52 protein-coding genes and 1 pseudogene (2 of these 53 running past the window's edge) are annotated in these 57,671 nt (G+C 58.9%); 32 read left to right on the top strand and 21 right to left on the bottom strand.

Features of this window, described 5'->3' with window-relative positions:
- Positions 1-375: the 5' portion of a TetR/AcrR family transcriptional regulator gene (locus tag C4J87_RS12240; protein ID WP_124366991.1), read on the bottom strand. It extends 207 nt beyond the left edge of the window; only the first 375 of its 582 coding nucleotides appear in the window; it begins with the start codon at positions 373-375; its stop codon lies beyond the left edge, outside the window.
- A gap of 274 nt (positions 376-649) precedes the next feature.
- Here C4J87_RS12240 and C4J87_RS12235 point away from each other — a divergent pair, with 274 nt between their 5' ends.
- The gene (locus C4J87_RS12235) at positions 650-1,288 is read left to right on the top strand and encodes a TetR/AcrR family transcriptional regulator (protein WP_124366990.1); all 639 of its coding nucleotides are present in this window, start codon (positions 650-652) and stop codon (positions 1,286-1,288) included.
- Positions 1,289-1,343: 55 nt separating this feature from the next.
- Here the strand turns inward: C4J87_RS12235 and C4J87_RS12230 are convergent, their stop codons facing one another.
- Positions 1,344-1,925 carry a TetR/AcrR family transcriptional regulator gene (locus C4J87_RS12230; RefSeq protein ID WP_164487656.1) on the bottom strand — a complete coding sequence of 194 codons (582 nt, stop codon included), beginning with the start codon at positions 1,923-1,925 and terminating at the stop codon, positions 1,344-1,346.
- 139 nt (positions 1,926-2,064) lie between these two features.
- Between C4J87_RS12230 and C4J87_RS12225 the strand changes: the two genes are divergently transcribed.
- The gene (locus C4J87_RS12225; RefSeq protein ID WP_124366989.1) at positions 2,065-2,940 is read left to right on the top strand and encodes a LysR family transcriptional regulator; all 876 of its coding nucleotides are present in this window, start codon (positions 2,065-2,067) and stop codon (positions 2,938-2,940) included.
- Between the two features lie 95 nt (positions 2,941-3,035).
- On the opposite strand, the gene C4J87_RS12220 is transcribed toward C4J87_RS12225, so the two are convergent.
- From C4J87_RS12220 to C4J87_RS12165, 12 genes are all read right to left on the bottom strand, one after another.
- Positions 3,036-4,295 (bottom strand): cation:dicarboxylate symporter family transporter, encoded by a 1,260-nt coding sequence (locus C4J87_RS12220; RefSeq protein ID WP_124366988.1) that lies wholly within the window; start codon positions 4,293-4,295, stop codon positions 3,036-3,038.
- Positions 4,296-4,409: 114 nt separating this feature from the next.
- Positions 4,410-4,835: a VOC family protein gene (locus C4J87_RS12215; RefSeq protein ID WP_122674984.1), complete on the bottom strand. Its 426-nt coding sequence runs from the start codon at positions 4,833-4,835 to the stop codon at positions 4,410-4,412.
- A gap of 283 nt (positions 4,836-5,118) precedes the next feature.
- A complete protein-coding gene (locus tag C4J87_RS12210) occupies positions 5,119-5,631 on the bottom strand; it encodes an Lrp/AsnC family transcriptional regulator (protein WP_256680073.1) in 513 nt (170 codons plus the stop codon).
- 388 nt (positions 5,632-6,019) lie between these two features.
- A complete protein-coding gene (locus tag C4J87_RS12205; RefSeq protein ID WP_124366987.1) occupies positions 6,020-7,342 on the bottom strand; it encodes a dihydrolipoyllysine-residue acetyltransferase in 1,323 nt (440 codons plus the stop codon).
- A gap of 86 nt (positions 7,343-7,428) precedes the next feature.
- Positions 7,429-10,137, bottom strand: a complete 2,709-nt coding sequence (gene mdeB, locus C4J87_RS12200; protein WP_124366986.1) for an alpha-ketoglutarate dehydrogenase — start codon at positions 10,135-10,137, stop codon at positions 7,429-7,431.
- Between the two features lie 80 nt (positions 10,138-10,217).
- Positions 10,218-10,919 carry an ABC transporter ATP-binding protein gene (locus C4J87_RS12195; RefSeq protein ID WP_124366985.1) on the bottom strand — a complete coding sequence of 234 codons (702 nt, stop codon included), beginning with the start codon at positions 10,917-10,919 and terminating at the stop codon, positions 10,218-10,220.
- Positions 10,919-11,686 carry a high-affinity branched-chain amino acid ABC transporter ATP-binding protein LivG gene (livG, locus tag C4J87_RS12190; RefSeq protein ID WP_124366984.1) on the bottom strand — a complete coding sequence of 256 codons (768 nt, stop codon included), beginning with the start codon at positions 11,684-11,686 and terminating at the stop codon, positions 10,919-10,921. The genes C4J87_RS12195 and livG overlap by 1 nt, the downstream gene beginning before the upstream one ends.
- Entirely contained in the window at positions 11,683-13,002 is a 1,320-nt protein-coding gene (locus tag C4J87_RS12185) for a high-affinity branched-chain amino acid ABC transporter permease LivM (protein ID WP_124366983.1), read from the bottom strand. The genes livG and C4J87_RS12185 overlap by 4 nt, the downstream gene beginning before the upstream one ends.
- A gap of 7 nt (positions 13,003-13,009) precedes the next feature.
- Positions 13,010-13,939: a high-affinity branched-chain amino acid ABC transporter permease LivH gene (gene livH / locus C4J87_RS12180; RefSeq protein ID WP_124366982.1), complete on the bottom strand. Its 930-nt coding sequence runs from the start codon at positions 13,937-13,939 to the stop codon at positions 13,010-13,012.
- 65 nt (positions 13,940-14,004) lie between these two features.
- Positions 14,005-15,120, bottom strand: coding sequence for a branched-chain amino acid ABC transporter substrate-binding protein (locus C4J87_RS12175; protein ID WP_124366981.1), 1,116 nt, complete (start codon positions 15,118-15,120; stop codon positions 14,005-14,007).
- Between the two features lie 167 nt (positions 15,121-15,287).
- Complete coding sequence (locus C4J87_RS12170) at positions 15,288-16,208, bottom strand: branched-chain amino acid transaminase (RefSeq protein ID WP_124366980.1); 921 nt, start codon at positions 16,206-16,208, stop codon at positions 15,288-15,290.
- A 68-nt stretch (positions 16,209-16,276) separates the two neighbouring features.
- Positions 16,277-17,068 (bottom strand): HpcH/HpaI aldolase/citrate lyase family protein, encoded by a 792-nt coding sequence (locus C4J87_RS12165; RefSeq protein WP_218566966.1) that lies wholly within the window; start codon positions 17,066-17,068, stop codon positions 16,277-16,279.
- A 413-nt stretch (positions 17,069-17,481) separates the two neighbouring features.
- On the opposite strand from C4J87_RS12165, the gene C4J87_RS12160 reads away from it, so the two are divergent.
- The 16 genes and pseudogenes from C4J87_RS12160 to C4J87_RS12085 all read left to right on the top strand — a co-directional run bounded on the left by C4J87_RS12160 (position 17,482) and on the right by C4J87_RS12085 (position 34,344).
- Complete coding sequence (locus tag C4J87_RS12160; protein WP_124366979.1) at positions 17,482-18,537, top strand: AMP-binding protein; 1,056 nt, start codon at positions 17,482-17,484, stop codon at positions 18,535-18,537.
- 10 nt (positions 18,538-18,547) lie between these two features.
- A complete protein-coding gene (locus C4J87_RS12155; RefSeq protein ID WP_124366978.1) occupies positions 18,548-19,324 on the top strand; it encodes an ABC transporter ATP-binding protein in 777 nt (258 codons plus the stop codon).
- Between the two features lie 2 nt (positions 19,325-19,326).
- A complete protein-coding gene (locus C4J87_RS12150) occupies positions 19,327-20,208 on the top strand; it encodes a branched-chain amino acid ABC transporter permease (RefSeq protein WP_124366977.1) in 882 nt (293 codons plus the stop codon).
- 22 nt (positions 20,209-20,230) lie between these two features.
- Complete coding sequence (locus C4J87_RS12145; protein ID WP_124366976.1) at positions 20,231-21,298, top strand: branched-chain amino acid ABC transporter permease; 1,068 nt, start codon at positions 20,231-20,233, stop codon at positions 21,296-21,298.
- A gap of 27 nt (positions 21,299-21,325) precedes the next feature.
- Positions 21,326-22,657 (top strand): ABC transporter substrate-binding protein, encoded by a 1,332-nt coding sequence (locus tag C4J87_RS12140; RefSeq protein ID WP_124366975.1) that lies wholly within the window; start codon positions 21,326-21,328, stop codon positions 22,655-22,657.
- A 241-nt stretch (positions 22,658-22,898) separates the two neighbouring features.
- On the top strand, positions 22,899-23,627 hold the full coding sequence (locus tag C4J87_RS12135; RefSeq protein WP_124366974.1) for an AraC family transcriptional regulator: 729 nt from the start codon (positions 22,899-22,901) through the stop codon (positions 23,625-23,627).
- A gap of 182 nt (positions 23,628-23,809) precedes the next feature.
- The gene (locus C4J87_RS12130; RefSeq protein WP_124366973.1) at positions 23,810-24,874 is read left to right on the top strand and encodes an SDR family oxidoreductase; all 1,065 of its coding nucleotides are present in this window, start codon (positions 23,810-23,812) and stop codon (positions 24,872-24,874) included.
- A complete protein-coding gene (locus tag C4J87_RS12125) occupies positions 24,871-26,121 on the top strand; it encodes an aspartate aminotransferase family protein (protein WP_124366972.1) in 1,251 nt (416 codons plus the stop codon). The genes C4J87_RS12130 and C4J87_RS12125 overlap by 4 nt, the downstream gene beginning before the upstream one ends.
- Before the next feature lie 15 nt (positions 26,122-26,136).
- Positions 26,137-26,580: a type II toxin-antitoxin system RatA family toxin gene (locus tag C4J87_RS12120; protein ID WP_124366971.1), complete on the top strand. Its 444-nt coding sequence runs from the start codon at positions 26,137-26,139 to the stop codon at positions 26,578-26,580.
- 3 nt (positions 26,581-26,583) lie between these two features.
- A complete protein-coding gene (locus tag C4J87_RS12115; RefSeq protein ID WP_124366970.1) occupies positions 26,584-27,711 on the top strand; it encodes an acyl-CoA dehydrogenase in 1,128 nt (375 codons plus the stop codon).
- Entirely contained in the window at positions 27,708-28,535 is an 828-nt protein-coding gene (locus C4J87_RS12110; protein ID WP_124366969.1) for an SDR family oxidoreductase, read from the top strand. Before C4J87_RS12115 ends, C4J87_RS12110 begins: the two co-directional genes overlap by 4 nt.
- 85 nt (positions 28,536-28,620) lie before the next feature.
- Positions 28,621-29,505: a fatty acid desaturase gene (locus C4J87_RS12105; RefSeq protein ID WP_256680070.1), complete on the top strand. Its 885-nt coding sequence runs from the start codon at positions 28,621-28,623 to the stop codon at positions 29,503-29,505.
- A gap of 47 nt (positions 29,506-29,552) precedes the next feature.
- Positions 29,553-30,367, top strand: a pseudogene (locus tag C4J87_RS26660) (DUF3050 domain-containing protein).
- A 29-nt stretch (positions 30,368-30,396) separates the two neighbouring features.
- Positions 30,397-31,464: an HlyD family secretion protein gene (locus C4J87_RS12095; RefSeq protein WP_124366967.1), complete on the top strand. Its 1,068-nt coding sequence runs from the start codon at positions 30,397-30,399 to the stop codon at positions 31,462-31,464.
- Positions 31,461-32,978 carry a DHA2 family efflux MFS transporter permease subunit gene (locus tag C4J87_RS12090; protein ID WP_124366966.1) on the top strand — a complete coding sequence of 506 codons (1,518 nt, stop codon included), beginning with the start codon at positions 31,461-31,463 and terminating at the stop codon, positions 32,976-32,978. Before C4J87_RS12095 ends, C4J87_RS12090 begins: the two co-directional genes overlap by 4 nt.
- Positions 32,979-33,000: 22 nt before the next feature.
- Positions 33,001-34,344: a TolC family outer membrane protein gene (locus tag C4J87_RS12085; protein WP_124366965.1), complete on the top strand. Its 1,344-nt coding sequence runs from the start codon at positions 33,001-33,003 to the stop codon at positions 34,342-34,344.
- A gap of 33 nt (positions 34,345-34,377) precedes the next feature.
- Here C4J87_RS12085 and C4J87_RS12080 read toward each other — a convergent pair whose 3' ends face one another.
- On the bottom strand, positions 34,378-34,908 hold the full coding sequence (locus C4J87_RS12080) for a DUF2867 domain-containing protein (RefSeq protein ID WP_124366964.1): 531 nt from the start codon (positions 34,906-34,908) through the stop codon (positions 34,378-34,380).
- A 40-nt stretch (positions 34,909-34,948) separates the two neighbouring features.
- A complete protein-coding gene (locus C4J87_RS12075; protein ID WP_124366963.1) occupies positions 34,949-35,569 on the bottom strand; it encodes a DJ-1/PfpI family protein in 621 nt (206 codons plus the stop codon).
- A 123-nt stretch (positions 35,570-35,692) separates the two neighbouring features.
- Between C4J87_RS12075 and C4J87_RS12070 the strand changes: the two genes are divergently transcribed.
- Complete coding sequence (locus tag C4J87_RS12070) at positions 35,693-36,253, top strand: TetR/AcrR family transcriptional regulator (protein ID WP_124366962.1); 561 nt, start codon at positions 35,693-35,695, stop codon at positions 36,251-36,253.
- On the opposite strand, the gene C4J87_RS12065 is transcribed toward C4J87_RS12070, so the two are convergent.
- The 3 genes from C4J87_RS12065 to C4J87_RS12055 form a co-directional block, all read right to left on the bottom strand.
- Positions 36,209-37,534: a type II toxin-antitoxin system HipA family toxin gene (locus C4J87_RS12065; RefSeq protein ID WP_124366961.1), complete on the bottom strand. Its 1,326-nt coding sequence runs from the start codon at positions 37,532-37,534 to the stop codon at positions 36,209-36,211. The genes C4J87_RS12070 and C4J87_RS12065 overlap by 45 nt on opposite strands.
- Positions 37,527-37,844: a helix-turn-helix domain-containing protein gene (locus C4J87_RS12060; protein ID WP_124366960.1), complete on the bottom strand. Its 318-nt coding sequence runs from the start codon at positions 37,842-37,844 to the stop codon at positions 37,527-37,529. Before C4J87_RS12060 ends, C4J87_RS12065 begins: the two co-directional genes overlap by 8 nt.
- 264 nt (positions 37,845-38,108) lie before the next feature.
- A complete protein-coding gene (locus tag C4J87_RS12055) occupies positions 38,109-38,627 on the bottom strand; it encodes an SgcJ/EcaC family oxidoreductase (protein WP_124366959.1) in 519 nt (172 codons plus the stop codon).
- A gap of 166 nt (positions 38,628-38,793) precedes the next feature.
- On the opposite strand from C4J87_RS12055, the gene C4J87_RS12050 reads away from it, so the two are divergent.
- Genes C4J87_RS12050 through C4J87_RS12035 form a run of 4 tightly spaced genes read left to right on the top strand, consistent with a single transcriptional unit; the run spans position 38,794 to position 43,415 of the window.
- Positions 38,794-39,972: a sensor histidine kinase gene (locus tag C4J87_RS12050; RefSeq protein ID WP_124366958.1), complete on the top strand. Its 1,179-nt coding sequence runs from the start codon at positions 38,794-38,796 to the stop codon at positions 39,970-39,972.
- On the top strand, positions 39,969-40,622 hold the full coding sequence (locus C4J87_RS12045; RefSeq protein ID WP_124366957.1) for a response regulator transcription factor: 654 nt from the start codon (positions 39,969-39,971) through the stop codon (positions 40,620-40,622). The genes C4J87_RS12050 and C4J87_RS12045 overlap by 4 nt, the downstream gene beginning before the upstream one ends.
- 10 nt (positions 40,623-40,632) lie before the next feature.
- Positions 40,633-42,948 carry an ATP-binding protein gene (locus tag C4J87_RS12040; protein WP_124366956.1) on the top strand — a complete coding sequence of 772 codons (2,316 nt, stop codon included), beginning with the start codon at positions 40,633-40,635 and terminating at the stop codon, positions 42,946-42,948.
- Positions 42,945-43,415: a response regulator gene (locus C4J87_RS12035; RefSeq protein WP_124362759.1), complete on the top strand. Its 471-nt coding sequence runs from the start codon at positions 42,945-42,947 to the stop codon at positions 43,413-43,415. Before C4J87_RS12040 ends, C4J87_RS12035 begins: the two co-directional genes overlap by 4 nt.
- On the opposite strand, the gene C4J87_RS12030 is transcribed toward C4J87_RS12035, so the two are convergent.
- Positions 43,412-44,296: an NmrA/HSCARG family protein gene (locus tag C4J87_RS12030; RefSeq protein WP_124366955.1), complete on the bottom strand. Its 885-nt coding sequence runs from the start codon at positions 44,294-44,296 to the stop codon at positions 43,412-43,414. The genes C4J87_RS12035 and C4J87_RS12030 overlap by 4 nt on opposite strands.
- Before the next feature lie 140 nt (positions 44,297-44,436).
- Here C4J87_RS12030 and C4J87_RS12025 point away from each other — a divergent pair, with 140 nt between their 5' ends.
- From C4J87_RS12025 to C4J87_RS12005, 5 genes are all read left to right on the top strand, one after another.
- On the top strand, positions 44,437-45,312 hold the full coding sequence (locus tag C4J87_RS12025; RefSeq protein ID WP_124366954.1) for a LysR family transcriptional regulator: 876 nt from the start codon (positions 44,437-44,439) through the stop codon (positions 45,310-45,312).
- Between the two features lie 209 nt (positions 45,313-45,521).
- Positions 45,522-46,763: a multidrug efflux RND transporter periplasmic adaptor subunit MexE gene (gene mexE, locus C4J87_RS12020; protein WP_124362756.1), complete on the top strand. Its 1,242-nt coding sequence runs from the start codon at positions 45,522-45,524 to the stop codon at positions 46,761-46,763.
- Between the two features lie 15 nt (positions 46,764-46,778).
- Positions 46,779-49,958, top strand: a complete 3,180-nt coding sequence (locus C4J87_RS12015) for an efflux RND transporter permease subunit (RefSeq protein ID WP_124366953.1) — start codon at positions 46,779-46,781, stop codon at positions 49,956-49,958.
- On the top strand, positions 49,955-51,370 hold the full coding sequence (locus C4J87_RS12010) for an efflux transporter outer membrane subunit (RefSeq protein ID WP_124366952.1): 1,416 nt from the start codon (positions 49,955-49,957) through the stop codon (positions 51,368-51,370). The genes C4J87_RS12015 and C4J87_RS12010 overlap by 4 nt, the downstream gene beginning before the upstream one ends.
- 217 nt (positions 51,371-51,587) lie before the next feature.
- Positions 51,588-52,034, top strand: a complete 447-nt coding sequence (locus C4J87_RS12005; protein WP_256680068.1) for a hypothetical protein — start codon at positions 51,588-51,590, stop codon at positions 52,032-52,034.
- A 908-nt stretch (positions 52,035-52,942) separates the two neighbouring features.
- Here C4J87_RS12005 and C4J87_RS12000 read toward each other — a convergent pair.
- Complete coding sequence (locus tag C4J87_RS12000; RefSeq protein WP_124366951.1) at positions 52,943-53,959, bottom strand: AraC family transcriptional regulator; 1,017 nt, start codon at positions 53,957-53,959, stop codon at positions 52,943-52,945.
- 168 nt (positions 53,960-54,127) lie between these two features.
- Between C4J87_RS12000 and efeU the strand changes: the two genes are divergently transcribed.
- The 4 genes in view from efeU to efeO (C4J87_RS11980) are tightly spaced (at most 26 nt apart) and all read left to right on the top strand, a layout consistent with a single transcriptional unit that may run on beyond the window.
- Positions 54,128-54,973: an iron uptake transporter permease EfeU gene (efeU, locus tag C4J87_RS11995; RefSeq protein WP_124366950.1), complete on the top strand. Its 846-nt coding sequence runs from the start codon at positions 54,128-54,130 to the stop codon at positions 54,971-54,973.
- A 10-nt stretch (positions 54,974-54,983) separates the two neighbouring features.
- Entirely contained in the window at positions 54,984-56,186 is a 1,203-nt protein-coding gene (gene efeO / locus C4J87_RS11990) for an iron uptake system protein EfeO (RefSeq protein ID WP_124366949.1), read from the top strand.
- A 13-nt stretch (positions 56,187-56,199) separates the two neighbouring features.
- A complete protein-coding gene (efeB, locus tag C4J87_RS11985; RefSeq protein WP_124366948.1) occupies positions 56,200-57,504 on the top strand; it encodes an iron uptake transporter deferrochelatase/peroxidase subunit in 1,305 nt (434 codons plus the stop codon).
- A 26-nt stretch (positions 57,505-57,530) separates the two neighbouring features.
- A protein-coding gene (efeO, locus tag C4J87_RS11980) for an iron uptake system protein EfeO (protein ID WP_124366947.1) crosses the window boundary here: on the top strand, positions 57,531-57,671 show its start. 678 nt of this gene lie beyond the right edge of the window; the window shows 141 of its 819 coding nt (coding positions 1-141); the start codon lies at positions 57,531-57,533; its stop codon lies beyond the right edge, outside the window.

Genomic DNA, 57,671 nt, shown 5'->3' with positions numbered 1-57,671 from the left:
ATCGAGCACCAGGCGCATGCCTTCGGAAAGGTCACAGACCTCGGCGCCCAGTTTCACGACGAGGCATTTGTCCGTCGGTGAATCGGAGCATTGGGTGTGCGCCCAATAGTGGAAATACCCGAGCAATCGTTCAGCCGCCGGCCGGGTACCTGCCAGCAGGGTGTCGACCGCAGCCAAGTAGTCGCAAAAGTATTGTTCCAGCAGCGCTTGGCCAAATTCATCCTTGGATTTGAAATAGTGGTAGAACGAGCCTTTCGGCACCTCGGCGGCGGCCACCACTTCAGCCAGTCCCACGCTGGTATAGCCTTTGTGGGTCATCAACACCCTGGCGACATCCAGGATGTGTTGGCGGGTTGTGGCGTGTTGGTTTTTCATAATGACGCCACTCTAACTATAACTAGACCGGTCGTCTAGTAAGTCATGGAATGAATTGCCCCTTACGTGACCGACGGTCTCATGCAACGCTGGCGCTCAAATAGCTGGACGGTGACCGCCGAACACTGAGGCCGACCGTTCAAGACCCGCAGGTCCAGACGCGCTGCTGCACTAGCGCGGAGCCACGAAGCCAGGCCATTTTGTGTATCATCCACGTTGAAAACAGCTTTCCCGACGCCAGCGTCTGGCGTTACGCCTCAAGGTAGCCAGCCCCATGTCCGATTCCATTTCACCCTCTGTTCCTCGCAGCAAGGGACGCCCGCGCGCATTCGACCGCGATCAGGCGCTGCTTCGCGCGTTGGCGGTGTTCTGGAAGCGCGGGTATGAGCCCGCGTCGGTGACCGAGTTGTGCTCAGCGATGGGCATCAATCCACCCAGCCTGTATGCGGCGTTTGGCAACAAGGCCAAGTTGTTTCTGGAAGCCGTTGCCCACTATGAAACGACCTTCTGGGACGCGACGTGGGAGCGGATGGGCAGCGAGCCGGACATCGTGTGCGCCATCCGCGAATTCTTTCATACCTCTGCGTCCATTTTGACCGAGCCTCTAGCGCCCTGCGGCTGCATGGTGGTACTGGCGGCCGTGAACGTGTCGGAAGATGCTGGCGAGGTCACCGCCGCCCTCAAAGCGTTGCGCCAGGAAGGCCGCGACTACCTGCAACAACGCCTGGATCGCGCGGTTGAGGCTGGGCAGCTCAAACCGCAGACCAACACCCGCATACTCGCTGCTGCATTGAATACCCTCCTTGAAGGCATGTCGTTGCAGGCTCATGATGCGGCCAGTCGCGAAGACCTGCAGGGCATCGCCGCAACTGCGGTGGCCATGCTCGCCCCTTCCCTCGCCGAATCGCGATAACGCCAACTGACCATGGGGCGCCATCAGAGCGCCTTGTATCGCTCAACCGGTAAGGTCACGACACCAAGCGCCGGCTCATTTCCAACGCCGCATCGAAGGGTGCGTGTGTTCGATTGACCTTGACCAACAAAGAGGCGCCCAACCACATCTGATAAAGCGCCTCTGCCAATACAGGCGCCTCAGTCAGCGCGGTGATAGACCCATCGGCCTTGCCTTGCTCAACGCAGCGCGTGATCCGCTCAACGATCAGCGCCGTGCCCTTTTCGAGAACCGCGCGCATATTTTCGGAAAGGTCACACACTTCTGCACCTAATTTGACCACCAGGCATTTCTGGTCAGTGTGATCAAAGGCCTGTGTCTCGGCCCAATACCGTAGGTAACTCAGCAAGCGCTCTGCCCCGTTGCCATCTCTGGCCATCTCCACATCGACCCGCGAGAGGTACTCTTGGAAGTACTCTTCGAGCAATGCCTGGCCAAACTCGTCCTTGGAGCGGAAGTAGTGATAAAAGGAGCCTTTGGGCACACCGGCCGCGGCAAGCAATTCGGTCAAGCCGACGGCGGTATAACCCTTTTGGGTCATGAGCGATCTGGCAACATCGATGATGTGCTGACGCATGTCTTGGAGAGGTTTCTTCATGCAGCGCATGCTATCAAAAAACGCTCGGCGATCACATGAGCAGGCGCAGGTTGCACAGCGCTTACCCCATGGGCATAACGGCCCGCTGATACAAAATAAATAGATGTATTTACCGTAAAAACATAATTAATATTTGCCGATGATTAAAGAACTGAAAACATTTATCGCCGTGGCGAGAGAAGGGACCTTTGCGGCTGCTGGCAGCAAGATAGGGCTCACCCAAGCCGCCGTCAGCGCGCAAATGCAACGCCTGGAGGCGGAGCTCGGCGTTGAGCTGTTTGACCGTAAAGGCCGCTCAGCCCACCTCAACCGAGTGGGCCAACAGGTGTTGTTGCAGGGCCAGGACCTGGTTCGCCAGTTCAAGAACCTGGGCACCGCCACCGTGGGGCTGCCCGCCAGCGTTCTGGTGACGATTGGCGCGATTGCCTCTGTGCAACGCTCATTCCTGCCGGAAGCACTTGCGCAGTTTCATCAACGATTTTCGGAGTGCAGGACGCGAGTCATTCCGGGCCTCTCCATGGAGCTGGTCAACCAAGTGGATGCCGGCGAGATCGACATGGCCGCGATCATCCGCCCGCCCTTCTCATTGCAAAGTGACTTGCGCTGGACAACCCTGGCGCGTGAACCGTATCGCCTCATTGTCCCGGCCGATATGCCTGGTGACGACTGGTCGGAGCTGGTCTCGACCCAGCCATTCATCCGTTACGACCGGTCGTCCTTCGGCGGCCGACAGGTTGACCGATTCTTGCGACAAACCCATGTCGCTTTGCGTGAAGTGTGCGAGCTCGATGAGCTGGATGCGATCATCAAGCTGGTAGCAAACGGCGTCGGCGTGGCGTTGGTGCCAGAGACGGCCACCCAGCAAGACTGGCCGGCAGGGGTACGCGCCATAGACCTGAAACAACGCACTTTCCATCGCGATATCGGCCTTGTACATCGTGCCCGCCGCGGGCTCACCGAACCGGTGAAAGTATTGGTCCAACTGATTACCGAGCAGGTTCTGAAAAAGCCCTGACGCATGAAAGAATCAATACAAAAACTTCTTATCGGTTTATCAGCCAAAAAAAGAGCCCTCGACGCGTTTAACGTGGAAGGCTCTTGTGTCACTGATTAAGCGTTCTGCTCGCCCCCTACCGCGTTTTTTCGCTCCAGCGGCGCTTTCTCCCACTTGGCGATGACCAGGGGCGCAATTGCGTTACCGAGCACGTTCAAGGTGGTGGTACCGCTGTCGATGATCCTGAAGATCCCGGCAATCAATGCGACCCCTTCCAGCGGCAGCCCGGCAGATGCCAAGGTGGCGGAAAGAATGATGATGGCAAACCCAGGTACGCCCGCAGCGCCCTTCGACGTCAGCACCATCGTCACCACCAGCAAAATCTGCTGAGTCAACGACAGATCGATGCCATACAGCTGCGCAATGAAGATCGTCGCCACACCGAGGAAGATCGAAGCACCGTCCAGGTTGAACGCATAGCCCACCGGCACCACGAAGCTGACGATGCGCCGAGGCACGCCATAGGCTTCCAGCTTGGTCATCAACTGCGGCATGACCGCCGCAGAGGCTGCACTGGAGAAGGCCAGAATCAGCTCATCGCGGAAGTACTTGATCAACTTGAAGACGTTTTCGCCGATCAAGTAGCAAATACCGCCGAGCATCACCAGGGCAAAGGTAATCAGCGCCAGATACACCACGCCGATCAGCTTGAGCAACGGTAGCAACGAGGCAAATCCGAAGGTCGCTACCGTGGCGCCGATCATGCCGAATACACCAATCGGTGCGTAGGCCATGACAAACGATACGACTTTGAACATGGCGTCGGAGAAGCCCTGCACGACCGCTACAACCGGTGCGCTCTTTTCTTTAGGCAATGTATTAAGCGCCATGCCCAGCAGCACGGCAAAGAACAGCACCGACAGCAACTTCGCTTCCGACATCGCGACAATCACGTTATCGGGCACGATGTTTTGCAGGATGATCAGCGCGCCCTTCGACGGCTCCATATGCACGGCTGTCGCGTTATGGGCAATCCCCGCGATTTCGGTGCCCTTACCCGGCTCGAACAGGTTGGCGAAGCACAAGCCGAGTACGATGGCGAGGCTGGTGATTGCAAAGAAGTAGATCAACGACTTTGCACCCATGCGCCCGAACGATTTGTTATCACCGCCCCCGGCAATGCCGAGGATCATGCAGCAGAAAACAATCGGCACGACGACCATCTTCATCATCTTGATGAAGATATCACCGAGCGGTTTAAGGATTTCAGTACTGACCCACACTTGATTTTCCGGGTGGGTATTGAAATACCAACCCACGAGCACGCCAAGCAACAGCCCGGCAACGATTTGCCAAACTAAGGGAATACGTTTCATGTCTAGCCTTTTTGTTGGAATGAAAGGACTGCTTGAGGGCAGTAGCTAGATTCATGAGCTTCCAGCTCATTTAAGTGTCCTTGGCGCACTCCTCGAAGTGCGCCAGGTTTTTTATTACTTGGCGAACAGCTGGCTCATATCTTTGAACGCCTTGAACTCCAGGGCGTTGCCGCACGGGTCGAACAGGAACATGGTGGCCTGCTCGCCGACCTGGCCTTTAAAGCGAATGTAGGGTTCGATCACAAACTGGGTGGCGCGCGCTTTCAAGCGTTCTGCCAGGGCTTCCCATTGCGCCCACTCCAGGATGATGCCGAAGTGCGGAACCGGTACGTCGTGACCGTCTACCGGGTTGCTGTGCACGCTTTCCTGCGAAGCAGTTTTAGGGTGCTCGTGGATGACCAGTTGATGGCCGTAGAAATCGAAGTCGACCCACTGGTCGCTCGAGCGACCTTCGGATAGGCCGAACACCTCACCGTAAAAGTGACGTGTGGCGGCCAGGTCATACACAGGGATTGCGAGGTGGAAAGGAGAAAGACTCATCAGGACTCCGATAACAATTTTTATTGGTTTGTGGTGCCGGACACCGCACGCGCTGCCCAGCGGTTTTTTTAAGGTGGGTTTATGCTAAAGCGCTGCCGACCTAAAAAAAATCAATATATTTTTTTCACAAACACAATTTTATTTTGTTAATCGAGTACTGCATCCGACGTCTTTCTACTGATGCCCGCCTGCCTGAATGACCTGTGTGATCTGGTCGACGTACACTCGTGTTTTCATCGGAACCGCTGTTTACCGGTGTCGCCGTTGATTGAACCGCTTCCCTTCAGCCAACTACCACATTCACGGGGGCTTTTACTTCCTTGACGACAAAGGCGGTGCACACGTCCTTGACACTGGGAAAGCCGTTTATATTCTTCCTGGCGAACTCACTGAATTCAGCTAAGTCTGTGGCCAAGACTGTCAACTGGTAATCATAAACACCGGATACGCAGTGACAGGCTATTACCTGCTCAAATGAGGTGATGGAATCCTCGAATGCTTTCATGTGGCGGGTGTCCTTTTGATCCAGGGCTACCTGTACGAAAGCAGTGATAGCGTATCCAAGCATTTCCATATTTATGCTTGCATGATAGCCACGTACCAGGCCTATTTCCTCAAGCCTTTTTACCCGTCGCCAGCATGGAGATGCACTCAGGGACACCAGCTCGGCAAGTTCCGCGCTCGAGAGCCTCGCATCTCTCTGGAGCGCAGCCATAATGCGCCGATCAGTAGCGTCTATCTTAACTTTTGGAATGATCATCTCAAAACCCTCTAAAATATAGAATGTCCATTCCATATTTTCTTAACAGAGCAGAGATCTTAGCATAAATTTTTTGTTGATATGAATGATGGTCTTAGCAGACTGGCCGGTCGGGGTCATCTTACTGACGCATACGCACGATAAAAATCAATATAAGCAACAACAAGGGTGTATTGAACAATACCTTCATCAAGATAGTTCGTACTTTTACTGCACATAACAAATACTGCTTATTCGCACCGCGGTGCTTGCGTCTAGTTTTTTGCATTGTTGCTCCCCCTATTTTTCTTAGCTTTAGGCGGATAGCTGCTCAGCAGTTAACATAGCCGACTACTACGCCTCCACTCGAAAGTTGCGAACAGCATCAACGCTAAACCAGACACGTGAAAGGAGCTTTTAACAACCCACCGATCAGCAAATAAAATCACATTATCAATCGACGCATATCGGCTAGATGCTCGACAAGAAACGCATTAAATCGACCCGCGGCGGCGCCATCAATAACGCGGTGATCCCAACTTAAACTGAGAGGCAAAATAAGCCTGGGAACGACCTGCCCCTTATCCAGGGTTAGCCGGGTGCTGCTGCGACCGATCCCCAGAATTGCCACCTCTGGCGCATTGATTATTGGGGTGAAGTAGGTCCCGCCAATCCCTCCCAGGGAAGAAACAGTGAAGCAGCCCCCGCTCATATCAGAAGGTTCAAGCTTCCCTGCGCGAGCCTTAGCCGACAACTCAGACATCTCTCGAACTAAAGTCACCACGCCTTTCTTATCAACATCACGAATGACTGGAACCACTAGCCCATTGGGTGTATCAGCCGCGAAACCGATATGGAAATAATCTTTCAATATCAGTTGATCGCGATCCAGACTCGAGTTGAATTCCGGGAATTTTTTAAGCGCGGCGACGCAGACCTTCATGACCAACGCGATCATCGTAACTTTAACGCCTTGCTTGGCGTTGTCTTCGTTAATGTTACGACGAAAATCCTCCAACTCCGTTATGTCCGCATCATCATGGTTTGTCACATGCGGAATACTTAACCAATTACGATAAAGATTGGCGCCGCTGATTTTTTTTAGTCGGGACAGGTCTACCCGTTTAATTTCACCAAATTTCGAAAAATCAATATCTGGCCAAGGCAGCAGGCCTTGCATGAAGGGTTGGCCCGTTGGGTTCTGCTGTTGTGCATCCGTTTTTCGGGCATCCGCCATTACTTGTCCAACAAAAGAGTGAACATCCTCCTTGGTTATACGTGCTTTAGGCCCGGCACCCTTGATTTCACTCAGTGGCACCCCTAGCTCACGGGCTAACTTACGGACTGACGGGGAAGCGAACGGCAAGAGCCCAGTGGAAACTACTTTCTCAAGGGGGACCGTACGAGGAAGTTCCAATGAAGGAGCAGCAGGTTGCACAGCCGCCTGTGCAGGAGAATCTATAGGAACAGAGACGATAGATTGAGGCTGCGCGACTACAATTGTGGATGACGGATCTGCAGACGCCTCGGTTGATTCCAAGGTGGCAATCAATGAACCTTCACTGATTTTATCACCCACCACAATTTGAATATTCTTTATGATACCGCCGTGTGAAACGGGAATATCCATTGTTGCTTTATCGGTTTCAACAACAATGATAGTTTGCCCTGCTGTAACTAAGTCACCCGGTGCAACAAGTACTTCAATAATGCTGATTTCTTTAAAATCGCCAATATCTGGAACCAGAATGTCACGCAGCGTAGTCATGAAGATCATCCACAGAAATTGTGCCTAACAGCGTTAATGGCAGTGATGGGTTGCAACCGTTCGATGCCAACCATCACACACTCACATCAACATTCCCAAGGGGCTGTTTCGTCAACGTTGATGTCGTATTTTTCAATTGCACGAGAGCAAATGTCAGCGTTAAGTTTCCCTTCGCGCACCAAGGCCCAGAGCGCGCTCAGGACGATCTGATGACGGTCAACTTCAAAAAATGTGCGTAAGGCTGTTCGCGTATCACTGCGGCCGAAACCGTCGGTACCGAGCACGACAAAGTGATCTTCAATGTAAGTGCCTATGAGTTGCGGCAGCGCGCGCACGTAATCGGTCGCAGCAATGACTGGAGCGCCCTTCGGCAGACACTCACCTACATGGCTGGTTTTCTGTTCGCCCTCAGGATGATGCCGGTTCCAACGCTCTACGCCCCTGGCGTCCCTCGCGAGCTCTGTAAAACTCGTGACACTCCACACCTCGGAATCGACCTGCCAATCTGCGCTCAGAAGCTCTGCGGCAGCCATTACTTCCCGCAGAATTGTTCCGGATCCGAGCAGCCTGACCTTGTTCGAATCAGCTCCACCCGTGTGTGCTGAAAAACGGTACATGCCCTTGATGATGTCCTTCTCAATATCTGCCGGCAGGTTAGGTTGGGCGTAGTTCTCATTCATAAGGGTGACGTAGTAGAACTCATCAACCTGTTTCTCCAACATCTGACGCATGCCATGGTCGAGAATGACCGCAAACTCACCTGCGAATGCTGGGTCATAAGCTCTGCAATTTGGCACCAAAGCTGCCATCAAATGGCTACTGCCATCTTGATGCTGCAAGCCTTCTCCCCCCAGGGTTGTACGGCCTGCCGTGGCTCCAAGCAAAAAGCCCCTGGCCCTTTGGTCAGCCGCAGCCCAGATGAGATCGCCGACTCGCTGAAAACCGAACATCGAGTAGTAGATATAGAACGGCAACATGGGCAGACCATGGGTCGCGTAGCTGGTTGCGGCGGCTACCCAGGAGCTGATGGCACTTGCTTCGCTGATACCCTCCTCAAGTATTTGACCATCCAGCGCCTCCCGATAGCTCAGGATCGAGCCAATGTCTTCCGGCTCATAACGCTGACCGACGCTGGAATAGATACCAATTTGCTTGAATAAATTGGCCATCCCGAATGTCCGCGCTTCGTCCGCCACAATGGGAACTACCCGTCGCCCTAGGATAGGATCTTTCAACAGACCGCTAAGCATCCTGACGAAAGCCATGGTCGTAGACATTTCCTTGCCTTCGGCTTTGGTAGCAAAGCTCCCATAGACATCCAATCCGGGTACCGCGACCACAGGGACGTTCGTTTGCCGACTAGGCGTGAAGCCCCCAAGGCGTTGCCGGCGCTCAAGCAGATAGCGCATTTCACGACTATCTTCGGCAGGTTTGTAGAACGAGAGCGTCTCAACCTGCTCATCGGTCAAAGGAAGGTTGAATCGATTTCTAAACCCAATCAGCGCTTCTCGATCGAGTTTTTTCTGCTGGTGAGTCGTCATTTTTCCTTGGCCGGCTTCGCCCATCCCGTAACCTTTTTTGGTCTGGGCAAGAATCACGGTAGGCTGCCCTTTATGGACAGAAGCAGCTTGGTAGGCGGCATAGATCTTCACCATATCGTGGCCGCCTCGTTTCAACCGATCGATTTGTTCATCTGTAAGGCCCTGGGCAAGCTTGGATAGTGCTTCGTTTTGCCCAAAGAAATGATCCCTGTTGTAACGTCCGTCTTTCGCCGCAAAAGTCTGGAACTGCCCATCAACAGTTTCCGACAGCGCTCGTACCAGGCTCCCGTCGGTGTCGCGAGCGAAAAGACCGTCCCAATCAGATCCCCACACCAGTTTTATGACGTTCCAGCCTGCCCCGACAAATAATGATTCCAGCTCGTCGATGATTCGCCCATTGCCTCGCACCGGCCCATCCAGCCGCTGAAGATTGCAATTGACTACCCAGATCAAGTTATCCAAACCCTCCCTGGCAGCCAATGTAAGAGCAGACATACTTTCCGGTTCATCCATCTCACCATCGCCGAAAACGCCCCACACTTTTCGCTCAGACGTGTTCAACAGCTCACGGTTGTGAAGATACCGCATGAATCGGGCCTGGAAGATCGAACTAATAGGGCCGATACCCATCGACCCTGTTGGAAATTGCCAGAAGTCCGGCATTAACCAGGGATGTGGATAGCTGGACAGACCCTGCACCCCATGGCGGGAAGCGGTGATCTCCTGCCGGTAATGCTGAAGGTTCTCTTCTCCCAATCGCCCCTCCAGAAACGCTCGTGCGTAAACGCCTGGCGCGGAATGCGGTTGATAGAAGACCAGGTCGCCACCAAAGGAGTCGCTTCTTGCTCGGAAAAAATGATTAAAACCGACCTCAAACAAATCCGCCGCACTCGCGTAGCTGGCTATATGGCCGCCCAAATCACCATAAGCCTGGTTAGCACGCACGACCATCGCGAGAGCATTCCACCGAATGATCGATGAAAGGCGTTCTTCGATTGCCAGATCGCCTGGAAATGCGGGCTGCTTTGTTACGGGAATAGTGTTGATGTAGGGTGTTCCCAGCTTGGGCTTCCAGCCGATGTTCGGGTCGCGGACGAGACTGACCAGCTCATCGATTATTTCGCGGGCCCTTTCAGGGCCACTATTTTCAATCAATGACAGGAGTGCATCACGCCACTCAGCAGACTCCTGCGTGTCGCTTGCGTTGGCGGAAAACCCCGAGCTTTCAGGAGTACCTTGCTGGGAACTATTCATGGTTACATCACCTCACATCAAGAAATCTAGCCACCGCTAAGAAATTTGACTATCCCTAGCAGCGTTCTTATTTATTTTTGCTATCCGCCCAGGTACGCACTTTTAATACTCTCGTTTTTTAACAAGTTATGTCCTGTATCTGCTAATACGACCCGACCGTTTTCAAGCACATACCCTCTGTCGGCGATGTGCAGTGCCTTATTAGCGTTTTGCTCTACCAGGAAAACCGTGACACCCGAATCCCTGATGGTTTTGACAATTTCAAAAATCTGTTTAATTACCAATGGCGCCAGACCAAGGGTCGGTTCATCCAGCAATAACAACCTGGGACGGCTCATCAACGCCCGACCGATTGCCAACATTTGTTGCTCGCCGCCGGACATTGTCCCTGCACGCTGTTTAGATCGCTCTTTCAGTCGGGGAAAAAGCGTATAAACGTGTTCAACGCCGATTTGCGCTTCTTTATGACTGGAAAAGAAGCCTCCCATTTTTAAATTCTCGTACACCGTAAGTGTCGGAAACACTCGGCGGCCTTCAGGAGAGACAGCCATTCCCTTTCGCATTATTTCATGGGTTGGCGTATGGGTAATGTCCCGGCCTTCGAAAATAACATTACCGCTGGAAGCAGCGGGCGATCCGCATACCGTCATTATTAACGTTGATTTACCGGCGCCATTGGCACCTATCAATGTCACGATTTCGCCTTTCTTGACTTCGATAGACACATCGGCGAGCGCTTCGACAGCACCATAGTGAGTATGCACGCTATCTAACCTAAGCATCACTCTTCCCCTAAGTAGGCTTTGATAACCCGCGGATCATTCTGAATTTCGTGAGGTAGCCCCGTGGCAATGGCACGACCATATTCCATTACCAGTATTCGGTCTGAAATCCCCATAACGAGACTCATATCGTGTTCAATCAGGAGTACCGAAATACCGAAATCAGTGCGCAAATTATCGATCAGCTTAGCCAGTTCGATTTTCTCTTGGGGATTGAGCCCCGCAGCGGGTTCATCCAACATCAATAGGCGAGGCTTCGTAATCATACAGCGGGCAATTTCAACCAGCCGTTGATGACCATAGGGTAATGTGCCTGCCTCTCTGTTAGCGACGCCCGTCAGACCAAGCCGATGCAGCCAGGCCGCTGCGTTTTGGAGTGCTTCATGCTCTGCTTTACGGTAGCTGCGGGTAGCAAAAAGTCCCTGCAGTAGACCTGTTTTAACCTGACTGTGCTGAGCAACAAGAAGGTTTTCAAGTACCGTAAGACTTCTGAAAAGTCGAATATTTTGGAAAGTCCTGACCAGACCTTTTTCTGCCACAACATGGCTCGCAAGCCCTTCAATAGGCACGCCATCTAATACAACGCTGCCGGAGGCAGGTTTGTAAAATCCACTGACACAGTTGAACACTGTGGTTTTCCCAGCACCATTAGGGCCAATGACCGAGAACACTTCATTTTTGCGGACTGAGAAGTTTATCTGATCAACAGCGAGCAACCCGCCAAAACGCATCTGTAAATTTGAAACTTTCAGCAGCTCGTGGGTCATGTTGGCAACTCCACATGTGGACGACGAGCAGGCAGAAGCCCTTGTGGTCGCCAGATCATCATAAGCACCATGACAAGACCAAAGATCAACATCCGGTACTCATCAAACCCACGTGCAACTTCTGGCAAAACCGTCAACAATATAGCGGCGAGAACGACACCTAACTGTGACCCCATGCCGCCAAGCACCACGACTGCAAGAATTAAAGCCGACTCAATAAACGTAAAGGATTCTGGGTTTACCAGTCCTTGACGTGCAGCAAAGAACGCCCCGCCCAGTCCAGCGATGGCCGCGCCCAACGTGAATGCGGAGAGCTTTATTTTCGTTGGATTCAACGCCAACGAACGACAAGCAGTTTCGTCCTCTCGCAATGCTTCCCACGCACGCCCAACAGGCATGCGAATAAGTCGACTGGTCACAAATAAAGTAAAAGCAACTAACACAAGAGCGACCAGGTAAAGGAATACCACCATGTGCATTCCTGAGTAATCGATACCGAGTATTTGATGGAAGGTTTTAGCGCCCTCCTCGCTGGCTTTTCTCGCAAATTCGATACCGAAGAACGTCGGCTTCGGTATGCCAGAAATACCGTCCGGCCCTCCGGTAATCGTCGTTGCATTGTTCAACAGCAGACGAATTATTTCGCCAAACCCGAGTGTCACAATGGCAAGATAGTCACCACGTAACCGCAGTACAGGAAATCCTAATATGAATCCGAAAACGGCTGCCATGACCGCCGCGGCCGGTAGGCACTGCCAGAACGAAAGCCCGAAATGCTGATTGAGTAAAGCATAGCTGTAACCGCCGATAGCATAAAAGCCGACGTACCCCAGGTCCAAGAGCCCTGCATAACCTACAACAATATTGAGCCCCAGCCCGAGAATGATGTAGATCAGCGCAAGCGTGCCGATATCTACCGCCCCCCTTGAAGCGAAGAACGGCCAAATTAAACCAATTACCAGCAATGCGAGAATAATGGTCTTCTGCCGGTGCTCGTTCAACTCTGGAATAGAGGGAAATTTAACGACCGAGCGGTTTGCCAACCAAATGGGTCGCAGCAACTGGAAAACAAACACAGCGACGGCCGCCAACCAGACAGGCATCCAATGCTGTTCCAAGACAACTTTGTATCCGATCATTTTGAGCTGCAGGCCCAAAACAGGTGCGGTCAGGATAATCGTCATGACAGCGGCGATAAACGCTGACTTGAGGTTTTTCCCAAGTGCATACGCTCGCAGGGTGTGACCTTTAGCAGCGGATCGTGCGGCGGCTATGGTATTTAACGTCACTGCGCCGGTGTTAGGTTCTTGATTCATAATCAGCTTATACCTTCTCGACGTTTGTTTTGCCCAACAGACCTGTAGGTCGAAAGAGGAGAATCAAAATCAACAAAGCGAAGGCAACAACATCTTTGTATTCTGCAGGCAAGTAAGCTGCAGCAAATGTTTCTACCAGCCCTAAAAGAATACCGCCAAGCATCGCACCTGGAATACTTCCAATACCGCCCAGGACTGCGGCTGTGAATGCTTTGATACCCGCAATAAACCCAATAAAAGGACTTAGTTTTCCGATTGCCAGCGCGATCAAAACCCCACCTACTGCGGCCAGCATCGCACCCAGTATGAAGGTAAAGGAAATGACTCGATTAGTATCAATCCCTAAAAGATTCGCCATGCGCATATCTTCAGAGCACGCGCGACAGGCTCGCCCCATACGGGAATAACCAATAAAAACAGTCAAGGCAACCATTAAAACTAAAGTAGCACCAAAAATGATGACTCTTGAATAGGGGATAGTGATATCAAAAAAACTCCCAGCCAATTGGAATTCAACGGCCCCTGGTACTAACACGGGTACCGAAATATCACGCGATCCCTGGCCGATCTGAATATAATTTTGTAAAAATATCGACATGCCGATAGCGGAGATTAACGGAACAAGCCGAGGTCCTCCGCGCAGCGGTCGGTAGGCGACGCGCTCGACTGCAAATCCGTATAAGCCGGTGACAGCGACCGAGACCAATAGCGCGCCACCCAGCACCAACGGCAGCGGGTAACCCGACGTGACGCCTATTGCGGTGATGGTCACCAGCCCTATATAAGCCCCGATCATATAAATCTCGCCGTGGGCGAAATTGATCATGCCGATGATGCCGTACACCATGGTATAGCCAATTGCTATAAGGGCATATATTGAACCCAACGTTAACCCATTGGCTAGCTGCTGGATAAATTGGGGGAGAAAATCGTTCATCCAAAGATGCCTCTAAAACAGCATATACACCTCACTGAACAGCAGTGAGGCGACGTGGGTATAGCCTATTCAGCTACTGTTTTCGTGGCATCTTTATGCCAAGTGTAAACAACGAACTTGAAGGCTTCGAGATCACCTTGAGCATCAAACGCAATATTACCAATCGGCGTAGTGAATCGATGGCTATGCATGTACTGGGATACTGTTTTTGGGTCCGAACTCTTCGTTGCACTGATAGAGTCGCCAATTACCTTGACAGCGGTGTATGCAGAAAGCTGAAACGGGCCGCCCGGGTCGCGCTTTTTATCGGTAAACGCTTTATTGAGCGCCGCATTTGCTGGATCGGCCGAGAAGTCAGCGGGCAATGTCACAAGCATCCCTTCTGAAGCGGCTCCCGCAATAGCGGTAACATCTTGATTGCCCACCCCTTCCGGCCCCATGAATACCGCTTTCAGGCCCTGCTCACGCGCTTGGCGAAGCAGAAGCCCCATCTCTGGGTGATAGCCGCCAAAATACACAAAGTCGACCCCCAGGACTTTGAGTTTGGTGATCACAGAAGAATAGTCAGAATCCCCAACATTAATGCCTTCAAACATCGCCCCAGGCACGTTAGCTTTTTCAATGGTCTGCTTTACTGACGTCGCGATACCTTGGCCGTAGGATTGCTTATCATGCAAAATGGCGACGAGCTTTGGTTTGGCGTGTTCAATTATGTATTTACCAGCCGCAGGCCCTTGCTGATCATCTCGGCCGATCGTGCGAAAAATCAGCGTTCGATTTTTACCTTGAGTCAACTGAGGGGCTGTTGCCGAAGGGGCAATCATCAGCACGCCTTCATTCTCATAAATATCTGACGCAGGAATAGCAGATCCCGAACAGACGTGACCGATCACATACCGAATATTCTGGCTGACAATTTTGTTAGCAATGGCCACTGCCTGTTTAGGCTCACACGCGTCATCCATCATCACAGCTTCAAATGTTTGGCCGCTTGCACCACCTGCAGCATTCATTTGTTCAATAGCCGTCAAGGCACCTGCGGATACCATATCTCCGTATTGAGCCACAGGCCCACTCATAGGCCCAGCGATTGCAATTTTGATAGTTTCAGCATGGGCTACCCCGACGGCTGAACACAACGCAGAGGCAATCATCATCGATACAACGCTAATTTTTTTCATGGAGACTCCAGGGCTGAATGACATAGATGGCTAGCAGTATCAATTAAGCAAAGAATATTATTATTGTTTTAGACAATGCTGACGGCTCGCACTTACCTGTGCACCTATACTCAGCCTCGGTAGCGCCTCCTATATTTTATGAATAAGAATCGATTTTCATTTGGTCATCACACATAGGTCAACCAATGAGCGTATCTTTCATTAGTGCCATGTACTGCGGAGAAGTAGATCTCTTGAAGCTGTTGGGTGATAGGGCCTCGCGAGCCTGCACCGATTGTCCGACCATCGAGCTCACGAATCGGTGTGACTTCAGCAGCAGTACCCGTGAAGAATGCCTCATCGCAGCAATACAACTCGTCGCGAGTAATTCGTTTTTCCCGAATTTCGAAACCCAAATCTCGAGCAATAATCATCACCGAATCACGCGTTATACCCTCCAGGCAAGACGCTAAATCGGGGGTGTAAATAACCCCGTCTCGAACCATGAAAACATTCTCGCCTGCACCCTCACTTACATAACCTTCAGTATCGAGCAACAACGCCTCATCAAACCCGAGCGAAGTGACCTCTCGGTTAGCCAGGATGGAGTTGATGTAATAACCACAGGCTTTTGCACGCACCATGGAAACGTTGACATGATGGCGGGTAAAAGACGACGTTTTTACTCGAATACCTTTTTCCATGCCGTCCTCCCCCAAGTATGAGCCCATGGGCCAGGCAGCTGTAGCAACATGAATTGTGTTATTTTTTGCCGCGATGCTCAAAAAATCCGAGCCAATCCAAACCAAAGGGCGCAGATAGCAAGCGTCGTACTTGTTTGCTTGGACGACTTTTACGCATGCGTTACGAATGGTTTCTTCATCAAAAGGAATTTCCAGCTGAAAAATCTTTGCGGAATTAAAAAGACGGCGAATATGCTCTTTCAGTCGAAAAATTGCAGGTCCGCGTGGCGTTGTGTATGCGCGCATACCCTCGAACACGCCCATGCCATAATGCAGTGTATGGGTCAAAATATGAGTATTGGCCTCACGCCACTCCACCAACTCACCGTCTTTCCAGATTTTCCCATCACGGTCTGACATTGACATTTAAAATCTCCACTGACTCATTTAAATAACGAACGATTGATCTAAACTTCTCGACCATCACTGCTGTATTATTTTTCTAAGTTAAGTGCGTCCAAGGCGTCCGTTGCCCCCTTGGTCAGCCATCCAGTGTCAGAATGCAGCGCGATAAAGGTCACACCTTTCTCCCGGTACTGGCGGGCCTCTTCCACCGAAGTTGCAAAGATGCCGACTGCCTTAGACTGCTTGCGTGCCGCCGCCAAGACTTTCTCGACAGCTGCCTTTACATCAGCGTGTCCGGTCTGGCCCAGATAGCCCATACTCGCAGACAAGTCTGCTGTGCCGATGAATAGGCAATCCACGCCCTCGACTTCAGCTATAGCGTCAACGTTCTTTACCCCCTCCACTGACTCGATCAGAACAATGGCGCAAGCCTGGCTGTTTGCGGATTTGACGTAGTCGCTGTCCAACCCATAGCTCCCTGCTCTTACCATTCCTGCTACACCTCTGATGCCCGGCTGGTCGGGCAATGGGAATAACATCGACGCCACTGCGGCCTTTGCATCGGCCGCCGTATTTATGTTGGGAAAAATAATCGTCTGCGCCCCGCAATCCATGGCGCGCTTGACCATAGAAGGATCATTGGCGGTGACGCGCACAGCACCTACCGCTCTTGCCCCGTTAAAGGCTGCAGCATCAATCGCTCTAAGTTGAGCAGCGATATCCTGTGTATCACTAGGGCCGTGCTCAGCATCGATGACCAACCAATCAAAACCGCAATGGGCAATCAGTTCAGCGACGGCCGGGCTCGCAAGCGTCAACCAACAACCGACTGTCGATTTGGCGCTCTTTAAACTGTGCTTGATGGGATTTACAAAGCGCACGGTAGGTCTCCTGGCATCTTGATGCTGCTGTAATGGATGGTCCATGTTAGGCAGATGCCAGAGGTGTTTTTTGCGCATTTACATTAACAAAAGCGACCCCGAGTAGAACGTACACGCTGGTTTTCAGGCATATGAGCAATGCCCATGCTAAATCGGTTGAATTTCTAAAAGGTCTGACGAACTGAATCACCTTCCCGGTTTGAAACTGCACACACCGTCGCGTACCTCGTTTGCTTCTGCCCCTAACCATCGGCTGACAGCACTGTTCATGCACCAACAGTGCCTGGACAGCTTGTACTGAATCAACACACGCCAATTACCAGATACGTTACGTATCTAATTGAAATAAAAGCATTTATCCCTCTGGCATGGCGCATGCAATCACCTTTGCTCCTACCCCGAAGGATCTATCCATGCCCCAGACATTGCCCCAGGCGCTGTTGCGTCAAGCCCACATCCGCGGGTCGGCGATCGCTTTGCGCTACAAGCGCCTGGGCATCTGGCATGAGCGCAGCTGGAGCGAGGTGGCTCGCGAGGTCAGCCAGCTCGCCGCTGCCTTGCATCAGCGCAGCTTGGGGCGTGACGATGACCTGTTGATCATCAGCCAGGCGCGTCCCGAAGCGTTGTTGCTGGCGCTGGCGGCGCAATGGTTGGGCGCCAGCGTCACACTGCTCGACCCGGAGCGCGACAACCAGGCGTTGTTGAACGTGCTGCGGCCGCGCTTCGTGATCGTGCAAGACCTGGACACGTTGCAACAACTGCGTGAGCGCGACGTGGTGGTGTTCCTCGACGGGCGTGGCCTGAGCCAGTACCCGGACGCCGGCTTGATCGACTATGCCGACTTGCGTACCGATGCCCCGCCCCCCGCCCACACGCCGCAACCCGACGCCACGGCCTTCGTCTTTCATGCCGAGACCACCCTGCGCCTGACCCATGCGCAGTTGCTCGTGGGCGCCCGTGCGCTGGTCGACCGGGAACACCTCGGCGCCGACGACGAGGCCCTGGCCGCACGGGTGTTTGCCGCCAGCGGGCAAGCACGCTACCTGCTTGCGCCCTGGCTGCATGCCGGCTTTGGGCTGAACTTTCCGGAGGCCCTGGCCACCCGCGACACCGACCGTCGCGAACTGGGCCCGACCCTGGTGCTGGGCACCCGCGGATCCTATGCACGCCTGGAGCAGTGGGTGCGTGAACGCCTGCCGCTGCCGGGGACGTTCAGCCATCGCGTGTACCGCTGGGGCATGCAGCCGAGCCCATCCCCCCTACGCCGCTGGCTGGGGCACTGGCTGGTCCGTCGGCCGTTGCTGGATGTACTGGGAATGAGTCGCCTGCGCGTGCCTTTGTTGGTCGGGCCAGCGTTGAATCCGGACAGTGCGGCGTTCTTCGGTGCCCTGGGCATCTGTCCCGGCCATTGGCAAGAACCCGCTTCCCGCCACGAACCCAGCGACCACTTGCTGCCTCAATCTGCCTGACGAGCCTTCCATGCGCACACCCACTGAAGCGGTATTACTGCGGCTCGATGACATCTCTCTGTCGTTCAAAGGCATCAAGGCCATCACCTCCATCAGCTTCGAGGTCAAGGCCGGCGACATCTGCGGCCTGATCGGCCCTAACGGCGCGGGTAAAAGCTCGTTGCTGAATGTAATCAATGGGGTCTACCACCCCCAAAGCGGCAGCATCCAGTACGCAGGCCAGACCCGCAAACGCATGCGTTCGCACCAGGCAGCCGAAGGCGGGATTGCGCGGACCTTCCAGAATATCGCGCTGTTCAAGGGCATGAGCGTGCTCGATAACGTGCTCACCGGGCGCAACCTCAAGCGCCGCAGCAGTTGGCTCGAGCAAATGCTGCGCCTGGGCCGGGCACCGCGTGAGGACGACGCGCACCGCCTGCAAGCGGAAAAGGTGATTGCCTTTCTGCAGATCCATCCCTGGCGCCATGTGCTGGTCGGCACCCTGCCCTATGGCCTGCAAAAACGTGTCGAACTGGCCCGCGCACTGGCCGCCGAACCCACCCTGCTGTTGCTGGATGAACCCATGGCCGGCATGAACGCCCAGGAGAAGGCGCAGATGAGCCAGTTCATCCGCGACATCAACCGCGAGTTCGGCACCACCGTGGTGTTGATCGAACACGACATCGGCGTGGTCATGGGCCTGTGCGACCACGTGGTGGTGCTCGACTACGGCCGCAAGATCGGCGACGGCACCCCGCAACAGGTGCGCGCCAACCCCGATGTGATCGCCGCCTACCTGGGTACCTGAGCATGGAATTTTTCTTCGAAGTGCTGATCGGCGGGCTGCTGGCGGGTGTGATGTATGCCTTGGTGGCGATTGGTTTTGTGCTGATCTACAAGGCCTCCGGCGTGTTCAATTTTGCCCAGGGCGCCATGGTGCTGTTTGCCGCGCTGACGTTTGTCAGCCTGTTGGAGCGCGGCTTCCCGTTCGCCTGGGCGTTCCTGGTCACCCTGGCGAGCATGGTGGTGCTGGCGCTGCTGATTGAAAAGGTCGTGCTGCGCCCGCTGGTCAACCGGCCACCGATCATCCTGTTCATGGTCACCCTTGGGCTGTCCTACATGATCGAAGGGTTTGCGCAGTTCCTGTGGGGCGCACAGGTGCACGGACTGGACCTGGGCATCGCCGACGAACCGCTGGAAATCCGCGGCATGCTGCTCTCGCAATTCGATCTGTTTGCCGCCGGCACCGCAGCCGTGCTGGTGATCGTCCTGTCGCTGCTGTTCAACAAGACGCGGGTGGGCCTGTCGTTGCGCGCGGTGGCCGACGACCCGCTGGCGTCCATGGCCATCGGTATCCGCCTGCCCCGCATCTGGGCCCTGGTGTGGGCGGTGGCAGGGTGTGTCGGCCTGGTGGCCGGGTTGCTCTGGGGTGCGCGCCTGGGCGTGCAGTTCTCGCTTTCGCTGGTGGTGCTCAAGGCGCTGCCGGTGCTGATCATCGGCGGGTTCTCGTCCATCGGCGGGGCGATTGTCGGCGGCTTGATCATCGGCGCGGCAGAGAAAGTCGCCGAGATCTACCTCGGCCCGCTCATCGGCAGCGGCATTGAAAACTGGGTGCCGTATGTCCTGGCGTTGCTGTTCCTGCTGGTGCGGCCTGCCGGGCTGTTCGGCGAGCGCGCCATCGAACGGGTTTGATTGTCCTTGGGGAACTACCTGCATGCTGTATCAAGAAACCGGTCAAATCAGCACCTCCTATGCGGCCGAGCGCCGCACCTTTCGCCTGCGTCAGGACCGCGTCGCGCTGTGGCTGCTGCTGGGCGTGGCGTTTTTTGCGGTGCCTTGGCTGGGCAATGACTACTGGTTCAGCGCGATCCTGGTGCCGCTGCTGGTGCTGTCGCTGGCCGGGCTGGGGCTCAACCTGCTGACGGGCTACGCCGGGCAACTCTCACTGGGCTCGGCGGCGTTCATGGCCGTGGGCGCGTTTGCCGCCTACAACCTGCATTTACGCCTGCCCGGCCTGCCGCTGCTGGTGAGCTTTGCCCTGGGTGGTGTGATCGCCGCCGGGGTGGCGGTGTTCTTCGGGTTGCCGAGCCTGCGCATCAAAGGGTTTTACCTGCTGGTGGCGACCCTCGCCGCGCAATTCGTGGTGGAGTGGGTGCTCACCCGCTTCAGCTGGTTTACCAACGACAACGCGTCCGGCGTGATCACCTCCCCGCCGCTGCTGATTGCCGGACTGGATTTCAGCTCACCGCGCGGCCGCTACGTGCTGACGCTGGCCGTGGTGGTGGCGCTGTTCTGGCTGGGTAAAAACCTGGTGCGCAGCGAACTGGGGCGTAACTGGATGGCCGTGCGCGACATGGACACCGCCGCTGCCGTGATCGGTATTGGGCTGTTGAAGGCCAAGCTGCTGGCGTTTGCAATCAGCGGCTTCTACCTGGGCGTCGCCGGGTCCCTGTGGGCGTTCGCCTACCTGGGCACGGTGGAACCTCACGGCTTTGACCTGAGCCGCTCGTTCCAGGTGCTGTTCATCATCATTATCGGCGGGCTGGGCAGCGTGCTCGGCAACATTCTCGGCGCCGCGTTCATCGTGTTATTCCCGATCCTGCTGGGCAACCTCTTCGCCCTGTTGCCCGCCGGGCTGATGGATGCGGGCCAGCTGGAGAACATCCAGAAGATGCTGTTTGGCGCGCTGATCATCGTTTTTCTGATCAAGGAACCGGAGGGGCTGGCCCGTCTGTGGCAGCGCTTTCGTCAACGGGCCAGGGTCTGGCCGCTGCGTTACTGAACCCCATAACCCCCAGGAATGACCTCCATGACACACCGCTTATCGCTGCGCCGCCTGGCCCTGTGCCTGGCCCTGATCACCGCCGGGCTCACGGCCGGCGCCCAGGCCGCCAACGAACAGTACTTCCCCTTGCAGAGCTACCGGGTCGGCCCTTACGCCGCTGGCGGCAGCGGTTTCTTCGGCGGTTTCATCGACTACCTGCAATACATCAATGCCAACGGCGGAGTGAACGGCGTCAAGCTGACCTGGAGCGAATGCGAGACCGAGTACGTGGTGGAAAAAGGCGTCGAATGCTATGAACGCCTCAAGGGCGGGCTCAACGGTGCGCCGGCCGCCGCCACCAACCCGCTGTCAGTGGGCATCGCCTACGCCACGCTGGAACGCTCCACGGCCGACAAGTTGCCGCTGATCACCATCAACCATGGCCGCACCGACTCCACCGACGGCAGCGTATTCCCTTACGTATTCCCGTTGCAGTTGAACCCGTATTCGGAAGTCTCGGCGATCATCAACTACATCGGCCAGCGCGAAGGCGGCGCCGACAAGCTCAAGGGCAAGAAAATCGCGGTGCTCTACCACGGCTCGCCCTACGGCAAGGAAACCAACGGCGTGCTCCAGACCCTGGCGAAAAACGCCGGCTTCGAACTGACCTTGCTGGAAGTGCCGCACCCCGGCAACGAGCAACAATCGCAGTGGCTGAACATCCGTCGCCTCAAGCCCGACTGGGTGATCCTGCGCGGCTGGGGCGTGATGAACCCGGTGGCGCTCAAATCCGCGCAGAAAGTCGGCTACCCGGCCGATCACATCATCGGCAATATCTGGAGCAACTCCGAAGAAGACGTGGTACCGGCCGGTGCCGCCGCCAAGGGGTTTATCTCGATCACCACGCACCCGTCGGGCACTGACTTCCCGGTGCTGCAAGGCATCGCGCAAAGCGTGGTGAATGCCGGCAAGGGCAACCTGGCCGACCCCAAACGATTTGGCACCGTGTATTACAACCTGGGCGTGGTCAACGGCATTCTCAACGTCGAAGCCCTGCGCCTGGCCCAGGAAAAATATGGTCAGAAGCCCCTCACGGGCGAGCAAGTGCGCTGGGGCTTCGAACACCTGAACCTGGACGACGCGCGCCTGCAAGCGCTGGGCGCCAAGGGCCTGGTGCAACCGCTGAAACTGTCCTGCGCCGACCACGAAGGCGGCGGCGCCGTGCGCTTCCAGCAATGGGACGGCCAGCGCTGGAACCTGATCAGCGACTGGGTACAAGCCGACCGTGCGCTGCTGCGACCGATCATCGAAGCCTCCGCGGCCGGGTACGCGAAAGAGAAAGGCATCACCCCGCGTGATTGCAGCCAGGAGCAGTGAGGCATTTGCGTTCCGGGCTGTCAGTGAGTTGTTCATCTGCATCGATAGGCATCGACAACCCGTAACTACCGCAAAGGCAGGTGGCACAGCCATTTCAAAAGGACTGTGCCACCGAGCACCATTGCGTTCCCGCGCTACCCCGCAGGCATGCTTTGGAGGACGCCACTCACTTGAATCCAGACCTGCGAAGGCCTACCCTGCACGCGTGCAACACTCACCCAATGCGTCAGGAAGACCTTAAATGTGGGATGGCAGCGTTACCTTTGGCGACTCGTGGGCCGGCTACATTGGCCGTGCTGATCAAAACACCGCCCACTCCCATGTTGCCATTCAGCTGTGCATCGGTCTGGATCAACCCGTCACCCTGGAACTGCCCGGACAGTCGATCCGCGCAGCGGGTGTGATCATCGGCCCCAATGTCGAACACCGGGCCGTGGCCGACAGTCATCCAGTGGCGTTTGTGTATGTCAGCCCGGACTCGGCATTGGGCCGTGCGCTCAGTGCATTGCTGCAAGACAATGGCATCGCCCTGGCCAGTGACGAATTACTGGAGTGCTTTCGCCGCGCCACATCCCTCCTGCAATTTGTCGACGCCCTCTCGCGTTTGCTCGCGATTACCACGCCGATCGACCATAGGCTGTACAAAGCCCTGAATATTCTGCGCCTGGACCGCGACGGTCCCGGTTGCGTCAGTCGCGCTGCCCATGCGGTGGGGTTGTCCAGCCCACGCTTGCGCTGCGTCGCCACCCACCAGATGGGGGTGTCCCTTTCCCAGTGGATCATCTGGAACAAATTGGAACAGGCCTCCAAATCCCTGGCCGGCGGTTCGACGTTATCGGACGCCGCCGCCGAAGGTGGCTTCTCCGACCAGGCGCACCTGGCCCGCATCATGCGTCGCATGATCGGTATGACGCCGCGCACCGCCGCAGAGGTTTTGCGCAAGACAAGCGTTTCGTTCAAGACGCGCTGATATCAAAACGCCAATATCGATCGCATCTTATTCGCAAAAACGGTAAGCGCTGATCGTCTCCCTCCAGAACAATTCAGCGGCACCGACCGTGAATAAAAGTGTTCGCTCGGGGCACCCGTGCCTGCGATTCGGCGAATGGCCCCGTTAATTGTTTCGATGAGTCCGCAGGGAAGCGCAACTACATGTCAGCACAGCAAAAATTAACTGTCCTTCTCACGGGAGGCTCAGGCGTACTGGGTGAGTCACTGATCGACTGCCTGGCGGAAGACTTTGACCTGGTCTGCCTGGCGCGTAAAAGCCGCATCCGCGATCCCCGGGTGGAAGTGCTCACGGGCGATATCTGCAGCCCTCGCCTGGGGCTGGCCGCCGACGTTCATTCAGCGCTGCTTGAGCGTGTCGACTGGGTGATCCACGCCGCAGCGGTGACTCGCCTGGACGGCGATATCGATCAGATTTTTTCGGTGAACTATCTCGGCACCGAAAACGTAGTGGCCTTTGTGAAGCAAGCCAAGGTTCCGCTGTATCACATCAGCACCGCCTTCACCCATCCCTGCGACTATTACGAAGGCGTGCAAGCCGAGACCCCTTACGAAGTCGCCAAGCGCCAAGCCGAAACCCTGGTTCGCTCGGCCGGTATCGATGTGTCGATTTTTCGTCCATCCATCATCATTGGCGATGCGAAGACCGGGTTCATGCCTAACTTCCAGGGCTTCCATATGACCATGGGGCTGATGATGTCCGGCGTGCTGCCCATCGTGCCCTGCCCGTCTGCCGGCTATGTCGACCTGATCGCCCGTGATGTCGCGGCACAGGCCATTACCAATGCGCTGCGCCAGCGTTTGATCGGCGAAGACTATTTTCTTACGAGCGGTCCCCAGTCCCTTGATCTAGATGGTCTGCTGGACCTGATGTGCCAGTCCATGCAAGCCCAGGCGCAACCGTTCACACGGCCACGATGCCTGGCGCCGGACATTTACGAACGGTTGATCCGCCCGGTATTTCTTCCGGCGCTGACCGGCAATATCCAGGCCGCCCTGACCCGCGCCACGCAGCTGTGCCGCTATGCCTGCCTGCGCACGCCGCTGCCCACGTCCTTGCCGCAGTTACTCGGCGAAACGGCGTTCAGCCAGCGCGATGTCAGCCGTGAGTTACTGCTGTCGCTCAACCACCTGGCACCCAAGCTGGGAGCCTTGACGAGGATGCTCAAGCAGCCGGTGTTACCGTCCACACAAGCGAGCGCGGCATGAACCCGCTTGTCGTCGAACCCGCCATCGACGCCGCACAGGTCGACCAGTATTTACGCAAGCACGTCAACTCGGGCTACGCACGCCTCGCTTCGCTGATGAACCTGCCGATCGAGCAGTCCAGCCGTGGCGTCTACATCTATGACGACCAAGGCCGCCAGTACCTGGACGCCGGCGGATACGGCGTGTTTTTCCTGGGCCATGGCCATCCGGTGGTCGTGGAAGCGGTCGCCCGGCAACTGCAGAAAAATGCGCTGGCGAGCAAGCTGTTGCTCAATCCGCAGCAGGCTTTCGCCGCGCACGCACTGGCTGCACATTGCCCAGGCAATCTTGAGTATGTGTTCTTTTGCAACTCGGGCGCCGAGGCCACTGAAGCCGGTCTTAAACTCGCCCGCCTCAACGGCTGCCGCCGCACGTTGTCAACTCTCGGCGGCTTCCACGGCAAGACCCTCGGTGCCCTCGCCGTCACCGGCCGCGAAAGCTACCGCGAGCCGTTCAGTGGGTTGCTCAGCGACAGCGACTTTGTGCCGTTTGGCGACAGCGTGGCACTGGAGCTGCAACTGCGGGCATCGTCGCAAAAGGCTTGCGTGATCCTCGAACCGATCCAGGCCGAAGCTGGGGTGGTCCTGCCGCCACCGGGCTACCTCAGACGCGTACGCGAGCTGTGTAATCAATATGGCGCCGTGCTGATTATCGATGAAATCCAGTCGGGCCTGGGCCGCACCGGCTACTGGTGGGGCTGCGACCATGAGCAGGTGGTGCCCGACATCATGCTGGTAGGTAAAAGCCTGTCGGGCGGCTGCGTACCGGTGAGTGCCAGCGCTACGATCTATGCGCCTTTCAACCGCAACCCCACGGTCCATACCTCGACCTTTGGCGCCAATCCGCTGGCGATGGCGGCGGTACAGGCCACGCTGCAGGTGATGGTGCAAGAAGACCTGGTAGCGCGTGCTCGGCTGCTCGGCCAGGACCTGCATGCCCGCTTCAGCGCGCTGTTGCAACAACGGGGCTGGGCCGAGCGCGTCGAGCTGCGCAGCGCGGGTTTGCTGTTCGGCTTTGAATTTGCCGACGCCTCGATCGCAGCAAACATGGTCATGGCCCTTATCGAGCAACGAATCATTGTGTGCCACTCGCTCAATGACCATCGGGTGCTGAGGCTCACGCCGTCGCCGTTGTTGAGCACCGAGGATTGCAACTGGTTGCTCGAAGGCTTCGCGCAGGCGCTGACCACCTCAATGCCATCCCTTTGAATGGAGTTTTTCCCCATGCAAGAAGTCAACGTGCAGGCCCATATTCCCCATGCCTGCGCTGATGAAGTATTTGCCGTGATCAGCGATTTCAGCAAGTACGTCGAGCTGTGTAAATCGGTGCGTAATATCACCGTCAACAAAGTCAGCGACCAGGTCTCGTTCACCTCCTGGGAGGTCAACTTCCACAGCGGCATCCTCAAGTGGCAGGAGCGCGACACGTTCAATGCCCAGACCCGGGAAATTCATTTCGAGCAAATGGCCGGCGATGTCGATCACTTCTCCGGCACCTGGCACGTTTTGCCGGACGGCAAAGACGCGATCATCACCTTTGAATCCCGCTTCGACCTGGGCCTTCCGATGCTTGCGGACATGCTCGACCCGGTGGCCACACAGGCCATTCGGGAAAACATCCACTCAATCATCACCGGCCTGTTTCCGGCGAGCTACTTGAAGGCGTGAACCATGTCACTGTCACTGCTGAACCGCTCGCGCGCCCTGCTTCAACGCTACGCCCCGGGTTTTGACGAGCGTCTGGCGGCGATCCCGGCCGGCCAGCGCGAAGCCCCCCAAAGCGACGTCATCGCCCTGTTCAAGCAACATGGCCCGGTGGGCCTGTTGGTCAACCACGCAGCAGGCGGGCTGGGTGCGGACATCCTCGACGCAATGCATGTGCAGATCGCCATTGGCGCACGGTCACCCTCACTGGCGGTTGCCAGCACCATGCACCAGTTTTCCGTGGCGAGCCTGTTGGCGCTCACACAAAACGGCGGTGGCGCCGAAGGCCTGTTGCTGGCCGCCGTCGCACAAAACCGCCTGCTGCTGTCGTCGGGATTTGCCGAGGGCACATCGGGCGCCGGGATCCTCGATTCGGCCATGCAGGCGGTGCACACCCCGGAAGGGGTATTGCTCAGCGGCAGCAAAAAACCCTGCTGCCTCGGGCAGTCGATGGACCTGCTCACTGCCAGCTACATCCGCCAAACCCCGGCGGGTGAAGAACTGATGGTCGCTTTGATTCCCGCCACTGCATCGGGCATCAGCCGCAGTGCCTTCTGGCAGAACAGCGCCCTGGCCGCTGCTGAAAGCATCGAAGTGCTGGTGCCTGAGCGCATGCTGTTTTCCGCCGGCTACACCCACCTGCTGGGTGACGTGCAGACCGTGGGGTTTATCTGGTTCGAACTGCTGATATGCGCGTCTTATGTAGGCGCCTGCGCGGGTCTGGTCGAGTCAGTGACCGACGCCGCACGCTGGAACGCCCATCACCGCGTGGACCTGGCAGCCGACCTGCAATTGGCGATCAGTGCGCTGGAAGGCGCAGCCCTGGATATCGAGCGCAACCCGCAGGACTTGCCGAACGTGCTGGCCCGCCTGCTGCTGGTCCGCTACGGCATCGAGCAGCGGCTTGCCCAGCTTTCCGACCAGGCCCACGCCATGTTGGGCGGGATGGCGTTCATCACCAGCAACCAGAGTTCCAACGGCTTACTGGCCTGCCGCGGCCTGCAATTCCATCCCCCGGCAAAGATCTCGATGGCGACCAACCTCGACACCTACTTGACCGACTCAACCTTCAGCATGACCGGAGCGCACCCATGAACCTGCTCGGAAAAATCATCGTAATCACCGGCACTGCGCGCGGCCTGGGCTTGGCGACCGCCAGCAAGCTCAAGCAACAGGGCGCCACGGTGATTGGTCTAGACATCCTTACGTCGCAGGACGGCAGCTTGCTGGACGCGTTTTATCAAGTCGACCTGTGCGACCGTCACGCCCTGGCCGCCGCAATCAGCGCTATCAGCACCGATTTCGGTGACATCGACATTTTGGTCAATAACGCCGGCATCCTCACCCTGGAACGCGGCGAAACCGGCGTTACCGATGAAGTGACCCGCGCGGTCGATGTGAATCTGTTCGCGCCGTGGCAATTGGTTTCGGGGTTCCTGCCGGGGTTGCTGCGCAAACGCGGCAAAGTGGTCAACGTGTCGTCACTGTTCGCGCTGGTGAACGCGCCCTACGTGGCCGCCTACGCTGCCAGCAAACGCGCACTGAGCGCTTATTCGGATGTATTGCGCATGCAGTATCGCGGCGAACTCGACGTGGTCACGGTGTACCCGGGGTTCATTGACACTGCGATCCACTTGCCGGCGCAGCGTGTGGGCCTGTCGGTCAAGCGCCTGGTGACGTTCAAGTGGGGTGACAAGACCCTGCTGTCGCTGGAAGAAAAACTGGAGGCAGCCGCTGCCGGCCTGGTGCGCGCCTGCCAGAAAAATGGCCTGCGCAACCGTGGGCTGACGTTCATGGGCACGCTGGCCATGTACACCGCGCGCTGCATACCAAGCGTGGTTGATACCTTTATCGCCCTGCGCCTGCGCACGCTCACGCGTGGCGGCCACCTGGCGCTCAAGCCTGAACTGATCGAGTAAGCCGCCGCCAATGGCCAGTCACCTGCACCCCAAACCCCAGGTCCGCCTCGACCGTGCCTTGTTCAGGGCCCGATCAGGAGAATCGTTGCTGATCATTGTCTACGCCTTGAGTCTCTACCTGTTACCTCTCGCGCTGTTTGTGTGGGTGGTGAACACCTCCTCCGTGTTTTGGGTGCTGGTGTGCTCGCCGTTGGTGGTATTGGCCGGATATGGGTTGTTTCTGCAAGCGATCCTTGGGCATGAAGGTTTCCACTTCAACTTGAGTGCGAACCCCTTGCACAGTTGCTACTTGGGCATTGCCACCAGTTCGTTGCTGCCAGGGTTCTGCGTGACCGGTTATTTCGTGGACCATTGGCAACACCATCGTTACAGCAACAGCGAGAAGGACCCGGACTACCGGCTCTTTTCGCGTTACCACACGCTGGCAAGCCGCATCATGCTGTCGCGCCTGGTCGCCACCCTGCGCTATCTGCAGGCCACCTGGCGCCTGGCCTTCGGCCCACTGAACACGCCATCGCCACTGCCGCTGAGTGCGATTGAGGTGCAACGGCTGGCTCGCTGCAATATTGCCTGCCAGGCTGGATGGCTCAGCCTTTACGGGCTGGTTATCTGGCGCATCGACGGGCTGCTTCTGGGGTTTTCCTTGAGCCTGGCGGTGGCGTTCCTGATCTCGGCGGTCAATGCCTATCAGGAACATGCTTTCGAAGCGGGCCATCAACAGCCGCCAGCGCGCTCACGCACCTCGCGCGTCAACACCTGGCTGCACGCCGGCTCGAACTTTCACCTGGAGCATCATTTTTATCCCGCGGTACCCTGCTGGCGACTGCCCCAGGTACACCGCCACCTGTTGGACACGGGGTGGTATGCAGGCCGGCAATACCTGCTTGAAAAGCGCTTCGTTCGGTCCTTCCGATACGCCTGCAGTCGCCACCCCTATCGTGGAAACACGCTGAACGACAAACACCCTTAATTTCCCCATGGATTTTCCGCCTGAACCCTCAGGCCGCAGGAGCACCTATGCCTTTTAACATCGATAGCCACATTGAAACCGAACGCGAACAGCTGTTCAGCCATCCGCTGTTTGCAAACATCCGCACCGTAGAAGACGTGCGCACCCTGATGGAGTTTCATGTGTTCGCCGTGTGGGACTTCATGACCTTGCTCAAGCGCATCCAGCGCGACCTTACCTGTGTGGAGTTGCCTTGGGTGCCGCCGGTACACATCACCGCCGCCCGTCTGATCAATGAAATCGTGGTCGGCGAAGAAACCGACGAACACCCCGATGGCGGTTTTATCAGCCACTTGGACCTGTACCTCACGGCCATGGATGAAATCGGTGCCGACAGCACGGTATTCCGCCGCTTCCTGGCAGCGATCAAGGCCCAGGTCCCCTGGCAAAGGCGCTCAACGACCCGGCTATCCCAACGGCCGCCAAAGTGTTCATGTGCCAGACCCTCGACATTGCACAACACGGCACGACCGAAGCGGTGCTGGCGTACTTTTTCTTTGGTCGTGAAGACATCATCCCCGATATGTTCGGCCGACTGCTGTCGCAATGGTCGGTCAGTGAGCACGATGTACCGATGCTCACGTACTACTTGAAGCGCCACATCGAAATGGACGGCGACGACCATGGTCCGGCAGCCAAGCGCATCATCGCCGAGATCGTCACCACACCTGCGCAACACCTGCATATGGTCGAGAGTGCCAAGACCGCGATCAATTCACGGATCGAGCTGTGGAACAGCGTGCACCAGTTCCTGCTGGACAAGGCCCATTCCACTGCGGATCGCCCTGTGCGTGAGGTCGAAACCGTTTCTGAGCCTGCTTGACACAGACGCGCAACTACAGGGAGTACCTCATGACCAAAGGCAAGCTGGTAAAACTGACGCTGTGCGGCGTCGTGGTGGGCGGGCTGCTGATGCTGGGCTGGCAGCGCTGGCAGTATTCCAGCACCTACGTGAGTACCGACAATGCAGAACTCGATGGGGTGATTATCCCGGTGCGGGCCAAGCTATCGGGCGTCGTGATCAGTGTGCCGGTGATGGACAACGTCACAGTACAAAGCGGTGACCTGTTGTTTCAAATCCGCGACAGTGAATATCACTACCAGCTGCAGCAGCGCGAAGCACAATGGCAAGCGTTGCTTGCCGCCGCCGGGCGCGCCGGAGCCCCGGGTGCGCTGGACAGCCAGGTCCTCGGTGCGGTTGCCCTGCGCGATGCCGCGCAGGCGGCCCTGGCGCAGTCGAGCGCCAACCTTGAGCAAGCGCGTAACGACTACCAACGTGCCCGTCGCCTGGGTGCTCAAGGCGCGCTGAGCATTCAGGACCAGGAAGTGGCCAAGGCGCGTTTCGACGCCCTTCGTCATGCTCAGGAAGTGGCGCGCAGTAATACCCAGGCCGCCGCTCAAAGCACCTTGGCCAACAAGGCTGAACTCAAGGTGCAGGACTACCGGATCGCCGCCGCGCAAGCCGAAGTGGAACAAGCCAGGATCAAGCTGAACGACGCCCGCCAGACCGCGCCGGTGCGCAGCATTGTTTCGAAAAAAGAGGTGGAGCCCGGCCAGTTCGTGGTTGCCGGCCAAAAGCTCATGAGCCTGATTGCAACCGACCCGCTGTGGATCACCGCCAACTTCAAGGAGACCCAGGTGGGCCGCGTACGCGTCGGCCAGAATGCCCGCGTCACCGTGGACGCATTCCCCGGGCACACCTTCGACGGCGTCGTCGAAAGCCTGGCACCGGCCACCGGGGCGAAGTTCTCCTTGCTGCCCCAGGAAAACGCCACGGGCAACTTCACCAAGGTGGTTCAGCGTGTGCAGGTACGCATCGCGCTTACCGGTGTGCCGGATAACTACAAGGCGCTGTTGAGCCCGGGCATGAGTGCCTTTGTTGAAGTCGCCACGCACCACAACGGCAGCCAGACCCTATGAGGTCGCCCTACCTGATTGCGTTCACCGTCACGCTGGTGTCGATGATGGAGTTGCTGGATGTCACCATCGTCAACGTGGCGATTCCCAGCCTGATGGGCACTTACGGTGCCTCGGTCGATGAAATCTCGTGGGTCTCCACCGGTTACGTCGTGGCCAACGTGGTCATTCTGCCGGTCAGTGGCTGGCTGTCGGCGTGGTTTGGGCGGCGTACCTATTACTTGGTATCGACCGCAGTGTTCGTGCTGGCATCCCTGGGCTGCGCACTGTCGGCCGAACTGTGGCAACTGGTCGCGTTCCGGGTATTGCAAGGCTTGGCAGGCGGCGGGTTGCTGGGGATTTCCCAGGCGATCATCTACGACGTGTTCCCCAAGGAAAAGGTCAACAGCGGCATGGCGTTGTACGGCGTGGGCGTGATGATGGGGCCGACTCTGGGCCCGACCGTCGGCGGCTACCTGATCGACACGTTGTCGTGGCATTGGATCTTCCTGATCAACCTGCCGATCGGCGCCGTGGCCCTGCTGCTGTGCTGGATGTGTATCAATGACTCGCCCAACGAGCAAAAACCCACCAGCGTCGACTACAGCGGCTTCTGCTTGCTGGCCGTGGGGGTCGGTAGCCTGCAGATCCTGCTCGAGCGAGGCGAACACTGGGACTGGATGGCGTCCAACTGGACCGTCGCCTGCCTGTTGCTCAGCAGCTTCAGCCTGGTGGGCTTCTTCTGGTGGGAACGGCGGGTGACCAACCCGATCGTCAATGTCGCGCTGTTTCAGAACCGAGAATTCCTGATGGGCTGCATCTGTGCCTTTTGCGTGGGTTTCGGGCTGTACAGCACCCTGTTCATGGTGCCGCTGTTCCTGCAGACCTTATTGGCACAGAGCGCCTACCAGAGCGGGCTGGTGATTTTTCCAGGAGCGGTGGCCAGCGCCATCAGCACCCTGGTGATCGGCAAGCTGTCCCAGGAAAACAGGATCGACGAGCGCGTGTTCGTGACCTTGGGCATCGTGATGTACTGCTATGCCATGTTCCTGCACACCCAGTTCACCCTCGACAGTAACCCGGACACGCTTTACTGGCCCTTGGTGATCCGTGGCCTGGGCCTGGGCATGATCTTCGTACCGCTGACCAACCTGGCGATGCGCCGCCTGCCGCTGACATTGATCTCCGGCGCCTCGGGGGTCCTGAACCTGATGCGCCAGCTGGGCGGCAGTGTCGGCATCGCCATCGCCGCCACGCTGCTCACGCGATTCTCGTGGGAGCGCTATCGCCTGCTCTCCGAACACGTCACCGAATCCAGTCTCGTCGCGAGCGGCTGGGGAGGCGTGGAGACCGACCCGTTGTTTCTCTCCCTGGGCCTGGCCAGCCACCAGCAAGCCATAGCCCTGATGCCTTACCTGCAAGCGCGCGAGCAGGGGCAAATGCTGGCGTTCAGCATGTTGTTCGGCACCTTGGGCGCCGTGATGGCCATCGGTATTCCAATGGTGCTGATGATGCGTAGAAGCACCGTCAGTCGATAAATTTTTCAGTGGAGCACATCCCTTGCGTATTCCAGGCCTGCGTCTCGAAACCACCACACTGCTCACGCCCCTGTGCTTGCTGGCCCTGGCCTGCGCGCCCGCACAGGTGTCGGCAGATGACCTGTATCACCTCTACCAAAAGGCGCTGACCCATGACATGCAGTTCGCCGCTGCACAGGCCCAGCAACTGGCCACGGCGGAAAAGGAACCGCAAAGCCGCGCCGACCTGCTGCCGGACTTGTCTGTCACCGGCGGCGCGGCCTGGGTCGATGCCGAGGATTCATCCGACTACCACCGCAATCGCAATAACACCAACGCCTACGCTGTGGTCCTCACACAACCACTGCTGCGCTGGCAGAACGTGATCGCCCACGATCAGAGCAAGCTATTGATCAGCGCCAGTGAAGTCCACACCGAACAGGCGCGCCAGGACCTGATGCTGCGCGTTGCTCGCGCTTATTTCGATGTACTGCTCAACCAGGAACTGTTGAATACACGCACGCAACAACTGCAAACGCTGCGCGAGCGTCTGGATCGCAGCCGACGACTGCTGGCCGATGGCGCCACCACCGCCAACACGCTCGCACAGGTGCAGGCCAAGTACGACCAGGCATTTGCCGAACAGATTGGCGCGCGTGGAGCATTGGACATTGCCAACGAAACGCTCACCCAATTGACTGCCACACAGGCGCGCCCTTGGTCAAGCAAAGAGCCACAGTTCAGTGCCCCGATGCCCGCCGCCATTGGTGATTGGGCCAGCACCGCGCAACAAGGCAACCTGGCCGTGCAATCGGCACAGATTGCCCAGCGCCTGGCTGAAATGGACATCGACAAGGAACGGGCCGGCCACTTGCCGACCCTTGACCTGATCGCCGCCCATGGCCGCTTCGCTTCGGTCGGCGGTGATGTGTACGACGTCACGTTGCCGCAGAATCGCTATAACCAGACCGTGGTAGGGGTCAAGTTGAGCGTTCCACTTTACAGCGGCGGCCGTACCAGCAGCCGCGTGCGCGAGGCTCACGCACTGCAAAGCAAGGCCGCGGATGAAGTGGAAGAGGCGCGCCGCAACGCCGGGCTGATGGCACGTCAGGCCTACCTGCAAGTCACTAACGGCATAAGCCAATACCAGGCACTCAAGCAGGTGCTGAACTCCAGCCAGATCAACCTCGCCACCGTGACCCACGGCTTCGAAGCCGGTTCGCGCATCAACACCGATGTGCTGGATGCCCAACAGGTGGTCACCGATACCCAGCAACGTCTGGTCCAACAGCGCTATGCCATTCTGATGGCCCAGTTGCACCTGTTGGCCTCCACCGGCAACCTGAGCGACGTGCGCCTGCATGATGTCAGCCGTTCGCTGAACTGAAGTGCTGATGAATGGAGCGCTGCGCCCTGCGCTTCAGGGGCAGCCAGCCAGCGGCCAACCGACGCGCGCCGCCCGGACGAGACTGGCCTTGACAACCCAGCGGTGAAACGGCGCGATAACAAAGATGTAGGCCCGGCCCAGGCGGTTGTGGCAGTGCACCACGGTTGAAAAAACCAGTTGGCGACTGCCGTCTGGCTCGGCCTCATCCGCGCACAGGACCGATATGCGAAAGTCCAGGTGCTTGTCGTCTTCGCCCAACACGATTTCGCTGCGGTGGGTGCTGTAGACCTTGAAGACGCCCACCCGACCAGCCAGTGATGCCAGGTACCTGGCGGTCTTGAGACCAAAACAGGCAACGATCGTGTCGCGCACCGTCATGAGCCAGCCGACCCACGCTGGCTGGTGGGAAAGGATGAATCGCGCCAGCACATCCGCGTCACCGGACGTACCCGCCGGGAGCCGAATCGCAAAAGCGTCCGCCAGGTGCATTGATTGATAAAGGTGGGTGATGCCGGACCTTGAGGGGACAGGCACGGCCGTAACGAGCGCGAATTCTCGGGGCATCGGGGGATCTCTTCTGAGTGCTAAGGGGCATGAGCATGGATCAAAGGGATGTCGTTAAGGTGCCCACTTCCCCTTGCCGAATACTGAGCCCGATCAAGGCATCATAGAGCGCTTGCTGGCCGGTTGGCAGTACCGGGAGCAAAGTCGCACGGCGCTTGTCGACATCGAACCAGGACTCCACCAGCCATCCCACCAGATAGAGCGCCGAAAGGCATCCGCCAGCGGTTGCAACGTTTCCCTGGAAGACAAGAGGCCGGTCCATGCACTCAACTCCAAGAGCCTGCAGCTGTGATCGTGCATCCGGGTGCGTCGTGGCCTGGCCGCTGAGCAGCCCAAGCCGTTCGAGAATGAAAGCGCCGGCACAGATGGCGCCGATGCGCTGGCGTTTGGGGTCAAGTTCAAACACCGGCAGGAAATCCGGGGCGGCAAGTGCAGCGGGTATGCCTTCCTTACCGCTGACGAACAATACCGCGTCGGCACTGTTGGCCTCGCGAAGCGGACCGTGCACCGAAACAGGCAGGCCGTGCGCCGATCGCACCGTTGGACTGGCACCCACTATTCGCACGTGCCAGTCCTGCGTATTGCGGCCTAGAATGTCCCACATCAGGAACAGGTCGATATCGGTGAAGTGGTCGAAAGCAACCAGAACGATTTTCTTCAAGGCGAACTCCATGAACAGGCAGGCCTGCAAAACGCAGCGGCCATCTATGCGGGTGTTCGTAGCCTATCCATCGTTTGCGCACCATACACAGCCTGTATGGCGCTAAATAGGGAGTGATAACGGGTGAGCACACTAACGCGGCACCATTGGATAGCGGCGGGTTTTGAGGCGCTCGACCAAGCGGGGCATTCTGGCGTGTCGGCCGAGAGTCTGTCGCGCCGCTTGAATGTGACCCGTGGATCCTTCTATCACCATTTCCGCAATCGTGAAGACTTTGTCCGCACCTTGCTGGCCGCCTGGGAGGAAGACTACACGGAGCGCATGCTCGCTTATGCCGCGCAAGGTCATAGCGCCGGCGAAACCTTGAAACGTTACTTGAGTATTGCCGCTGAGAAACAACCCGGGCGGGAAATTTCCATCCGCGCCTGGTCGCTGCACGATCCGTTGGTGGGCGAGTTCCAGCAGCGTGTGGACGCAAGACGCCTGGACTTCGCCATACGCACCTGCCGCAGCGTGGTGAACAGGCCCGGCGAAGCCGAAGTGATGGGTCAGATGGCCCATCTGTGCCTGATTGGCGGCCAACAGGCGGGGTTACGGCGTGATGCCGCGCGCTTCAACCGTTTCCTGCACCGAGCCGTTTCACTTTTTGAAGGGGCTCTTTCGCCGTGGCGGCTTCGATCCTGAGCTGAGGGTTCCCTTTTGATCGAGTTGTAACAGAGCCACGTTCTGATCGATGCGACCTTGGATCATGCGCAAGGTGTCTCGGTTAATCGCCTGTGGGTACAGCTCTTCGGCGATGCTTGCAAACCGGCTTGCTACCTCACAAATGCCGTCAATCACTCGGCCTGCAACCTCCGGGGGCAGCTCGGCTTCCTCGGCAAGCCTGAGCATGTGTGCGCGAGAAATCGACACGGCTTCTCCCATCACGTCCATCTGGTGGTAACCGCCTGGCCCCTCGCAGAAGGTCACGTCATAAGCCGGGGACAGTCTCCATTGACCGCCTTTGGACATGACATAGGCAAAATTCTTGGGATGATCGTCTCTGTTGTTGAACGCAACATTGAAGACGGCACGCTCGAAGGCCACCGCCATTTCTCGCACATCATTGGTACACATCTGCGTTGCCCGCAAGAAGTTGACATAGTCCAACACCCCAGGAGACCGGTAATTGGCCCCCGTAAAGGCTGCAAGGCTTTGCATGGGGATGCGCACGCCGTCCCGGCGGTCAAATCGCTTGCTGGCAAACGCTGCCAACCCACCGGGCAGACTGAAGTACTGCGTGTCAGCGGTCTCGATACCGCACAGGCGCAGGCATTGGGCATACACCATTTCGATGGCGCACACCTCGGCCTGTTCTTCTTTGGCCGGGAACTTGATCAACCATGCTTCAAAACCCGGCGTGACGGCGGTGGTGAACCTTCCCGTTTCCGGATCGCGATAGACGAGGGCCTTGGGCCTGGCGCCTTGAGGCGAGCCGCCCACCAGCAGCAACGTCTGCAGGAACTCGCCCCCATCGCCATGGAGCACTTGGTGCACTTCGGTGGCAAGCTGCTCCAGCGAAATGTGGGCAGTGGATTCCAGCCCTTCGGGTACCACGGGCTCGAATGTCATGGCGCCCATCGCGCTGCTGCCGACGTAGGCCAGCCGTTCCAGTGGGCCGATGCGCGCGGTGGTGAGCCCGCGGCGCCGGAACAGTCGGTCCATCAACAACATGCCCCACCCATCCGGCAACGCGTCGTAAACAGGCCCTGGCAAGTACAGTTGATGGTCTGGAAAGTCGCGGCGCAGTTGAGCCCCCTCCAACGGCAGCGTATAGGAGGACAGTTCCAAGCCCCTTTGCCTGGCTTGATGGCTGTACTCGAACAGGATCAATGGGCGACCGGTCAAGGCGGTCGTGGACACCAGCGTGCCCCATTGCCACCGCTCGCCCCAGCCCTCGTAGAAGACGTTCACCTGCTCAAGCATTGCCGGGCTTCCTCTTGGTACGCAGACGATTGGCGCTGTTTTCGTAGCGTCGAATATCCTCGATGCTGTCCAGCTTAGGCAGGAACAGGCCTTCGAGTTCCTTGGTCCGGCCAAGGGCCATCGCCACCCGGACCAGGTTCTCGAACCCGACATTGCGCCCGGCTTCAAGGTTGGAAACGGTGTTGGTGCCGATGCCGGCACGTCCGGCCAGGTCGGCTTGTGTCATGTCCAGCGCCAGGCGCTCTGTGCGCAAGCGATCGCAGAGGCGCTTGACGACCTCGCTCGGCTTGCTGAAGCTTAAATCCAACATAGTGTGTACCCAGCCCATGCTCTGCCAGTTAACCCTCGTAACTATAGAATTAACCACAGTGACTAACAAGCTTGTTAAATCCAGTATTTTGGGTGTTAACGCCTGAACCTATACGATTACCCACGATTTATTGGATTTATAGAGCACAGAATGGGCGCAAGAAAACGCCATTCGTGCATTACAGCCGCGTAACGTCAGCCCTTCAACGGCGCTGGACGCAAAAAGCCCACACCTGCACAGGCATGGGCATTTTTGTTCGAGCGGTTACTTCCCGGCGTGTTTAACCTGCACTTCCGGCATCGCCGAAGAGTGATGGTTGAGAATTTTCCACTGCCCGCCCACCTGCTCATAGACAAAGGTATAGCGTGCCTGCACCTGGCGCACCTTGCCGTCCGATTCGGTCAGGGTGAAGGTGTATACACCGCTGTCCATGGCGACGTTGCTGCCCAGTTGACGGATCTCGCGGTAGTTGATCTGGCCCACCGGCTTGAGCATCAGGAAGTGGTCGAAGTAGTCGCTGATCTGCTCCGGCGTGGTGCGCACCTGGTTCGACACGGTCGGCTGCAACACGGCGCCCGGTGCGTAGAGGTCCACTACCGATTTAACGTTGCCGGTCTGCAAGGCGCTGTTCCAGCGGTCGAACAGCCCGGCAATCTCGCGGTCTTTCACATTGGCCGGCGCCTGTGCCACCTCACGGTAGACATAGGGGGCTGTCTCGGCAGCGTGAACAATCGGTGCGCTCAGGGCAAACATCAGGGCAAGCGGCGCGATCTTGAATTTCATGGTGTTACTCCAGTGGTCGTCGTTGAGCCCACTTTGCCCTCCTCCCCCGCGTCCGCCATCGGCCAACCGGAGGTGTTTATCTATGCCATTTGGCAGATAGCGCCCAAGGTGTTCAACGATGTTTAATACATCCCCCTCGCGCCCGCCGTCCACTGGAGCATTATCCGTGCATGACAACCCCCATGACCCCGGCAGCGCCTTGGCCATGCGCGCGCATTTCCGCCAGTCGGAAAGTCGTACGGCGCGCCTGCGCCTGTTGGTGGATACCGGGCAGCAACTGCGCGAACTGGCCCCCGACGCCATGCGCGAATGCGTACTCGCGCGGGCCTGTGGGTTTCTGGCGATGGACCACGGGCTGCTGCAGGAGTGGGACGCCGACGGCATCGCGCGCACCAGCGCCCGCCATGGCAACCCGGCGCGATTGAGCAGCCTCGCCGGCCTCGCCGACCGCAGCCTGCGCACGCCGTGTTGGCAGGAACGGCCATCAGAGGACTTGCCCAGTGTCTTGCAAGTGCCGTTGCGCGCCGGCGACGGCCCTGCCATTGGCGTACTGGTGCTGGGCAATAGCGTCAGCCTGCGCACGCCGGAGCATGAGGACAGCGAATCGCTGCAACTGCTCGCCACCTTGCTGGCTGCCCACCTTGAAAACGATCGCCTGCTGAGCACCCTCAAGACGCGCGACAAAACCCTGTCCGACCTGGTCAACCGCTTGCTCCGCGCCCAGGAGGATGAACGCAAGCGTGTGGCCTACGACCTGCACGATGGCCTGGCGCAAACCCTCGCGGGTCTGCACCAACGGCTGCAAGGCTTCGCCGGGCGTTGCCCGCCGCTGCCGGATGCATTGGCCGCCGACCTGCAGGCGATACTGACCCTGGCCCAACACTCTGTCGGCGAGGGCCGGCAACTGATCGCGGGCCTGCGTCCGACGGTGCTGGATGATTTCGGTCTGTTCAAAGCGCTGGACAAAGAAGCCGACCGCCTGCGCGACGCCGGCATCAACGTGCTCTGGCAGGCGCACTGTGACACGCGCTTACCCAGCCAGGTGGAGATCGCCCTGTTCCGGATCGGCCAGGAAGCCATCAACAATGTGCTCAAGCATGCGCGCGCAAGCCAAGTGCAATTGACCCTGGCGCTGCGTGACGGTCACGCGTCGCTGCGGGTTGATGACAATGGCAAGGGCTTCACGTCGGAGCCGTCACTCGATGACGCCCAGCACCTGGGCCTCGCCACCATGCAGGAGCGCGCCAGCCTGCTGGGCGGCAGCTTTACCTGCGCCAGCGCCGTCGACGGCGGTACCCAACTGCACGCTCGCGTGCCAGCCCACTTGCCTGGAGTCCCTCAATGACCCACGTCTTGCGCCTGGTGCTGGCGGACGATCATGAAGTCACGCGCACCGGCTTCGTCTCCCTGCTGGCCGGCCACCCGCAGTTCGAGGTGGTTGGTCAAGCCAGCGATGGCCTGCAAGCGGTGGAACTGTGCGAGCGACTGCTGCCGGACATCGTCATCCTCGACATCCGCATGCCCGGCCTCAACGGTTTGGGCGCCGCCCGCTTGCTGCAACAACGCCTGCCGGAAGTGAAGGTGATGATGTTCACCATGGACGACAGCCCCGAGTACCTCGAGGCGGCCATGCAAGCCGGTGCAGTGGGCTACCTGCTCAAAGATGCCAGCCGCACCGAGGTGATCCAGGCGTTGCAACAGGTGGCCGCCGGCGGCGAAGCGCTTAACACGGCGGTCAGCGCCCGGCTGTTGCGCCGTATGACCGAACGCCAGGCCAGCGGCGCCGCTCCCGGCGAGCCACTGACCCCACGGGAACGCCAGGTGCTCGGCCTGGTCGCCAACGGCATGAGCAACCGGGCCATCGGCGAACAGTTGGGCATCACCACCGGCACGGCCAAGGCCCATGTCGAGCGGGTGATCGGCAAACTCGGCGCGGCCGACCGCACCCAGGCCGCCGTGCGGGGCATCGCCCTGGGCCTGGTGACGCCACCATGAAGCGCCGCCGATGAAAAAATATTGGGCCGACCTGCCGCTGCGCGGCAAGGCGCTGGTGGTCATTTCGCTGCCCCTGGTGGTGCTGTTGCTGTCCCTGGTGCTGATCTACACCACGGAGCGCCAGACCGCCCGCGCCGAAGAAGATGTGCGCCGCGTGTTGCGCGTGCAAGGCGATATCCAGGCCGTGCATACCCTGCTCGCCGAAGCCGCCGCCAGTGTGCGCGGTTACCTGCTCACACACCGCGAAGACTTCCTGCCAACCTACCTGAACGCCAAGCCGCAGATCGAGTCAGCCCTGCGCCGGCTTGACCGCAATGTGCGCGATCAGCGCGTGCGCGAGCAGCTCAGCGCGATCAAACCGCTGATCGAGGCCAAGGTCGACGGGCTGGAGCAGATGCTCAAGGACAGCAAGGCCACACCGCAAGCCATCAGTGCCATCCTGATCAGCAATAAGCAGATCCTCGATGCCCTGCGCCAACACATCAGCACCATGCTCACCCTTGAAGACTCGCTGCTGGCCGAGCGCAGCGCTGCGGCGTCCGACACCCGGCAAAGGCTGTTGCTGTCCACCTGGCTGGCGGCGATCTGCGGGCTGTTCGGGGCGATTGTCGCGGTGTTGTTTCTGTCCAAGGGCATCGTGGCCCGGGTGCAGAATGTGCAGCGCAACGCCCAGCGCCTGGCCCAGGGCTCGCCGCTGCTGCCCCAGCCCCCGGAAAATGACGAAATCGGCCAGTTGGGCACCCGCCTGGTGGAGGCCGGGTTATTGCTGGCCGAACGCGAACGGGCATTGCGCGACAACGAAGAGCGCCTGCGGCTGATCATCGATGGGGTCAAGGACTACGGGATCTTCGCCCTCGACACAGCAGGCCATGTCACCAGTTGGAACAACGGCGCGCAGCGGATCAAGGGCTATACCGAACAGGAGATCATCGGTCAGCATTTTTCACTGTTCTACCTGCCCGAGGAATGCCCGCAGCACCCCGACCTGGCATTGCGCGAAGCCACCCGCAACGGCGACTACACCGAAGAAGGCTGGCGCTGCCGCAAGGACGGCACGCGGTTCTGGGCCAGCGTGGTGATCACCGCGCAACACGACGCCACCGGGGCGCTGCGCGGGTTCTCCAAGATTACCCGCGACATTACCGACCGCCGAGCGGCGGAGATCGCCCTGCGCACCGCCCGCGAGGAAGCCGAACGCGCCAGCCGTGCCAAAAGTGAATTCCTCTCGCGCATGAGCCATGAACTGCGCACACCGCTCAACTCGATCCTGGGCTTCGCACAGTTGTTGGACATGGACGTGCCCAAGGCGCAACAGGCCAATGTCGGGCACATTCTGCGCGCCGGCCAGCACCTGCTCACGCTGATCAACGAAGTGTTGGACATCGCCAAGATCGAGGCCGGCAGCCTGGCGTTGAGCATCGCGCCGATCCCCCTGGCGAGTGCCCTGCAGGAGGCGTTGACCCTGGTGTCGCCCATGGCCGCCGACGCGGGCGTGCAGCTCCAGCCGCTGCCGGCGCTGGCGGCGGATACCGGCATCGTCGCCGACCGCCAACGCCTGACCCAGGTGCTGCTGAACCTGCTGTCCAATGCGATCAAATATAACCGCCGCGATGGCCAGGTGAGCCTTGAGATCGGCATCCAGGGGCAGCGGATCAGCGTGTCGGTGTGCGACACCGGCAACGGCATCGCCGCCGATCACATCGGGCAACTGTTCAAGCCGTTCGAACGCCTGGGGGCCGACCCGAATGTGGAAGGCAGCGGCCTGGGCCTGGCCCTGAGTAAAAGCCTGCTGGAAAACATGGACGGCCAACTCAAGGTGCAGAGCCAGCCCGGCATCGGCTCGCGCTTCACCCTGGACCTGCCCTTCGTGCGCATAGCCCACGCCCACAGTGGCGCCGCACCCGGCATCGAGCCCGAATTGAAGCGCCCTGCCCCCGTCGTCAGCACGTTCCAGGGCAAGGTGTTATGCATCGAAGACAATCTCTCCAGCCTGGCGCTGATCGAAACCCTGCTGCAACGCCGGCCCGGCATACGCCTGCTGTCGAGCATGCAAGGCCAGCTGGGGCTGGACCTCGCCGCGCAGCATGCGCCACAGCTGATCCTGGTGGATGTGGCGCTGCCCGACATCGACGGCTTGAAGGTGCTGCAACGCTTGCGCCAGTCACCGATCAGCCACGACACACCGGTGCTGATGATCACCGCCGACGCCAGCGACCTGACCCGCCAGGCATTGCTGCAGGCAGGCGCCACCGCCGTATTGAACAAACCGATCAACGTGCCTGGGTTTCTCGCCCACCTCGACCAAGCTTTTCCGGAGCCTGCGTGAACCTCGACCTGCGTATCCTGATCATCGACGACCAACGCCCGAACCTCGACCTGGTGGAGCAACTGCTGGCGCGCGAGGGCCTCACCAACGTGCTGAGCAGCACCCAGCCGCTGCGCACCCTGGAGTTGTTCAACAGCTTCGAGCCGGACCTGGTGATCCTCGACCTGCACATGCCGGAGTTCGACGGCTTTGCCGTGCTGGAACAGCTCAACCGGCGCATCCCTCAAGGCGAATACCTGCCGATCCTGGTGCTCACCGCCGACGCAACCCGCGACACACGCCTGCGCGCCCTCGCCCTGGGCGCCCGGGATTTCATCAGCAAACCCCTGGACGCGCTGGAAACCATGCTGCGGGTGTGGAACCTGCTGGAAACGCGGGTGCTGTACAAGACCCTGCGTACGCTGGTGCCTGCGGACCAGATTGAATTGCTGCAGCGTTGCGGTTCGACGGCTATACGGCGCTGCTAGTGCGGTTGGCTGACGAAGCCGGCCGTCGCTTCACGCACAAAGTCTTCATAGGTACGCAACGGATGCCCGATGATCGCCTCCAACCGCTCCACGGTACCTTCGGCGGCGTGCATGCCGAACGTCTGGATAGCGGCCATCATCAGGCGCATGTCGTACGCCAACCAACCGGGGCCGTAGGCAGCCAGTTGCCCTTCGAAGGCCACCACGTCGTCACCGCCGTAGGCGATCTCGCGGCCCAGGGCTGCACTCCAGATCTTTGCCACGGAGGCTCCCGTCAGTGCGTTTGGCCCGACCAACTCCAGGGTTACGCGCGCAAGCGCGGAAGGTGCTTTATCGCGGCGCAGCAGTTCTGCCACGGCCACATCGGCGATGTCGCGCGTATCGATCATTGAAACCCCGGCCGAGCCAATGGGCATCGGGTATACCGAGTAGTCCTGGATCGTCTGCCGGACCATCAGGTCGTTTTGCATAAAGTAAGCAGGACGCAGGATCGTCGCGGGCATATCGAGGCTTTCGAGCATGCGCTCAACCGTGTGCTTGCCGGTGAAATGCGGCACATGGGTGAAGGTGTCGGCATGAATCACCGACAGGTAAACGATGCGCTCGATACCCGCCTCACGCGCGAGGTTCAGCGTGATGAGGGCTTGGGTGACCTCGTCGGGCGTTACGGCATTGAGCAGGAACAGCGTGCGTACCGACGACAGCGCAGCGCGCAGGGAGACGACATCGGTGAGGTCTGCGACAACCTCGGTGACGCCTGCCGGGAAATCGCGCTTGCCCGCCTGGCGAACCAGGGCCTTGACCTCGGCGCCCGCCTCGGCAAGGCCTTGGGTGACGAGTGAACCAATCGTGCCGGTGGCGCCAATAACCAGAATGCTCATGGTGAAACTCCTGCAGTGGGTTTAGGTGAGTCAGTGAGTGAAATCCGCAACGCTCGCTGCGATGTGTTCAACGATATGCTGTTGCGCAAGCGGAGCACAGACTCCAAAATCTAGACACTTCGTTTCAAAAATGGAACACCATGAACCTGAACGCGCTGATCGATTTTGCCCTCGTCGCCACTAATGAAGGGCTCGGAAAGGCCAGCCGTGCGAGCGGTATAGCCAAGGCGACCTTGTCGCGCCGCATCGCTGACCTGGAAGAGCAACTGGGCGTCAGGCTGATCGAGCGCAGCGCACGCGGCCTTAAACTCACTGAAGCCGGGGAAGTGCTGATGACGCGCACGGAAGGTCCGCTGGGCGAGGTGATCGAAGCCTTGACGGCGGCCCGTGAGGGCATCTCGACACCGCGCGGACGCTTGCGCGTGGCTGCCCCGGTTTTGTTCTCGCAGCTTGCGATGGGGCGCATTGGCGCCGAGTTCTGCGCCGCCTACCCTGAAGTGGAGATCGAAGTCGTCGCCGAGGATCGCCTGGTTGACCTTGTAGAGGAACGCTTTGACGTTGCCATCCGCATCAACCCCAGCCCGGACAGCAGCCTGGTTGGCCGCTGCTTCGCCAAAGACCGACTGATCGTGGTGGCGGCGCCGGCGGTGCTCAAGCCGCTGCCCGGCGCGCTCCGGCCCGTTGCCGCTATCGTGACGTCGAGTTTCGAGCCCACCCACTGGCATCTCGATGGCGGGGAACTGGTGCTGGAGCCCGACCCGAAGCTACGGTTCTCTTCATTACTGATGGTGCGGGATGCGGCTGTGGCCGGTGCGGGCGCCGCCCTGATTCCACAGTCCATTGCCGGAAGCCAGCTTGCCCGTGGCGAGTTGGTCCAGTGGGGTACGGTGCACGGAATGGAACCCGCGCTGTGGGTGCTGCATACATCCAGGCGCCTCGCTGCCCCAAAGGTTCGCGCATTTGTTGAGTTCATCTGCGCCCACTATCCGGGCATGTCGTTGGTGTTGAAGGGATAACGGCGCTCTCGCGTGAGTCTCTTGCAGCCTGCGCAATAGACTATCGCCATCAAGGGCATTGATAGCACCCTAACGAAACCCCCATGCTAGTGGGCTGTCCGCGCGCTTATATCATTCCGAATGATAGTTACCTTTGCTTCATTCGATTCGTGACATACCGTCTCCCCGCGCATGATCCGCCCATCTCAATACATTGGCGGATGCACCTCATGGAACAGTCACTCAAACATTTGCGCTTCCCCCTGGCGATCCTGGCCGTGGTGGTGATGAGCGCGTGCGGCAAGACCCCGGACCAAGCGGCCGCCATGCCAGCGGCGAAAGTCAGCGTGGCCAAGGTGCTCGAGCAGCCGGTCAACGAGTGGGATGAATTCACCGGGCGCCTGGAAGCACCGGAAACCGTACAGATTCGTCCACGCGTGTCGGGCCAGATTGACCAAGTCGCTTTCACCGAAGGCGCTTTGGTCAAGAAAGGCGACCTGCTGTTCCAGATCGATCCACGTCCGTTCCAGGCCGAGGTACGCCGCCTCGAAGCCCAGTTGGCGCAAACGAAAGCCGCCGCTACCCGCAGCGATAACGAAGCGCAACGCGGCGACCGTCTGCGCCAGAGCAATGCGATCTCCGCCGAACTGGCCGACTCGCGCACCACCGCCGCCCAGGAAGCCCGCGCCGCTGTTGCCGGGATCCAGGCGCAGTTGGACCTGGCCAAGTTGAACCTGAGCTTCACCCGCGTCACGTCGCCGATCAGCGGCCGCGTGAGCCGCGCCGAGATCACCGCCGGCAACCTGGTGACCGCCGACACCACCGCGCTGACCAGCGTGGTTTCCACCGACAAGGTCTACGCCTACTTCGACGCCGATGAACGTGTGTTCCTCAAGTACACCGAGCTGGCCCGCCAGGGCCGTCGCGGCGCGACCACCCCGGTGTACCTGGGCCTGTCGAATGAAACCGGCAACCCGCACCTGGGCCAGATGAACTTCGTCGACAACCAGGTCAACCCGGCCACCGGTACCATCCGTGGGCGCGCCGTGTTCGATAACAGCAAGGGCGAATACACCCCTGGCCTGTATGCGCGCTTGAAGCTGGTGGGCAGCGGCACCTATTCCGCCGTGCTGATCAACGACGAAGCGGTGGGCACCGACCTGGGCAAGAAGTTCGTGCTGGTGATGGAAGGCGACAAGCCCGCCTATCGTGCGGTGGAACTGGGGCCGAAGATCGAAGGCCTGCGCATCGTGCGCAGCGGCTTGAACAAGGACGACACCATTATCGTCAAGGGCCTGCAGCGTGCACGCCCAGGTTCGCCGGTCGCACCGGAAACCATTCCGATGGCCAGCCAGGAAACCCTCGCCGCCTTGGCCCAACAACGACAAGCGCTTGAAGCCAGCAACCTGGAGCAAGTGGCGCCGGAAAAACCCGCGCCCAAGCTCGCCAGCAGCGCGACTCCACGCGGTTAAGGGATACGACTCAAGATGAATTTTTCCAAGTTCTTCATTTCGCGGCCGATCTTCGCAGCGGTGCTGTCGCTGTTGATCCTGATCGCCGGTGCAATCTCGCTGTTCCAACTGCCCATCAGCGAATACCCGGAAGTGGTACCGCCGACCGTGGTGGTACGCGCCAACTTCCCCGGTGCCAACCCTAAAGTCATCGGCGAAACCGTGGCGGCTCCGCTGGAGCAAGCCATTACCGGCGTCGAGAACATGCTGTACATGTCTTCGCAGTCGACCGCCGACGGCAAGCTGACCCTGACCATCACCTTCGCCCTGGGCACGGACCTTGACAACGCGCAGGTGCAGGTGCAAAACCGGGTGACGCGGACTCAGCCAAAACTGCCTGAGGAAGTGACGCGCATCGGTATCACCGTGGACAAGGCCTCTCCCGACCTGACCATGGTGGTGCACTTGACCTCCCCGGATCAGCGTTACGACATGCTGTACCTGTCCAACTACGCGATCCTCAATATCAAGGATGAGCTGGCCCGCCTGGGCGGTGTGGGCGACGTGCAGTTGTTCGGCATGGGCGACTACTCGCTGCGCGTCTGGCTGGACCCGAACAAGACCGCTTCGCGCAACCTGACCGCAACCGATGTGGTCAACGCGATCCGCGAACAGAACCGCCAGGTGGCCGCCGGTGCCCTGGGCGCCCAGCCGGCGCCGAGTGACACCAGCTTCCAGTTGTCGGTCAATACCCAGGGCCGCCTGGTCACCGAGGAAGAGTTCGAGAACATTGTGATTCGCGCCGGCGCCAACGGTGAGATCACCCGCCTGAAGGACATCGCCCGGGTCGAGCTGGGCTCCAGCCAATACGCGCTGCGCTCGCTGATCGATAACCAGCCTGCCGTCGCGATTCCGATTTTCCAGCGTCCAGGCTCCAACGCCATCGATATCTCCAACGATGTGCGCGCCAAGATGGCCGAGCTGAAAAAGGGCTTCCCGGCCGGCATGGATTACCGCATCGCCTATGACCCGACGATCTTTGTACGCGGCTCCATCGAAGCGGTGGTGCACACTCTGTTCGAAGCGTTGATCCTCGTGGTGCTGGTGGTGATCCTGTTCCTGCAGACCTGGCGCGCCTCGATCATTCCATTGGTGGCGGTGCCGGTATCGTTGATCGGTACGTTTGCAGTGATGCACCTGTTCGGCTTCTCACTCAATGCCTTGTCGTTGTTCGGCTTGGTACTGGCCATCGGCATCGTGGTGGACGACGCCATCGTGGTGGTGGAGAACGTCGAACGTAATATCGAACTGGGCCTGGAGCCGTTCCCGGCCACCGAAAAAGCCATGCGCGAAGTGACCGGCCCGATCGTCGCCACGGCGCTGGTGCTGTGTGCGGTGTTCATTCCGGCCGCCTTTATCAGTGGCTTGACCGGGCAGTTCTACAAACAGTTCGCCTTGACCATTGCCATTTCGACGGTGATCTCGGCATTCAACTCGCTGACGCTGTCCCCTGCCCTGGCGGCCGTGTTGCTGCGCGCCCACGACGCACCGAAGGACCGTTTCTCCAGGTTCCTCGACAAGCTCTTCGGCGGCTGGCTGTTCCGTCCCTTCAACCGCTTTTTCGAAAAGGCCAGCCATGGCTACGTCGGTACCGTGCGCCGGGTGATTCGCGGCACGGGTATCGCCCTGTTCGTGTACGCCGGCCTGATGGTGCTGACATTCTTCGGGTTTGCCCACACGCCGACCGGTTTCGTACCGGCCCAGGACAAGCAATACCTGGTGGCCTTCGCCCAACTGCCCGACGCGGCGAGCCTGGACCGTACCGAAAGCGTGATGAAGCGCATGTCGGACATCGCCCTGAAACAGCCCGGCGTGGAAAGCGCGATTGCGTTCCCTGGCCTGTCGATCAACGGTTTCACCAACAGCCCGAACAGCGGCATCGTGTTCGTGACCTTGAAACCGTTCGACGAGCGTAAAGACGCGAGCATGTCAGCGGGTGCAATTGCCGGTGCGCTGAACGGCCAGTACGCCAGTATCGAAGAAGCCTATATGGCGATCTTCCCGCCGCCGCCGGTGCAAGGCCTGGGCACGATCGGCGGGTTCCGCCTGCAGATCGAAGACCGTGGCAACCTCGGCTATGACGAGCTGTATAAAGAAGTACAGAACGTCATCACCAAAAGCCACGGCGTGCCTGAGCTGTTCGGCCTGTTCACCAGCTACACGGTCAACGTGCCGCAGGTCGATGCCGCCATCGACCGTGAAAAGGCCAAGACCCACGGCGTGGCAATCAGCGACATCTTCGACACGCTGCAGGTCTACCTGGGTTCGTTGTACGCCAACGACTTCAACCGCTTCGGGCGCACCTACCAGGTCAACGTGCAGGCCGAGCAACAGTTCCGCCAGGACTCCGACCAGATCGGCCAGCTGAAAGTGCGTAACAACAAAGGCGAGATGATCCCCCTGGCGACCTTCATCAAGGTCAGCGACACCTCGGGCCCGGACCGCGTGATGCACTACAACGGCTTTATCACCGCTGAAATCAACGGCAACGCCGCACCGGGCTACAGTTCCGGCCAGGCCCAGGCCGCGATTGAAAAACTGCTCAAGGATGAACTGCCCAACGGCATGACCTACGAGTGGACCGACCTGACTTATCAGCAAATCCTCTCGGGCAACACCGCGCTGTTCGTGTTCCCGCTCTGCGTATTGCTGGCGTTCCTGGTACTGGCCGCCCAATACGAAAGCTGGAGCCTGCCATTGGCGGTGATCCTGATCGTACCGATGACGCTGCTGTCGGCCATCACCGGGGTGATCATCTCCGGCGGCGACAACAACATCTTCACCCAAATCGGCCTGATCGTACTAGTGGGCCTGGCCTGCAAGAACGCGATCCTGATCGTCGAGTTCGCCAAGGATAAACAGCAGGAAGGCCTCGACCCGCTCGCTGCGGTACTGGAAGCCTGCCGCTTGCGTCTGCGGCCGATCCTGATGACTTCGTTCGCCTTCATCATGGGTGTGGTGCCACTGGTGTTGTCCAGCGGTGCCGGTGCCGAGATGCGGCATGCCATGGGCGTGGCGGTGTTCTCCGGGATGATCGGGGTGACCTTCTTCGGTCTGTTGCTGACGCCGGTGTTCTACGTACTGATCCGTCGCTATGTGGAGCGCAGCGAAGCACGCAAAGCGGCCAAGGCCTTGAAGCTGGAGACACAGCAATGAGCGTGAAAGTATTCCTGCCGAGCTTGCTGGTACTGGCGCTGAGCGCCTGTGCCGTGGGCCCGGACTACAAAGCCCAGACCCCGGAGGCGGCCAACATCACGGCCGCCGCCGATGCCAAGCAATATGACCATGCCAGGTTCGAAGGTATCTGGTGGCAGCAGTTCGAGGACCCGACCCTCAACCAGTTGGTCACCCAGTCGCTGCAGGGCAACCGCGACCTGCGCGTCGCCTTTGCCCGTCTGCGGGCGTCCCGTGCGATCCGCGATGACGCCAGCAACGACGCCATGCCGACCATCACCAGCCGCGTCAGCAGTGACCAGGGCAAGGGCCAGATCCCCGGCCAGACCACCCGCCGCGTCAAGACCGAGCGCTACGACCTCGGCCTGGACATGGCCTGGGAACTGGACCTGTTCGGTCGCATCCAGCGCAACCTGGAAGCCACCGACGCAGACCAGCAGGCCGCCGAGGCGGACTTGTACCAGCTGCAAGTCACCATGATCGCTGAACTGGTGGATGCCTACGGTCAACTGCGTGGCGCGCAACTGCGTGAACGCATTGCCCTGGACAACCTGAAAAACCAGCAGGACTCCCGCGGCATCACCGTCAGCCTGCGCGATGCCGGCGTGGGCGACCAACTCGACGTGGAACGCGCCGATGCGCGCCTCGCGGCGGTGGAAGCCAGCGTGCCGCAACTGCAGGCCGAGCAAGTGCGCGAGCGTAACCGCATCGCCACCCTCCTCGGCCAGCGCCCCGACAAACTGAGCGTGGACCTGAGCCCGAAAGACCTGCCGGCGATTGCCAAGGCGCTGCCGATTGGCGACCCTGGGCAACTGCTACAACGGCGCCCGGACATCCTCAGCGCCGAGCGCAAACTGGCGGCCGCCACCGCACGCATCGGCGTGGCCAAGGCCGACCTGTTCCCACGGGTCAGCCTCAGCGGCTTTCTCGGCTTCACCGCCGGGCGCGGCTCGCAGATCGGCTCGTCCGCCGCCAATGCCTGGGCCCTTGGCCCAAGCATTACCTGGGCCGCCTTCGACCTGGGCAGCGTGCGCGCCCGCTTGCGCGGCGCGGACGCCGAAGCCGACGGCGCCCTGGCGAACTACGAACAGCAAGTGCTGTTGGCCCTGGAAGAATCCGAAAACGCCTTCAGTGACTACGGCAAGCGTCAGCAACGCCTGGTCTCGCTGATCCGCCAAAGCGAATCCAGCCGCGCCGCCGCCGACCTGGCCGCAATCCGCTACCGCGAAGGGACGGTGGACTTCCTGGTCCTGCTCGACGCCCAACGCGAACGCCTGGCCGCCGAAGACTCCCAGGCCCAGGCCGAAGTGGACCTGTATCGCGGCATCGTCGCGATCTACAAGGCGCTGGGGGGTGGCTGGCAGCCGGATACGGTGGTTGCTACCGCCAAGTGATGTAAAGAGCTCCTTTGGTTGGTCGCATCCAGCCAATTTTTAGCCCTGCAATCCATTCGGTTGCGGGGCTTTTTTTGGCCGGTTATCAGTGAGTCAAACAGTTTTTGCCTGTTGGTAATCCTTATCCGTCAGACACTTCCCAAATTTCCAAATGTCTTAAATATCATTCAAAAGAGGTCGATAACGGGACGTACCCTTCATCTATAAGGAGACGAACATGGACATGAGAGTGACAATACCTAATGTACTTTCCAAACAGACGGATGCGTTCGTCATCAAGAACCCGGAAAAGGTCACGAATGCGTTCACAATCACGGAAGAGTCAAACGCCGTTGACGAACTGCGAATGTGGCAGCAAGGTGAGCTAGCGGATTTGAAAGAGTTTTTGAAAAAGTATGATATGACGTCTATCAGCACCGATGAGCTTAAGCAGGTGGGGAGGCGGTTGTTCGATAGCAAAGTAATCGGTGAGCAGGCTTTCCTGATTTTCATATCCGGAGATGGCGCCTCTGACGCCACCGGCAGACAAACGAACACGCATGTGAAATTCAATGCAATTGCGCTGTTCGACGAGAAGCTGGAGGACTACCTTGCATTTGTAAAAATGCAACCCAGACGTAGGGCGTTCACAGGGCATACCGGAATATATACAGGGCATGTTTGACGCCAATCGTGCCATTAACGCCCTCGCGTATTTCGCAAATTCGTCAAAACATGATTTGTCGGTGGATGAGCGGGCCTGATAATGAAGCAACAGGAAGGTAGCAGCGTGCCAGGGCTCTGACACACTGCTATCACTGCCGCCTAGCGTCCGTATCTGACAGTTCCGGAAAAGGCCTTCAAGCCGGTATCAGGATTGTGCGCCCTGACTCTATATGTACCGAGAGGCCCCAGCCAAGACACCCGAGGAGACAAAGGATTGGCCGCAACCTTCGTCCAAGAGGAGCCGACTTCACGCTCGATGGATATCTGGGGAGCTCTCCCCGCACCCGCCGCTGAAATCACTGCCTCGATATTCGCATTAGAACATCCATTACTACCCGTTATTACGAATGGCCCATGTACGGTAACTTCAGTTTCCGGCTCTACTGTCCCGCTAAAACTCTCCGAGATATTCAAACACAGTGCCGATGCCTGAGCGGATACCAATATCAACGCTGCAAAAGGTAATGCAATAAAACGACTCATAAGCTCACCCTACGTAGGTTGGTTAATAACTCAACGCGTACGGCTTACCCAACTTTGGCTTCGCACCATTATCTGTAATTTGCGCATAACCACAAAGTAAGACCGTGGTTAAAACGGTGCACGATTCTTTGTTCCAAGTATGCCAGTCACATCCTAAAAACAAGAGGGACTGGTCTGTCATACCAAAGAGTAGGAATTAGTCAGTTCTTTCCTAGTCTCGCACCAGCGCTACGTGTGCGGCGTTGATCGTTCCCACGCTCCGCGTGGCAATGCATCGTGTGACGCTCCGCGTCACCATTGCGCAAGTGCCTGAGTTTTCGCTGAAAGCGGACGCGGAGCGTCCCGGGTGGCATTCCCACGCAGAGCGTGGGAACGATCATTGTTCTACGTTGCGTCGTTAAGAATCAAACTCCGATAATGCCCCGGATTCGACCCGCTCCATTTACGAAACGCCTTATAAAAGGAACTCGTATCGGCAAACCCCAGCCGCTCGGCAATCTGGGCGAAGCTGATCTGCGGCTCAGCCAGCCACACAATCGCCAGTTCCTTGCGCACGCTGTCCTTGAGGCCCTGGTAGGTCTGCCCTTCTTCTGCCAGGCGGCGACGCAGGGTGGACGCGGAGATGCACAGGGTGGCGGCAAGGCCGTCGGTCTCCGGCCAGGTGTGTGGGGGCATGTGGCGCAGGTCATGCTTGATGCGGCTGGCGAGGCTTTCCGGGTCGCGGTATTTGACCAGGATATTGGCCGGCGCGTGGCTGAGGAAACGCTGCAATTCCTGTGGGGTTCGTTTGATCGGCAGGTCCAGGCACTCGGCGGAAAAGATCATGCGGGTGCGTGGCCGATCAAAGCGCAGGTTGTCGGAAAACATCACTTGGTAATCATCACAAAAGTCCGGCCGTGCGCAGCGCAATTCGACGGCCAGAATCGGGATGCGCCGCCCCGCCAGCCAGCAGGCAACGCCGTGGACGATCATCCAGTAAGTGAAATAGGTGAACGCGCGCTTGGGCTCGGGCTCCGGTTCGAGCAACACGATTTCCGCCAGGCTTTGTTGGCGCACCAACTGGGCAGGCAGGCGCTCAAACATCAGTGAAAGAAAATCCAGGCCGGTTTCCAGGCCGGCCACCAGGCTCGGTTGTGCCATAGCGGCACGACACAGGAACGCCAGGCTGCCGGATTTGAGCTTGCGCGGGTCCATGCCAAAAAACTCGTCATCACTGCGTCGTGCGAGCAAACGCCACAAGCGCGCATAAGCGGTGGCGGCCACGCGTGCGCCGGGCTGTTCCAGCAGCGCCGGGTCAATCCCGACTTTGCTCAACGCATCGACGGTAGCCGCGCCCGGCGCACAGCTCTGCAACAGGGCTTCGCGCACGAGGTGGATGGAGATGGTGTCTTTTTCCGACATGGGCTGTTGGGCAATCCGGCTGCGGTTCGGGTGGCCTGCATGATAAGGGCGGTTGCGCTTCGCCACCACCGTTCAGCCCACGTTCAGCAAAGGTCAATATTTCTTGTTTGGCAATGAGTATCATTATGTTACAACTTAGCCTCCTATCTAGTTACGCCCTGGTGCCCGATGCTTGTTCCCTTTTTAATCATGCTGCGCGAAGGCATTGAAGCGGCGTTGATCGTCGGCATCATCGCCAGCTACCTGCAACAGACCGGGCGCGGCCAGTGGATGCCCGCTGTGTGGATCGGTGTGTTTCTTGCGGCGGCGCTGGCGTTGCTGGTGGGCGGCGGGCTGGAACTAGTCAGTGCCGAATTCCCGCAGAAACAGCAGGAATTGTTCGAAGGCATCGTCGGACTGGTCGCGGTGGGCATTCTCAGTTCCATGGTGTTCTGGATGCGCAAGGTGGCGCGCTCGATCAAACATTCGCTGCATGCGTCCCTCGACCACGCATTGGCCGGCTCGCGGCATCAAGTCTTCGCGCTGATCGCCATGGTGTTCTTCGCCGTGGCCCGCGAAGGGCTGGAAACGGTGTTCTTCCTGCTCGCCGTGTTCCAGCAGAGCGAGGGCCTGGGTGCGCCTATCGGCGCCCTGCTCGGCCTGATCCTGGCGATCATCGTCGGTTTCCTGATCTACACCGGCAGCATGCGCCTGAACCTCGGTGCGTTTTTCCGCTGGACCGGCCTGTTCATCCTCGTAGTGGCGGCCGGCATTCTCGCCAACTCGGTGCAAGCCTTGCACGAAGCGGGCGTGTGGAATCACCTGCAGACCGTGCTGTTCGATTTCAGCGCCGCGCTGCCCATGGACAGCCCGCTGGGCTCAGTGCTTGCCGGTATGTTCGGTTATCAGGAAGCGCCGACCGTCAGCACCCTCGGCGCCTATCTGATTTACCTGGTGGTGGCGCTGGTGATGTTCTTTCTGCCGTCGCCTTCGGCCAAGCCTGTCACCCCCACTTCTTCCGTCTCCAGCCAGTAAGGACCGCCTCTTGTCCAACCCAACCCCTCAACCGGTTCCGTCGTCCCGCGCGCTGCGCTGGGCCGTGGCCGGCTCGGTGGTCGTGATGATCGCCGCCGGTGGCCTGTTCTATTACGCCGCGCAGTTGGCTGCCAGCAAGCGCCAGGCCAACCAGAATGAGATCGCGGTGACCATCCACGGCCACGCTTGCGAGCCCAACGCCCTGACGGTGCCCGCCGGGCGTGCGAGTTTTCGCATCATCAACCGCTCCGACCGCGCGGTGGAATGGGAAATCCTCGACGGCGTCCTGGTCGTCGAAGAGCGGGAAAATATTGCCCCCGGCCTGAGCCAGATGATCAATGCCAATCTGCAGCCCGGCGACTACGCGATCACCTGCGGTCTGCTGAGCAACCCCCGCGGCACCTTGCATGTCACGCCGACTGCGCAATCCGAGGCCCAGGCCAAGGCCAAGCCGTCGATGGTGGCGTTTATCGGGCCGCTGTCGGAGTTCCGCGTTTACCTGAGCGGCCAGGGCACTGCACTGGTGAAGGCGGTCACCGCGTTGCAACACGCGATCGATGCCGGCGACCTCGCCCAGGCCCAGGTGCTGTATGTACCGGCGCGCGAAGCCTACCAACGGTTGGCGCCGGCATCGCAACGCCTGGCCGAGCTGGACAACGCGATCAACGCCCGCGCCGATTATTTTGAAAAGCGCGAACAGGACCCGGCCTTCAGCGGCTTCCACCGCCTTGAATACAGCCTGTTCCAGCAGCGCAGCCTCGACGGCCTGGCGCCCGTCGCGCAGCGGTTGGTCAACGACGTCAGCGCCCTCAAACAACAACTGCTGGCCCAATCCCTGCCGCCGGAGCAACTGGTGAGCATTGTGGTGCGCAACCTCAATAGCCTGGCGGATGTACGCGCCAACAGCGGTGAAGAGGAACGCTACAGCCACATCGACCTCAACGGTTTTGCCGCCAACCTGGAGGTTGCCCACAAGGTTGTCGCGCTGATGCGGCCGCTGTTGGCCAAGTCCGCCGCCGAGCTGCTCCCCAACGTCGACAGTGCCCTCGCCGCCTTTGATGCCGAACTCCAAGGCTTCAAGGTCGACACCGGCTACGCCACCTATGACAGCGTGAACGCCGATCAGCGCAAGCAGATCGCCGACAAGGCCAAGGCCCTGGCCGCCGCACTCGATGGAATCGACCCCGCCCTTGGCCTTTTCGGCCTGCAGTGAGACGAACGCATACATGAGTGATTCAGCACAATTTGACCTTCAACGCCGCCGTGTCCTGCTCGGCATGGCCGCCACCGGCGCCGCGATTGCCGGTGGCACCCTGACCTGTCCGGCCATGGCGGCGGCCGCCGAGCAAGTCACCACCGCGCCACGCAGTGACAAGACCCAGGACCACCACGCGTTCTTCGGCAAGCACCAGAGCGGCATCGTCACCCCACGTCCCGCCTGCGGCATGCTCGTGGCATTCGACGTACTGGCCAGTGACCGTGAAGACCTGGAGCGCCTGTTCCGCACCTTGAACGAGCGCATCGCCTTCCTGATGACCGGCGGCACCGTGCCGCAAGTCGACCCGAAACTGCCGCCCACCGACTCCGGCATCCTCGGCCCGGTGGTGACACCGGATAACCTCACCATCACGGTCTCGGTCGGTGAGTCGTTGTTCGATGAACGCTTCGGCCTCGGCGCGGCCAAGCCCAAGCGCCTGACGCGCATGGTCGGTTTCCCCAACGATGCGCTGGAACCTTCGCAGTGCCACGGCGACCTGAGCCTGCAGTTCAGCTCCAACACCCCGGACACCAACATCCACGCCCTGCGCGACATCGTAAAGAACCTGCCCGACCTGCTGCTGGTGCGCTGGAAACAGGAAGGCAGCGTACCGCCCCAGGCGCCGGCCAAACCCGGCGAGCCGGCGCAGAGTGCGCGTAACTTCCTGGGTTTTCGCGATGGTTCGGCCAACCCCAATTCCAACGACGCCAAGGCCATGGACCAGATCGTGTGGGTGCAGCCAGGCAGTGACGAACCGGCCTGGGCGGCCAACGGCAGCTACCAGGCGGTGCGCATCATCCGCAACTTCGTCGAGCGCTGGGACCGCACCCCACTGCAGGAACAGGAAAGCATCATCGGCCGTGTCAAACCCACCGGCGCGCCGATGGATGGCCACAAGGAATCCGAGGTCCCTGATTACAGCAAGGACCCGGAAGGCAAGCTGACCAAGCTCGATGCCCACATCCGCCTGGCCAACCCGCGCACTCCGCAGACCCAGGCCAACCTGATCCTGCGGCGGCCGTTCAACTACTCCAACGGCGTCAATAAAAACGGTCAGCTGGACATGGGGCTGTTGTTCATCTGTTACCAGGCTGACCTGGAGAAAGGCTTTATCAGCGTGCAAACCCGGCTCAACGGCGAGCCCCTGGAGGAATACCTCAAGCCGGTCGGCGGCGGCTATTTCTTCACCTTGCCGGGGGTCACGGGGCCCGACGATTTCATCGGGCGCACGCTACTTGCAGCAACGCACCCTCAAACCACTGCCTCCACCTAAAACACACTCAGAGCGGATACCGTCCCATGAAGAAGTCGACCCTCGCGTTGTCGTTGCTGATGACCCTTTCGCCACTGTCCGCCTTTGCCGCCACGGCGCCGCTGGACCTGGTCGGTCCGGTGTCGGACTACAAAATCTATGTCACCGAAGAGATCGGTGAATTGGTC

Origin of the sequence: Pseudomonas sp. R1-43-08 (assembly GCF_003852255.1) — a bacterium.
Classification (GTDB): Bacteria; Pseudomonadota; Gammaproteobacteria; order Pseudomonadales; family Pseudomonadaceae; genus Aquipseudomonas.
The sequence above is the reverse complement of the archived record's forward strand: the minus strand, read 5'-3'. Positions and strand labels throughout refer to the sequence as shown.

Coding starts and splice junctions, on each gene's coding strand:
- C4J87_RS12220 (WP_124366988.1), bottom strand. CDS start 4,295: ATGAAACGTATTCCCTTAGTTTGGCAAATCGTTGCCGGGCTGTTGCTT.
- C4J87_RS12195 (WP_124366985.1), bottom strand. CDS start 10,919: ATGCTTAGGTTAGATAGCGTGCATACTCACTATGGTGCTGTCGAAGCG.
- C4J87_RS12140 (WP_124366975.1), top strand. CDS start 21,326: ATGACACACCGCTTATCGCTGCGCCGCCTGGCCCTGTGCCTGGCCCTG.
- C4J87_RS12080 (WP_124366964.1), bottom strand. CDS start 34,908: ATGCCCCGAGAATTCGCGCTCGTTACGGCCGTGCCTGTCCCCTCAAGG.
- C4J87_RS12230 (WP_164487656.1), bottom strand. CDS start 1,925: ATGAAGAAACCTCTCCAAGACATGCGTCAGCACATCATCGATGTTGCC.
- C4J87_RS12160 (WP_124366979.1), top strand. CDS start 17,482: ATGCCCCAGACATTGCCCCAGGCGCTGTTGCGTCAAGCCCACATCCGC.
- C4J87_RS12125 (WP_124366972.1), top strand. CDS start 24,871: ATGAACCCGCTTGTCGTCGAACCCGCCATCGACGCCGCACAGGTCGAC.
- C4J87_RS12185 (WP_124366983.1), bottom strand. CDS start 13,002: ATGAATCAAGAACCTAACACCGGCGCAGTGACGTTAAATACCATAGCC.
- mexE (WP_124362756.1), top strand. CDS start 45,522: ATGGAACAGTCACTCAAACATTTGCGCTTCCCCCTGGCGATCCTGGCC.
- C4J87_RS12135 (WP_124366974.1), top strand. CDS start 22,899: ATGTGGGATGGCAGCGTTACCTTTGGCGACTCGTGGGCCGGCTACATT.
- C4J87_RS12055 (WP_124366959.1), bottom strand. CDS start 38,627: ATGAAATTCAAGATCGCGCCGCTTGCCCTGATGTTTGCCCTGAGCGCA.
- C4J87_RS12110 (WP_124366969.1), top strand. CDS start 27,708: ATGAACCTGCTCGGAAAAATCATCGTAATCACCGGCACTGCGCGCGGC.
- C4J87_RS12175 (WP_124366981.1), bottom strand. CDS start 15,120: ATGAAAAAAATTAGCGTTGTATCGATGATGATTGCCTCTGCGTTGTGT.
- C4J87_RS12225 (WP_124366989.1), top strand. CDS start 2,065: ATGATTAAAGAACTGAAAACATTTATCGCCGTGGCGAGAGAAGGGACC.
- C4J87_RS12045 (WP_124366957.1), top strand. CDS start 39,969: ATGACCCACGTCTTGCGCCTGGTGCTGGCGGACGATCATGAAGTCACG.
- C4J87_RS12170 (WP_124366980.1), bottom strand. CDS start 16,208: ATGTCAATGTCAGACCGTGATGGGAAAATCTGGAAAGACGGTGAGTTG.
- C4J87_RS12060 (WP_124366960.1), bottom strand. CDS start 37,844: ATGTTGGATTTAAGCTTCAGCAAGCCGAGCGAGGTCGTCAAGCGCCTC.
- mdeB (WP_124366986.1), bottom strand. CDS start 10,137: ATGAATAGTTCCCAGCAAGGTACTCCTGAAAGCTCGGGGTTTTCCGCC.
- efeU (WP_124366950.1), top strand. CDS start 54,128: ATGCTTGTTCCCTTTTTAATCATGCTGCGCGAAGGCATTGAAGCGGCG.
- C4J87_RS12090 (WP_124366966.1), top strand. CDS start 31,461: ATGAGGTCGCCCTACCTGATTGCGTTCACCGTCACGCTGGTGTCGATG.
- C4J87_RS12000 (WP_124366951.1), bottom strand. CDS start 53,959: ATGTCGGAAAAAGACACCATCTCCATCCACCTCGTGCGCGAAGCCCTG.
- C4J87_RS12040 (WP_124366956.1), top strand. CDS start 40,633: ATGAAAAAATATTGGGCCGACCTGCCGCTGCGCGGCAAGGCGCTGGTG.
- C4J87_RS12120 (WP_124366971.1), top strand. CDS start 26,137: ATGCAAGAAGTCAACGTGCAGGCCCATATTCCCCATGCCTGCGCTGAT.
- C4J87_RS12005 (WP_256680068.1), top strand. CDS start 51,588: ATGGACATGAGAGTGACAATACCTAATGTACTTTCCAAACAGACGGAT.
- livH (WP_124366982.1), bottom strand. CDS start 13,939: ATGAACGATTTTCTCCCCCAATTTATCCAGCAGCTAGCCAATGGGTTA.
- C4J87_RS12145 (WP_124366976.1), top strand. CDS start 20,231: ATGCTGTATCAAGAAACCGGTCAAATCAGCACCTCCTATGCGGCCGAG.
- C4J87_RS12130 (WP_124366973.1), top strand. CDS start 23,810: ATGTCAGCACAGCAAAAATTAACTGTCCTTCTCACGGGAGGCTCAGGC.
- C4J87_RS12150 (WP_124366977.1), top strand. CDS start 19,327: ATGGAATTTTTCTTCGAAGTGCTGATCGGCGGGCTGCTGGCGGGTGTG.
- C4J87_RS12030 (WP_124366955.1), bottom strand. CDS start 44,296: ATGAGCATTCTGGTTATTGGCGCCACCGGCACGATTGGTTCACTCGTC.
- C4J87_RS12210 (WP_256680073.1), bottom strand. CDS start 5,631: ATGGAATGGACATTCTATATTTTAGAGGGTTTTGAGATGATCATTCCA.
- C4J87_RS12025 (WP_124366954.1), top strand. CDS start 44,437: ATGAACCTGAACGCGCTGATCGATTTTGCCCTCGTCGCCACTAATGAA.
- C4J87_RS12215 (WP_122674984.1), bottom strand. CDS start 4,835: ATGAGTCTTTCTCCTTTCCACCTCGCAATCCCTGTGTATGACCTGGCC.
- livG (WP_124366984.1), bottom strand. CDS start 11,686: ATGACCCACGAGCTGCTGAAAGTTTCAAATTTACAGATGCGTTTTGGC.
- efeB (WP_124366948.1), top strand. CDS start 56,200: ATGAGTGATTCAGCACAATTTGACCTTCAACGCCGCCGTGTCCTGCTC.
- C4J87_RS12065 (WP_124366961.1), bottom strand. CDS start 37,534: ATGCTTGAGCAGGTGAACGTCTTCTACGAGGGCTGGGGCGAGCGGTGG.
- C4J87_RS12095 (WP_124366967.1), top strand. CDS start 30,397: ATGACCAAAGGCAAGCTGGTAAAACTGACGCTGTGCGGCGTCGTGGTG.
- C4J87_RS12205 (WP_124366987.1), bottom strand. CDS start 7,342: ATGACTACGCTGCGTGACATTCTGGTTCCAGATATTGGCGATTTTAAA.
- C4J87_RS12235 (WP_124366990.1), top strand. CDS start 650: ATGTCCGATTCCATTTCACCCTCTGTTCCTCGCAGCAAGGGACGCCCG.
- C4J87_RS12115 (WP_124366970.1), top strand. CDS start 26,584: ATGTCACTGTCACTGCTGAACCGCTCGCGCGCCCTGCTTCAACGCTAC.
- C4J87_RS12010 (WP_124366952.1), top strand. CDS start 49,955: ATGAGCGTGAAAGTATTCCTGCCGAGCTTGCTGGTACTGGCGCTGAGC.
- C4J87_RS12015 (WP_124366953.1), top strand. CDS start 46,779: ATGAATTTTTCCAAGTTCTTCATTTCGCGGCCGATCTTCGCAGCGGTG.
- C4J87_RS12155 (WP_124366978.1), top strand. CDS start 18,548: ATGCGCACACCCACTGAAGCGGTATTACTGCGGCTCGATGACATCTCT.